We start from the raw sequence: 54,973 nt of genomic DNA on the forward strand, positions 1-54,973 counted from the left end.
CCTTGACGCCCCACCAGGCATGCTTGCCTGCGCCGGCCGCCCATTTGCCGTCCAGCGCCTCGCGCACCGCGGCGATGTAGTAGGGCGCCCAGTTGATCACGGCCGAACCCAGGTGGGCCTTGGGGCCGTAGGCGGTCATGTCCGAATCCCAGCCGAAGGCGTACTTGCCGTTCTTCTCGGCGGTCTGCAGCACCGCGCTGGAGTCGGTGTTCTGCATCAGCACGTCGGCGCCGCCGTTGATCAGGCTCTGCGCCGCCTCGGTCTCCTTCGGCGGATCGAACCACTGGTTGACCCACACGACCTTGACCTTGACCTTCGGATTCGTGCTCTGTGCGCCCAGCGTGAAGCTGTTGATGTTGCGGATCACCTCGGGAATCGGGATCGAGCCGACCACGCCCAAGGTATTGCTCTTGGTCATCTTGCCGGCGATCACGCCGGCCATATAGGCGCCCTCGTAGGTGCGCGAGTCGTAGGTGCGCATGTTGTCGGCCTGCTTGTAGCCGGTGGCATGCTCGAACTTCACGTCCTTGCTGTCGGCCGCGACCTTCAGCATCGGCTCCATATAGCCGAAGGTGGTGCCGAAGATCAGCTTGTTGCCCTGGCCGGCCATGTCGCGGAACACGCGCTCGGCGTCGGCCGACTCGGGCACCTTCTCGACGAAGCTGGTGACGATCTTGTCGCCGAACTCCTTCTCGACCGCCTTGCGCGCATTGTCGTGCGCGAAGGTCCAGCCGCCGTCGCCGACCGGGCCGATATAGGCGAATGCGATCTTCAGCGGCTCGGGCTTGGCCGCGGCGGCCGGCTCCGACGCGGGTGTCGCCGCCTGCTCCTCCTTCTTGCCGCAGCCCGCCAGGGCCGCGATGGCGGCCATGGCGGCCGCCAGCTTCAGCAGATCGCGCTTGTTCTTCGATGTCATGGGAAAAGTCCTCCGAGGGGTGGATCAGGAACCGGGGAAAAACGGCTTGCCCAGCGAGGCCGGCATATTGGCACGGATGAAGCTCGCATTGCTGGAGATCAGCACCAGCACGACGATGGTGGACAGATAGGGCAGCATCGAGAGGAACTGGCTCGCGATCTCCACGCCCTGCCCCTGCAGATGGAACTGCAGCATCGTGACGAAGCCGAACAGATAGGCGCCGAGCAAGACCCGCGCCGGGCGCCAGGTGGCGAAGGTGGTCAGCGCCAGCGCGATCCAGCCCTTGCCGGCGATCATGCCCTCCACCCACAGCGGCGTGTAGATCACCGAGACATAGGCGCCGGCCAGGCCGCACAGCGCGCCGCCGGCCATCACGGCGGCCAGGCGGATGCGCCGCACCGGGTAGCCCAGCGCATGGGCCGACTCGGGCGACTCGCCCACCGCACGCAGCACCAGCCCGGCGCGCGAGCGGTACAGGAACCAGGCCAGGAACAAGGTCAGCGCGATCGCCAGGTACACCATCGGGTGGTGGCGGAACAGCGCGGGGCCCAGCAAGGGGATGTCGGCAAGACCCGGCACCGCAAAGCTGGGCCGCGTGCCGAGCTTCTCCTGCACATAGCCGATGCCCACAAACGCCGAGAAGCCCGCGCCGAACAGGCTCAGCGCCAGGCCGGCCGCGTACTGGTTGGTGTTGAGCCAGATCACCAGCAGGCCGAAGACCGCCGCCAGCAGCGCGCCCGCGCCCATGCCGGCCGCGAAGGCCAGCCAGTCGCTGCCGGTGTGCACCGCGGTGGCGAAGCCGGCGATCGCGGCCACCAGCATCATGCCCTCGGCGCCCAGGTTGACGATGCCGGAGCGTTCGTTGATCAGCAGGCCCAGGGCCGCGATCGCCAGCAGGGTGCCGGCGTTCATCGCCGCGGCGACGAGCAATGCGTAGCTTTCCATCTCAATGGCCCGCCCGGCCGCCCGAAGGGCCGTTGCGCCCCCTCGGGGGGCAGTGAGCGAAGCGAACGTGGGGGTAGTTCATGCCTCAGGCCTTCATGGGCTTGCCGAAACGCAAGCGGTAATGGATCAGGGTGTCGCAGGCCAGCAGGGTGAACAGCAGGAGGCCCTGGAACACGCCGGTGATCGATTTGGGCAGGCCCAGGCGCGACTGCGCCAGCTCGCCGCCGATGTAGAACATGCTCATCAGGATGGCCGAGAACACGATGCCCACCGGATGCAGCCGGCCCACGAAGGCCACGATGATGGCCGCGAAGCCATAGCCGGCCGGCACATGCGGCGTCAGCTGGCCCAGCGGCCCGGCGGCCTCCAGCGCGCCGGCCAGGCCGGCCATGCCGCCCGAGAGCAGCAGCGCCGTCCACAGCGCGCGGCGCGAGGAGAAGCCCGCATAGCGCGCCGCCGCCGGCGCCAGGCCACCCACCTGCAGCGCGAAGCCGGCATAGGTGCGGAACAGCAGCAGCCAGAAACTTAAGCCCGCGGCCAACGCGATCAGCACGCCGATATTGACGCGCCAGCCCTCGACCAGGCGCGGGACCTTGGTCGCGGCCAGGAAGCTGATGGTCTGCGGGAAGTTGTAGCCGTTCGGATCCTTCCAGGGCCCGTAGACCAGGTAGCCCAGCAGCAGCTCGGCCACATAGACCAGCATCAGGCTGACCAGGATCTCGCTGGCGTTGAAGCGGTCGCGCAGCAGCGCGGTGAGCGCGGCCCAGGCCATGCCGCCGGCCACGCCGGCCAAGAGGATCAGCACGACGATGCCGCGCCCGGTGTCGGGCGTGGCCTGCATCGCCACCCAGCCGCCGGCCAGCGCGCCGACGATGAACTGGCCCTCGGCGCCGATGTTCCAGACATTGGAGCGGAAGCACAGCGCCAGGCCCAGCGCGATCAGCACCAGCGGCGTGGCCTTGATGCCCAGCTCGCTCCAGGCATAGGCGTTGCGGATCGGCTCCCAGAAGAACATCTGCAGGCCGCGCAGCGGGTCCTTGCCCAGCAGCACGAACAGGCCCAGGCCCAGCAGCACCGTGACGGCCAGCGCCAGCAGCGGCGAGGCCAGCGACATCCAACGGGAAGGCTGCGGCCGGACCTCAAGCCTCAGCATGCCCGCGCTCCTCTGGCCCGGTCCACAAACCGCTCATCCATTCTCCGATCTTCTCCACCGTGGCCTCGCCCACCGGCAGCGCCGGCGACAGGCGTCCCTTGGCCATCACCACCAGCCGGTCGCTGATCTCGAACAGCTCGTCCAGTTCCTCGCTGACCACCAGCAGCGCGCAGCCGGCATCGCGCAGTTTCAGGAGTTCGCCGCGGATCTGCGCGGCCGCGCCGACGTCGACGCCCCAGGTCGGCTGGGCGATCACCAGCACCTTGGGGCTTGCGGCGATCTCGCGCCCGACGATGAACTTCTGCAGATTGCCGCCCGACAGGCTCCTGGCCGCGGCGTCCGGGCCGCCGGCCCTGACGCCGAAGCGCGTGATCAGCCCGGCCGCCATGCGGCGCAGCTCGCCGCTGGCGATCCAGCCGCCGGCCTTGACGGCCTCGGTGCGGGTCAGCAAGAGGTTCTGCGCCAGCGACAGGGTCGGCACCGCGCCGCGGCCCAGGCGCTCCTCGGGCACGAAATGCAGGCCCAGGCGGCGCCGGCGGCGCGCGCCGGCGCGGGCGATGTCCTGGCCGAACAGCAGGATGCTGCCCTTGGGCGCACGCGGGTCCTCGCCCGACAGCGCGGCCATCAGCTCCTGCTGGCCATTGCCCGAGACCCCGGCGATGCCGAGGATCTCGCCGGCGCTCAGGCGCAGCGCCACCCGCTCCAGCCGCGTGCCGAAGGGCGTGGCCTTGTCCAGGCTCAGCCCCTTCAGCTCCAGCGCCAGCGCGCCGACCGGACGCGCCTCGTGCCGCAGCTGCGGCGGCTCGGCGCCGATCATCAGGCGCGAGAGCTCGGCATTGCTCTGGCCGCGCGGATCCACCTCGCCGGTGACCCGGCCGGCGCGCAGCACCGTGCAATGGCTGCACAGCGCGCGGATCTCGTCGAGCTTGTGGCTGATGTAGAGGATGGAGCAGCCGCTGGCGGCCAGCCGGCGCAGGGTCACGAACAGCTTCTCGACCGCCTGCGGCGTCAGCACCGAGGTGGGCTCGTCCAGGATCAGCAGCTGCGGATCGGTCAGCAGCGCGCGCACGATCTCGACCCGCTGGCGCTCGCCCACCGACAGGGTGTGCACCGGCCGTGCCGGGTCGACCTCCAGCCCGTAGCTGCCGGCCAGCTCGCGGATGCGCGCCGTCACCTCGGCCAGGCCCATGCGCTTGTCCAGGCCCAGCCAGACGTTCTCGGCCGCGCTCAGCGTGTCGAACAGCGAGAAATGCTGGTAGACCATGCTGATGCCCAGGGCGCGCGCCTGGGCCGGGCTCTTGATCGACACCGGCTCGCCATTCCACAGCATGCGCCCCGCATCGGGCTGCACCGCGCCGTAGATGATCTTCATCAGCGTGGACTTGCCGGCGCCGTTCTCGCCCAGCACCGCATGGATCTGGCCGGGCTCGACGCGCAGGCCGACCGCGTCGTTGGCCTTGACGGCGGGGTACTGCTTGCTGATGCCGGTGAGTTCCAGTCGCAACGGAGCGGTCGTCATGCTTGCGGGCGTTGGTAGCGGGGGATGCCGGCCACATAGCTGGCCACCAGATTGCGATCGTCCGACAAGGTCAGCCACGCAAACACCCGCTCGTGCAGGCCGCGCACCACCTCGTCGCGCGCCCGGGCCACCGCTCCATGGGTCCAGTCCCAGACACAGACGTCGGCCAGTGTACCGGGCGCAAAAGAGCCGATTTCCTGCTGCAAACCCAGGCCCTCGGCCGCGCCCAAGGTGGCGGCATGCAGGGCCGCCCAGGCCGTCAGGCGCTGGCCGGCCAAGGCCTGCACCTTGTAGGCGTCCAGCAGCGTGTGCTGCTGCGAGAGGGACGTGCCGCCGCCCACGTCGGTGGCCGCGCTGACCGGGATGCCGTGGCGCCGCGCTGCCGCCCAGTCGAACAGGCCGCTGCCCAGGAACAGGTTGGACGAGGGGCAATGCGCGATCTGCGCGCCGCTCTCCCGCAGCACCCGTCGATCCGCCTCGTCCAGCCAGATGCCATGGGCCAGCACCGCCCTGGGGTGCAGCAGGCCCACGCGCGCGTACACGTCCAGATAGCTGCGCGCGTCCGGGAACAGCCGGGCCACCCATTCGACCTCGCTGCGGTTCTCGGCCACATGGGTCTGCATATAGAGCGAGGCGTCGGCACGGCACAGCGCGCCGGCCATCGCCAGTTGCTCGGGCGTGCTGGTGGGCGCGAAGCGCACGGTCACGGCGTAGGCCAGGCGCTCGCGCCGATGGAAGCGCTGGATCAGGTCGATGCTGTCGCGCTCGGCGTTCACCACATCGTCGCGCAGCGCATCCGGCGCATGGCGGTCCATCAGCACCTTGCCGGTGATCAGGCGCATGCCGCGCTGCGCCGCCGCCTCGAACAGGGCCTCGGCCGAGACCTTGTGGACCGTCGGGAAGACCACGGCCGCGGTCGTGCCATGGGCCAGCAGCGCGTCCAGGAAGCGCTCGGCGCCGCGCCGCGCCACGGCCGGGTCGGCGTAGCGGATCTCGGCCGGGAAGGTGTAGGTGTTCAGCCAGTCCAGCAGCTCGGTGCCGTAGGAGGCGATCACGTCCAGCTGCGGGCAGTGCACATGGGTGTCGATGAAGCCCGGCAGGATCAGCTTGCCGCGGTGATCCTGCTTGGTCCAGGAGTGGTCCGGCTCCTCGGCCTGGGCACCGGCGATGCGGCCGTCCGCATCGATCAGCAGCCAATGGTCGGGCCGAAAGCGCAGGGCCGGGTCGTCCAGCGCGGCCCAGCCGGGCAGGCCGGTGAAATCCAGCAGGTCGCCGCGCAGGGCGAGCTTGGTCGGGGTCGTCTTCATGTTCATGGGAGGGCGGGATTGTCTCAGGCCCTGACACGGGCGGTCGCCGGCGCCTGGGCCACCAGCGCTCGCGCCACCTCGCGCACCTGCTCGCGCAGCCAGCGCTGCGCGGCATTGCCATGGCTAAGCTCGTGCCACAGCTGGTAATAGGCCATCGGCGGGAAGGCCACCGGGCAGCGCACGATGCGCACCGGCAGTTGATCCACGTAGCGCGAGCAGAACAGGCGCCCGGTGGTCAGCACCAGCAGGCTGCGCGCCACCATCTCGGGCAGCAGGCCGAAATGGGCGCTGCGCACCGCCACGCGCCGCTTCATGCCCAGCCCGGCCAGGTGCTGGTCGATCACGCCCGGCTGGCCCGGGGACAGCGGCATCGGCGCCAGGTGCTGGCAGTCCAGCCAGCGTTCGACGGAGAGCTGGCGCGCCTTGGCCAGCGGATGCTCGGCCGCCACCAGGCAGACCACTTCGTCCGACAGCAGCCTGCCCAGATGCAGCTCGCCCGGAGGCTCCAGCCAGTTGCCGATCACCAGGTCCACCTCGCCCTTGGCCAGGCTGGCGCGGTAGTCGTACTCGGCCGACAGCGGCTGCAGATCCAGCCGCAGGTTCGGCGCCACGCGCTGCAGATGCGCTACCAGCTCGGGCAGGAACAGCGGGTCCAGGTAGTCACTGGCCGCGATGCGAAAGCTCAGGGCGGCCGTGGCGGGGTCGAAACCAGGGCCACGCGTGGCCCGCTCGCGTGCGCCGAACAGCGCGTCCGCCTCGCGCAGCAGGCGCTCGGCCGGCGCCAGCAGGGCCAGCGCGGTGGCGGTGGGCGTCATGCCGGTGCCGCTGCGCACCAGCAGCGCATCGCCGGTGAGCGCGCGCAGCCGCCGCAACTGGGCGCTGACGGCGGGCTGGCTGGTGTTCAGGCGCAAGGCGGCCCGGGAAACGCTGCGCTCGGCAATCACGGTGTGCAGGACCCGCACGAGTTGGAGCTCGATCTTGTCGAAGTCGGCGCGCATCGTCATATCTTGACTTTTATATCAACCATGCTCTTCAACGTATATTCTGCACCCGCAGAAGGTTTAAGGTAGGAAATAGCCTCCAGAGCGCCCCGCACACCCGTCCATGAGCAGCCCCAGCCGTCCCCTGCGTTTCTTCCACCGCGGCGAGATCCGCGCGGTGACCGACCTGCCCACCACCACCACGGTGCTTCAGTACCTGCGCGAGCATGCCCATTGCACCGGCACCAAGGAAGGCTGCGCCGAGGGCGACTGCGGGGCCTGCACGGTGCTGCTGGGCGAGCTGGACGCCGATGGCCGGGTGGCGCTGCGCAATGTCAACGCCTGCACCCAGTTCCTGCCCACTCTGGACGGCCAGGCGCTGTTCACGGTGGAAGACCTGGGCGGCGCGCGGGCGCTGAACCCGGTGCAGCAGGCCCTGGTGGACTGCCACGCCTCGCAATGCGGCTTCTGCACGCCCGGCTTCGCCATCAGCCTGCAAGCCTGCTACGAACGCCACTGCGAGGCCGGTACCCGGCCGAGCCGGCAGGAACTGGCCGACGATCTGGCCGGCAACCTCTGCCGCTGCACCGGCTATCGCCCGATCCTGGACGCCGGCCAGCGCATGTTCGAACTGCCGGCGCAGCGCCTGGAGCTGGCCCCCGCCGCCGCCGCGCTGCAGGCCCTGCGTGCCCGAAACGCCGACCAACCGCTGCATTACGAGGCGCCGAACCCCGCCTTCGGCGGCCGTCTCGACAGCTTCGACGCGCCGCGCACGCTGGACGCCTTCGCCGCGCTGCGCAGCGCCAGGCCCGAGGCCCGGCTGCTGGCCGGCGCCACCGACATCGCCCTGTGGGTCAACAAGCAGTTCCGCGACGTCGGCGACCTGCTCTATATCGGCGCGGTGGACGAACTGAAGGCGATCCGGCCCGAACCCTTCGATGGCAGGCCGGGTCTGTGGATCGGCGCCGCCGCCTCGCTGGAGGCAGCCTGGGGCGCGCTCGCCGAGGTCGCGCCGGCGCTGCGCGAGCTGTGGCTGCGTTTCGCGTCCAAGCCGGTGCGCCAGGCCGGTACCCTGGGCGGCAATATCGCCAATGGCTCGCCGATCGGCGACGGCGCGCCGGCCCTGATCGCGCTTGGGGCGCAGATCGTCCTTCGCAAGGGCACTGCACAGCGCAGCCTGCCGCTGCAGGACTTCTACCTCGACTACATGAAGAACACGCTGCAGCCCGGCGAATTCGTCGAGGCCCTGCATCTGGCGCGGCCGGATGCGCTCACGCAGCTGCGCGGCTACAAGATCTCCAAGCGCTACGACAGCGACATCTCGGCGCTCTGCGCCGTGCTGAGCCTGCAGCAGCGGGATGGCGTGGTCGCCGAGGCCCGCTTCGCCTTCGGCGGCATGGCCGCCGTCGTCAAGCGCGCCGCCGCCGCCGAGGCCGCGGTGCTGGGCCGACCCTGGAGCGAAGCCGCGGCGCTGGCCGCCGCCACCGCGCTGGCGCAGGACTTCAAACCCATGACCGACCTGCGGGCCAGCGAGGCCTACCGCATGCAGGTGGCGCAAAATCTCTTCACGCGCTTCTGGCTCGAAACCCGGGCCGAGGCCCCCTTGGCCGCCGGCGCCACCAGCGTCTGGCAGGCCGTCTCCCTCGATACCCGGAGCGTTGTTGCCGTATGAACAAGCCGCTCGATCTGCCGCTCGAAAGCGCCGCCCTGCCCCAGCCCGCCCCCGTCGTCGGCAGCAGCCGGGCCCATGAGTCCGCCCATCTGCATGTCAGCGGGGAGGCCGACTACACCGACGACATCGCCGAGGCGCAGGGCACCCTGCATGCCGCACTGGGCCTGTCGCCGCTGGCCCATGGCCGCCTGCTCGGCATCGATGTCGAGCTGATCCGCCGGCAGCCCGGCGTCGTCGCCGTGCTGCTTGCTGCCGACATCCCCGGCGACAACAACTGCGGTCCGCTGGTGCACGACGACCCGATCCTGGCCGAGGGCGAGCTGAAGTACCTGGGCCAGCCGGTGTTCGCCGTGATCGCGACGGACCGCGAGTTGGCGCGCCGCGCCGCAGCGCTGGCCAGGTCCGCCATCCGGGCCGAGCCACTGCCCCCGCTGCTGACGGCCTGCGAAGCCCATGCGGCCGCGCGGTACGTGGTGCCGCCGATGCACCTGACGCGCGGCGAACCCGCCCGCGCGCTGGCGGCGGCGCCGCAGCGGCTGGAGGGCGAATGGTCGGTCGGCGGCCAGGAGCAGTTCTACCTGGAAGGCCAGATTTCCTACGCGCTGCCGCAGGAGAACGAGGGGCTGCTGGTGCATTGCTCGACCCAGCATCCCAGCGAGATGCAGCTGCTGCTGGCTCACGCGCTGGGCTGGGCCGCTACCCAAGTGCAGGTGCAGTGCCGGCGCATGGGCGGCGGCTTCGGCGGCAAGGAATCGCAGTCGGCCCTGTTCGCCTGCGTGGCCGCGATCGCCGCGACCCGGCTGCGCCGCCCGGTCAAGCTGCGCGTGGACCGCGACGACGACTTTCTCGTGACCGGCCGGCGCCACGGCTTCGACTATCGCTGGCAGGTCGGCTACGACGACGAGGGTCATATCCTCGCCGCCGAGGTCGAGCTGATCTCCAACTGCGGCCACTCGGCCGACCTGTCGGCGGCGGTGATGGCGCGCGCGCTGTGCCATTTCGACAATGCCTACTGGCTGCCTGATGTGGCCCTGCACGGCTACTGCGCCAGGACCAACACGCAGAGCAACACCGCCTTCCGCGGCTTCGGCGGCCCGCAGGGGGCGCTGGCGATCGAGATGATCGTCGACTCGGTGGCGCGCCGCCTGGGGCTGGACCCGCTCGTGGTGCGGCAGCGCAACTTCTACAGGGCAGACGGCAAGGGGCAAGACGTGACCCCCTATGGCCAGCAGGTCGAGGACAACATCCTGCAGCCGCTGACCGAGCGCCTGGTCCAGACCTCGGACTACCAGGCCCGCCGCGCCGCCATCCGGGCCTTCAATGCCGGCAGCCCGGTGCTGAAAAAGGGGCTGGCGCTGACGCCGGTGAAGTTCGGCATCTCCTTCAATGTGGTGCACCTGAACCAGGCCGGCGCGCTGGTGCACATCTACACCGACGGCTCGGTGCTGGTGAACCACGGCGGCACCGAGATGGGCCAGGGGCTGAACACCAAGGTGGCCCAGGTGGTGGCGCATGAGCTGGGCATAGCCCTGGAGCGGGTGCGTGCCAGCGCCACCGACACCCACAAGGTGGCCAACACCTCGGCCACCGCCGCCTCCACCGGTTCCGACCTGAACGGCAAGGCCGCCCAGGACGCGGCGCGGAAGATCAAGGCGCGCCTGGCGACGTTGGCCGCGCGCCTGCTGGGCTGCGCCGAGGCCGAGCTGAGCTTCGGCGGCGACCGGGTCGCCGGCGCGAACGGCCGAAGCATCGCCTTCGCCGAACTGGTGTCCAAGGCCTATTTCGAGCGCCTCCAGCTCTGGAGCGACGGCTTCTACGCGACGCCGGGCCTGCACTGGGACAAGGCCAGGCTGCAGGGCCGCCCCTTCTACTACTACGCCTATGGCGCGGCGGTGAGCGAGGTGCTGGTCGACACGCTGACCGGCGAAAACCGCGTGCTGCGCGCCGACCTGCTGCACGACGTGGGCCAGTCGCTGAACCCGGCGCTGGACATCGGCCAGGTCGAGGGCGCCTTCGTGCAGGGCATGGGCTGGCTGACGACGGAAGAGCTGAAGTGGCATCCCGAGACCGGCCTGCTGCTGACGCATGCGCCCAGCACCTACAAGATCCCGACCGCCAACGACATGCCGGTCGACTTCCGCGTCGCGCTGTTCGATGCGCCGAACCGCGAGGACAGCATCCACCGCAGCAAGGCGGTCGGCGAGCCGCCGCTGCTGCTGCCCTTCTCGGTGCTGCTGGCGATCAAGGATGCGGTCGCGGCCTGCGGGCCGGAGCGCTGCGATCCGCTGCTGCGCGCACCGGCCACGGCCGAGGCCGTGCTGGATGCCTTGCAGTCCTCGGCCGCGGCGCCGCTCCCGGGCCCGGCCTAGGTTTTCTTGCGGATCCGGTCCATATCGACCAGGTCCAGCTCGCTGCCGTTGCAGTAGAGCCGTTTCTTCAGGCGCGGGTAGTCGCAGACGTCCTGCTCCAGCCGCTGCCCGGCCACCGGCAGTACCAGGGGCTCGACGCCGGTGTTCGTCGGTCCATGCGCCACCCCATTCCTGGGAAAGCCCATGAAGTCGCCCGCCGCGACCGCCATGACCTGATCGTCGATGAGGGCCTCGCCGTGGCCCGACAGGAGCAAGGCTCAGCGCCTATGCACCAGAGCCAGCAGATGCGGCGTCTGCGCCTGCCGGCCCTTGTCCACATGCACGCCGATCACCACGACGCGGAAGCGCCCCGGCAGGTCCATCGCATCGTAGATCCGCTGGGCCAGCGCCTCGGCGGCGGCCTGACCCAGGCCGGCCCGGCCTTGCAGCCAGAGGGTGTGGTGCGGGCGCGCCGGCTGCACCGGGATGTCCTGGCTGCCCAGCCAGGCGGCCGACACATCGCGCTGGCGCAACAGCTGCCCCCGCAGCGCACGCAGGCGGTCCTCGTCCAGCTGCACCGGCACGGGCCGCTCCCAGCAGGGCGTGCTGGCGAACTCTTCCCAGGACTGCTGCTCCAGCGCCTCGCTGCGCGCCAGGCGCTCGCGCCAGAGCCGGCGCTGCTCGGCGGGCAGGGGTCGGCCTTCGGTGGCGCTGGCTTCCAGCCATTGGCAGGCCAGGTCGGCGGCGCGCCAGGCCAGCTGCGGGTGCTGCCGATAGAGCAGGTCCAGCCAGGCGCCGACGCGCGCATCGCCGCTGCCCAGCGGTGCATGCCGCCGCGCCAGCCGCAGCAGCACCTGCTCGTGATGCGGCGCCAGTTGCAGCGCCCGCTCGAGCAGCGGGCTGGGGTCGCGCTCGCTCAGGGCCTCCAGGGCTTCGGCCCAGCGCAGCAGGTCATCGACGCTCAGCGGCTCCGCGGGTCCGGCGCTGCGCGCCTCGAAGGCCTTGGCCTCGGCGTACAGGGCGCGCAGGCGTTCGCCATGCCGGGTCCAGTCCTGGCGGGCCGTTTGCCACCATTGCGCATCGAGCGCCGCACCGATGCGCTCGCGCGCCCGGCCCAGCAGGCCCAGCGCGCTGCCCCGCGAGAGCTCGCCCAGGCCGGCCGGCTGCTCGAGCGCGGCCAACCGGTCCTTCAGCACCGGATGGGTGTCGTCCGGATCGGCCAGCAGCCGAAACTCCTGGCGCAAGGCCTGCTGGACCCGCTCGGGCTTGATCGCCTGCTGCAGGGTCTGGGCCATCTGCGCATGCGGCGCGGGCCGGTCGTCGCCGCTCAGGCGCGCCAGCCGCCACCAGCGGCGCCAGAAGTCTTCGGCATAGAGCCGGCCCTTGACCGCCACCTCCTGCAGGGTCTGGCCGGCCAGCTCGGCACCGAACAGGCGCGCCGAGACGCGGTCGGCCTCGTACTCGTCCTGCCGCGCCAGTGCAAAGCTCAGCGCATTGAAGCGCGGGAAATACCAGCGCACAAAGCCGGCCAGCGCCAGGCTGAGGACCGAGTCCTGCTCGCTGTAGCGCGCGCTCAGCCCGCCCCAGGCGCGCCGGCTGCGGTAGATCCAGGCCGACAGCTTGCCGTGCTCGCCGCGCAGATGGCCGTATTCATGCGCGATCACCGCATACAGGCGGCGCGGCTCCAGGGCCGCCAGCATCGGCCAGCCCAGGATCAGGATGTTGCGGTGGGCCAGGCCCAGCCAGAGCGGCTGCTGCACGATGGCGGCATTGAAATCGCCGTTGATGATCACCGCATGCAGGGCCGGGCCCTTGATCTTGCGACGGATCTTGTCCAGGGCCTTGAACAGCTCGGGCGCCTCCTCGGGCGGCAGGCGCTCGCCCTCGGGTTCGGCGAAGGGCACGCGCAGGCCCATCAGGGTGGCCCACAGCAGGCCCAGGCAGGCCAGGCCCGGCCAGAACATCCAGCCGCGCACCTGGCCCTGCTGGACGCGCAGACCCAACCAGGCCAGCCCGGCCACGGCCAGCAGGGCCAGCAGGAACACCGCCGCATAGCCCAGCACCGCAAACCGGAGCACGCGGCGGCGATAGGCCTGCGGCTCATCCTGGCTGGCCCGCTCATGCGTGCGCATCAGGTGCACATAGTCCGAATAGTCCATGGATTCTCCCGCTGGGCGGCTGGCTCTGCGGCCAGGGCGCTGTCGACCTCAATGGCCGCGATTGTGCCGGCTGCACAATGTCGGCCATGAGTACATTCCTGCCAGCATGGCTGCTGCCGTTTGCCTGCCTGGGCCTGGCCTCCTGCGCGGGCCCCTCCGTCGATCCCATGTCGTGGCAAGACCCGACCCCGACCTTGCCGCCCATCGTGAGCGTCCCGGCCTGGGGTGGCAGTCCCCTGGCAAGGGCATCGGCGGCCGCCGCACCCCAGCGCATCACCCACATCACCCTGCACCACCAGGGCGAGACCTGGACCGAGGGCGCCGACGTGGCCGCCTACCTGCGCCGCCTGCAGCAATGGTCGCGCCTGACCCGGCGCTGGGCCGACATCCCCTACCACTATGTGATCGCACCCGACGGCCGCATCTATGCGGCGCGGCCGGAAGAGCAGGCCGGCGACACCAACACCGAATACGACCCCAGGGGCCATGCGCTGATCATGGTGCTGGGCAACTTCGAGGAGCAGCGGCCGAACGAGGCGCAGCTGCGCGCCGTCGTCGCCTTGATGGCCGGGCTGGCGGCCCGGCATGGTCTCTCACCCGACAGCATTGCCTCGCACAAGGACTACAGCGCCCAGACCGTCTGCCCCGGGAAGCACCTCCATCCCTATGTGCAGAGCGGCTGGTTCCGGCGCGCGGTGGCGGCGCGTCTGGCGGGCAGCCAGCAGCTGCCGCCCGCGCCGCAGCCCTGAGCCCGCCGGCCAATCATCATCATCAATCCGCCGCCAGCGCCTGCAGCCCGACCGGGTCCAGCAGCTGCACCGTGTAGCCGGCCACCGCGATCAGCCCCTTGGTCTTGAGCTGGCGCATCATGCGCGACAGGGTTTCCGGCGTGATCGCCAGCTGAGCGGCGATGTCGCGCTTGCGTTCGCCCAGGCGCAGCTGCGGCTGGCCGTCCGCATGCTGCAGCAGCCAGGCCACCAGGCGCCGCTCGGCGTCCTTGTGCATCAGATCGTGGGTGGCGGCCGACAAGCTGCGCACCTGCTGCGCCAGGGCCACCAGGATGCGCTCCTGCATCGCCGGCCGGCGCAGCATCAGCCCGCGAATCGCGGCCAGCGGCAGCTCGGCCACGCAGGCCGGCCCGAGCGCCCGGGCATCCTGCCCATGGCCACCGATCAGCCAGGCGCTGCCCAGATCCACCCAGGCCGGGCCGCGCAGGGTGCGCTCCAGATGAAAGGACTCGTCGGACCGCGCCAGGCCCAGGCCGACGCTCCCTTTCAGCACCGCCACCAGGCCATGGGCCGGGGCACCGCGCTCGAACACGGGTTCGCCGCCCGCCAGGCTGCGCCAACGGGCCATCGCACGCAGCGCCGCCAGTTCGGCATGCTCCAGCCCTGCCCCGCCCAGCAGGGCCTGCCAGCACCCGGCATCGACCCGCGGCTCCGCCTCCGGAGGTTCGGGCGACGGCTGTCCGCGGCCGGGCGGGGCGTAGGCATGCAGGCTGTCCAGGAGAGAACTCACGGCGGATCGGCATCGGTGGCTGGAGGATGCGCACAATGTGCGCCAGGCGGATGCGTCCGGCCTTGCGCTGCGTCAAAGCCCCACGGCGGCGCCGGCCACGGCGGGCGCCGACAATCCGGGCATGAGCCCCACCCCGCCCGCCTCTCTGCAGCCCGGCAGCAGCTATGCCGCCCCCTTCGAGCTGCTGTCGGCCTGCCATGAGCGGGTGGCGCGCAGCCTGGCGCTGCTGGCGCGCCTGCTCGAACACCTGGAAGCCCGCGGCACGGCCGACGCGATGGCGCGCGACGCGGCGGCCGATGTGCGGCGCTATTTCGGCGTCGCGGCGCCGCTGCACCACCAGGACGAGGAGCTGCATGTGTTCCCGGCGCTGGAAACCGGGCCGGACGGCGCGGCACTATGCACCTTGCTGCGACGGCAGCATCGCGAGATGGAGGCCTTGTGGGCCGAACTGGATCCGGCCCTGGCGGCGCTGGATCCCGCGGCGCTGCCGCGGCTGCGCGCCCTGGCCGAGGCTTTCATCGACCTGCAGCGCGCGCATCTGGCCAGCGAGGACGAGCAGGTCTTCCCCGCGGCCCGTCAGCGCCTGCCGGGCCCGGCGCAGGCCGCAATGGGCATCGAGATGGCCGCGCGGCGCGGCCTCGATCTCAGAGGATCACAGGATCAGTAGGGCCCGGAAGTCGTTGACGTTGGTGAAGGTAGGCCCGGGCGAGACCAGGTCGCCCAGCGGCGCGAAGAAGCCATAGGCGTTGTTGGCATCCAGCTCGCGCTGCGCGTTCAGGCCCAGCGCCTGGGCCCGGCTCAGGGTGGACGGCGTGACGATGGCGCCGGCGTTGTCCTCGATGCCGTCGATGCCGTCGGTGTCGGCCGCCAGCACATGCACGCCCGCCTCGCCCTGCAGCGCGATCGCGGCGCCGAGCAGGAATTCGGTGGCGCGGCCGCCCCGACCGGGCGGCCGCCCGGTCGCATCCAGGGTCTCGCCCTTGGATTTCACCGTCACCGTGGTCTCGCCGCCGGACAGGATCACGCAGGGCTTGCTGAACGGCGCATCGCGACGCGCCACCGCGCGGGCCAGCGCGGCCTGTACCTTGCCCACCTCGCGCGATTCGCCCTCCATCTCGTCGCTGAGGATGTGCGCCTCGATGCCCAGCGCGCGCGCGGCTTCGGCCGCGGCCTCCAGGCTCTGCTGCGGCGTGGCCAGCATCACCAGCTCATGGCCGGCCAGGCGCGGGTCGCCGGGCTTGGGGGTTTCGAAGGCGCCCGATTCCAGACCGGCCAGCGCGGCCGGCGGCAGCGCGAGGCGATAGCGCCGGCAGATCGCCAGCGCGTCGGCGCAGCTGGTCGCGTCGGCCACCGTCGGGCCGGAGGCGATCACGGCCGGATCGTCGCCCGGCACATCGCTGATCGTCAGGGTCAGCACGCGCGCCGGCGCGCAGGCCGCGGCCAGGCGTCCGCCCTTGATCGCCGACAGGTGCTTGCGCACGCAGTTCATCTCGCCGATCGCGGCGCCGCTCTTCAGCAGCGCGCGGTTGACGGCCTGCTTGTCCTCCAAGGTGAGCCCCGGCGCCGGCAGGCTCAGCAGGGCCGAGCCGCCCCCCGAGATCAGGCAGATCACCAGATCGTCGGGGGTCAGGCCTTGCGCCAGCTCCAGCATGCGCGCCGCGGCGCGCTGGCCGGCCGCGTCGGGCACCGGATGCGCGGCCTCCACGAGCTCCAGGCGCTCGGGCGCATAGCCCGGCGGCACATGGCCGTAGCGGGTGATGACGAGGCCCGACAGGCGCGCCTCGCGCGGCCAGGCGGCTTCGAGCGCCTGGGCCATCGCGCCACCGGCCTTGCCGGCGCCCAGCACCAGGGTGCGGCCCTTGGGCGGCGGCGGCAGATGCCGCGCCAGCACCTCGCCGGGCAGCGCGCGGGCCACGGCCACGTCGTAGAGATGGCGCAGCAGCGCGCGCGGATCCTGCTTCAGCAACTCGGGACTGGTCATGCCCCGATTATGCGGAGGCCGTAGCGCCGAGTTCGTGCTTGCCCAGCAGCTCCAGCGCGCGCACCAGGGCCGAATGGTCCAGCTGGTCATAGCCCTGGGCCGCACAGGCCTGCATCAGCTGGGCCGCGTTGGCGGTGCCCGGCAGGGCCAGGCTCAGGGCCCGGGCGCTCTGCAGCGCCAGGTTCAGGTCCTTCTGGTGCAGCTGGATGCGGAAGCCCGGGTTGAAGCTGCGCTTGATCATGCGCTCGCCATGCACCTCGAGGATGCGGCTGGAGGCGAAGCCGCCCATCAGGGCCTCGCGCACCTTGGCCGGATCGGCGCCGGCCTTGGAGGCGAACACCAGGGCCTCGCCGACCGCCGCGATGTTCAGGGCCACGATGATCTGGTTCGCCACCTTGCAGGTCTGGCCGGCCGAGGCGCCGCCGACCAGGGTGATGTTCTTGCCCATCAGCTCGAACAGGGGCTTGATCCTGTCGAACACCGCCTGCCGGCCGCCGACCATGATGGTCAGCGTGCCAGCCTTGGCGCCGACCTCGCCGCCGGACACCGGCGCGTCCAGCCAGTCGGAGCCCAGCGCCTCGATGCGCGCGGCGAAGTCCTTGGTGGCGATCGGGGCGATCGAGCTCATGTCGATCACGGTCTTGCCGGATGCAGATTCCTTGAGGCCTGCCGCGATGCCGCCCTCGCCGAAGAGCACCTTCTCGACGTCCGGCGTGTCCGGCAGCATCGTGAAGATCAGGTCGGCCCGCTGCGCCACCTCGGCGGCGCTGGCGCAGACGGTCGCTCCAGCGGCCTTGACTTCCTCGCGTACCGCGCTGCGGGTATGGACGAAGAGCTGATGCCCGCCGGCCGCCAGCCGCGCCGCCATCGGCGCGCCCATGATGCCCAGGCCGATGAAGCCGATCTTGTACTTCTGTTCGCTCATTGCTTTCTTTCCTCTCAGGACTTGTATTTGTCGCACAGGGCCTGCGTCGCCCCTCGGAATACGCCAAGGTCGCTGCCCACGGCCACGAAGCAGGCGCCCATCTCGATGTAGCGGCGCGCATCGGCCTCGATGGGCGCCAGGATGCCCACCGCCTTGCCGGCCGCCTGGCAGGCCGCAAAGATCTCGGCCATCGCGGCCTGCACCTCGGGATGCAGCGGGTTGCCCAGCTGGCCGTAGCCGGCGGCCAGGTCCGAGGGGCCGATGAAGACGCAGTCGACGCCATCCACCGCGGCGATCTCGGCCACCGCAGCCACGCCGGCGCGGCTCTCGATCTGCACGATCACGCTGATCTGCTCGTTGATGCCCTGGAAGTAGCCGGGCACCGTGCCGTAGCGGTTGCTGCGCTGCGCGACCGAGACGCCGCGTATGCCCTGCGGCGGGTAGCGGGTCGCGGCCACCGCGCGCTTCGCCTCCTCGGCGCTTTCGACGAAGGGCACGAGGAAGTTGTAGAAGCCGGCATCCAGCAGGCGCTTGATCTCGACCGGGTTGTTGCTGCTGGGGCGCACCACCGGCGCGCTGACGCTGTCCTTCAGCGCCATCAGCTGGGGCACGAAGCCGCTGACCTCGTTGGGCGAATGCTCGCCGTCCAGCAGCAGCCAGTCGAAGCCGGCCACGCCCAGCACCTCGGTGCTGATCGGGTTGGCCAGCGAGCACCAGCAGCCGATCAGCTGCTCGCCGGCCAGCAGGCGCTGGCGGAAGCTGTTGGGGAAGGGGCTGTATGGGGTTTGGGGTGTGGGCATGTAAGAACTTCCGTTGTCTAGATCAACACCGCGCATGCCGCCGAAATCCGGCGACGCCCGAGGATCCGGCTTTGCCGGTCCTGCGGGCGTGCCCCCTTGAGGGGGCACGCGCGGCGCGTAGGGGGTGGGCCATCAATCCAGCTTGATGTTGTTCTTCGAAACGACGGTCGCCCAGTTCTTGCGTTCCTTGTCGAAGAAGGGGGAGAACTCGGTCGGGGCCATCGTGAACACCTCGGCGCCCTGCGAACTCAGGCGGGCGCGGATCTCGGGGCTGCGGATGATGCGGATCAGCTCGGCCGAGAGCTTGGCCACCGCGGCCGGCGGCATCGAGGCCGGCACCAGCACGCCCTGCCAGGTGCCGGACTCGAAGCCCGGCGCGCCCTGCTCGGCCAGGGTCGGCACGTTCGGCAGCAGCGGCACGCGGCTGGACTTGGAGACGCCCAGCACCTTCAGCTTGCCGGCCTGCACATGGGGCAGGGTGGCCAGCATGCCGTTCATCAGCACCTGGGTCTGGCCGGCGATCGTGTCGGTCACCGCCTGCGAGCCGCCCTTGTAGGGGATGTATTCCCACTTCGCCCCGGTGGCCGCTGCCACGGCCAGGCCGGCCACATGGGGAGCGCTGCCCATGGCCGTCACCGCGAAGTCCAGCTTGCTGGTCTTGGACAGGGCCACCAGTTCCTTCATATTGTTGGCCGGCACCGAGGGGTGGACGACCAGCATGTGCGGCGAATAGGCCAGCATGGCCGCGCCCTTCAGATCCTTGCTCGGGTCGAAGGGCAGCTTGGTGTAGACCGAGGGGCTGATCGCCAGCGCGGTGACGTCGCACAGCAGCATCGTGTGGCCGTCGCCCGCCTTGGCGACGAAGTCGGCGCCGAGGTTGCCGCTGGCGCCGGCCTTGTTCTCCACCACCACGGTCTGCTTCAGCGCGTCCGACAGCGGCTGGCTGATCGCGCGGGCGATGATGTCCGAGGTGCCGCCCGGCGTGTAGGGCACGATGATGCGCAGCGGCTTGCTGGGCCAGGCCTGGGCCAGCGCCAGGACCGGCAGCGTGAGGGCGAACGCGGCGAGGGCGCGCTTGAAATGCATGGTTTGTCTCCGATGGATGTGATTGAAATGCTCAGCGCACCAGGGCGGGCTTCTTGGGATCGAAGCGCCAGCCGGGAATCAGGTATTGCATGGCCATCGCGTCGTTGCGCGCCCCCAGGCCATGCTCGAGATAGAGCCGATGGGCGCGCTCGACCGCGTCCATGTCCAGCGTCACGCCCAGGCCCGGCGCGCTGGGCACCTCGACCTCGCCGCCGACGATCTGCAGTGGCTGCTGCGTCAGGTACTGGCCGTCTTGCCAGATCCAGTGCGTGTCGATCGCGGTCAGCCGGCCCGGCGCCGCGGCGGCGGCATGGGTGAACATCGCCAGCGAGACGTCGAAATGGTTGTTGCTGTGCGAGCCCCAGGTCAGACCCTGGTCGCGGCAGGTCTGGGCCACGCGCACCGCGCCGCTCAGGGTCCAGAAATGCGGGTCGGCCAGCGGGATGTCGACGGCCTGCAGGCTGATCGCATGGGCCAGCTGGCGCCAGTCGGTGGCGACCATATTGGTGGCCGTGGGCAGGCCGGTGGCGCGGCGGAACTCGGCCATCACCTCGCGGCCGGAAAAGCCGTCCTCGGCGCCGCAGGGATCCTCGGCATAGGCCAGCACGCCGTGCAGGTCGCGCAGCAGGCGCACGGCGTCCTTCAGCAGCCAGCCGCCGTTCGGGTCCAGGGTGATGCGGGCCGCGGGAAACCTGGCCTTGAGCGCCTTGATCGCCTCGACCTCTGCCTCGCCGGCCAGCACCCCGCCCTTGAGCTTGAAGTCGGCGAAGCCGTAGCGCGCCTGCGCGGCCTCGGCCTGGGCGACGATGGCCTCGGGCGTCAGCGCGGTCTGGTGGCGCTGGTGCAGCCAGCCGCCCGCCTTGTCCTCGCGCTGATAGGGCAGATCGGTCCTGCTGGCGTCGCCGATGAAGAACAGATAGCCCAGCATCGCGACCTTGTCGCGCTGCCGGCCCTCGCCCAGCAACTCGCAGACGGGCACGCCCAGGTGCTGGCCCAGCAGATCCAGCAGCGCGCATTCGACCGCGGTCAGCACATGGATCGTCGTGCGCAGGTCGAAGGTCTGCAGGCCCCGGCCGCCGGCATCCAGACCCTGGAACTTGTCGCGCACCCGGGCCAGCAGGGCCTGCCAGCGCGCGATCGGCTGGCCGGTCAATAGCTCGCCGGCCTGCTCCAGGGTCTGGCGGATGGATTCGCCGCCGGGCACCTCGGCCACACCGGTGTGGCCGGCGCCGTCCGTCAGGATCAGCAGGTTGCGGGTGAAAAACGGCGCATGCGCGCCGCTCAGGTTCATCAGCATGCCGTCGCGCCCGGCCACCGGGATCACGCGAACGGACTTGACGAGGGGGCTGCTGCTACTGCTTGTCATATCGGTCTCACAAAGGGTGCGCTCGTGCCAACCCAGCGGAGGCCACGGATCCGGCTTTGCCGGTCCGTCGGCCTCGCCTCCTTGAGGGGGCGCGCGAAGCGCGTAGGGGGTGGGCCATCAATCAATCAGCGGTGATCTTGCGGGTCTCGATGACGCTCTTCCAGCGCGCGAACTCGCTCTTCTGGAAGCTCTGCGCCTGCTCCGGCGTGTTGGCCACGGTCTCGATGCCGATCTCGGCGTTCTTGGCCTTGATCGCCGGGTCGTTCAGCGCGGCCTGCAGGGCCGTCGCGATCTGGCTGCGCAGCGCCGCGCTCAGGCCGGCCGGCGCGGCGATACCCTGCCAGGAATAGACATCGGCGCCCTTGACGCCGGACTCGCCCAAGGTCGGGACCTGGGGCAGCACCGCCGAGCGCTTGTCGCCGGTGACGGCCAGCGCGCGCAGCTTGCCGCTCTGCAGATGCTGCAGCACCGCGTTGACGTTCTGGAACGAGGCGTCGACCTGGCCGCCCAGCAGGTCGGTGATGGCCGGCGCGCCGCCCTTGTAGGGAATATGCGAGCCCGAGGTGCCGGTCTGCAGCCAGAACAGTTCGGCGGTCAGGTGGTCCGAGGAGCCGTTGCCCGAGGAGGCGAAGGTCAGCGCGCCGGGCTTGGCCCTCAGCTGGGCGAGCATATCGGCCACGCTCTTCAGCGGCGAGGCGGCCGGCACCACCAGCACATTGGGCGCCTGCACCGCGACGGTCAGCAGCTCGATGTCCTTCAACGCGTCGTACTGCACCGCCTTCAGCAGATGCGGCGCGATCACGAAGGGGCCTAGCGAGGCCACCAGCAGGGTGTGGCCGTCCGGCGCCGCGCGCTTGACCATGGCCGTGCCAACCGTGCCGGTGGCACCGGGCTTGTTGTCCACCACCACCGTCTGGCCCCATTTTTCCTGCAGCTTGGCCGCCACCGCGCGGGCCAGCGTGTCGGTGGAGCCGCCCGGCGGAAAGGGCACCAGCAGGGTCACCGTCTTGTCCGGAAAGGCCTGAGCCGTGCTGGCCGCCAATCCCAGCAGCGCGGCGCCCAGCGCCCGCTTCCATCCGGCGCGCAGCACCGGCGCCCGTGTCTTCGTCATCTTCATCGTCGTCCGTCTCCGTGCATGTTCCGTGGTCTGATCGTCTTTGTGATGTTGTTGTACGTCATCATACAACTAAGCAACCCAAATGCAATGTGCACGGATACCCGGGGTCGGACGTTGGGGACGTTGGATTTGCCAGCGCCCATCATCCCGCCGCCGGATCCGCGGCCAGCAGGCGCTCGACAGGGAGAGACGAAGATGCCGGTGATGTACAGACAAGGCGCCCGCCCCTGGGCCGCCTGGGCCGCGGCCCTGGGGCTGGCCGGGCTGAGCCTGGGCGCGCAGGCCCAGGAGGTGTGGAAATGCCGCAGCGAGGACGGCGGCACCCGCTTCTCCGACCGGCCCTGCCCGGCCGGCGGCCAGTTGCTGGACGAGCGCCGGCTGCAGGGCAATGTGGTCGACGGTCGGCGCCCCGCGGCGGCCGCGCCCGTCGAAGCCGTCGCGCCGCCGCAGCCCGCCGCCAATGACTGCCCGGGCGACTTGGAACTGCGCAATATGGAGACGCGCGCCAACTCGCGCAGCCTGGGCGAGCAGGAAAAGGCCTTCCTGCAGGACGAGATCCGCCGCGTGCGCCAATGCCGCAAGGGCCAGGGGCGCTATACCGCCGAGGACTGGGCGCTCAGCCGCGAGGCCCAGGCCGCGCAGACCAGCATGACCGGCGCGGCCGATGCGCGCCGCCGCGCCGAGGGCATGCACAGCGCGGCCGATCCCTTGGAGGGCGAGCGCCTGGTCCGGCAGCGCGCCGATGAGGCTCGGGCCGAGCGACGGCTGGCGCGGGCCCCGCGCGCGATCGTCGCGCCCCCGCCGCCCTGCCCACCCTCGTCCATGCCGCGGGTCAGAAACGCGGCGTCCTGCCGCTGAACGTCGGGTCGTAGCGGCGCATCTGCGCCAGGTCGTCGCGCTGGCGGATGCCGCAGGCCAGGTACTGCTCGTGCAGGCGCGCCAGCGCCGCGCGGTCCAGGCTGACCCCCAGGCCCGGCGCACGCGGCACCCGCACGGCGCCGTTCTCGAAGGCGATGCGGCCGCCCTCGAGCAGCTCTTCCTCCTGCCAGGGATAGTGGGTGTCGCAGGCATAGCCCAGGTTCGGGATGCTGGCCGCCACATGGGTCATGGCCATCAGGCTGATGCCCAGATGCGAGTTGGAATGCATCGAGATGCCCAGGTCCCATAGCGCGCACATGCGCGCCAGAGCCTGGGTGGCGCGCAGGCCGCCCCAGTAATGGTGGTCCGACAGCACCACCTTGACCGAGCCCAGCGGGATGCTGCGGCGCAGTTCCTCGAAGGTGGTGACCACCATGTTCGTGGCCAGCGGCAGCCGGGTGTGGCGGGCCAGTTCGGCCATGCCCTCCAGGCCGGGTGTCGGGTCCTCGTAGTACTCCAGCAGCTCGTCCAGCGCCGGCGCGGCCCTCAGGCTGGTGTCCAGCGACCAGTTGGCATTCGGGTCCAGGCGCAACGGCAGGCCCGGGAAGGCCTTGCGCAGCGCGCGGATGCATTCGATCTCATGCTCGGGCTCGAACACGCCGCCCTTGAGCTTGATGCTCTGGAAGCCATAGAGTTCGATCATGCGGCGCGCCTGCGCGACGATCTGCGCCGGCGCGATGCCCTCGCCCCAAACGTCGGGCGGGACATCGGGCGCATAGGGCTTGCCCGCATGCTCGGCATACTTGAAGAACAGGTAGGCGCTGTAGGGCACGCTATCTCGAACCGCGCCGCCCAGCAGGTCGACGATGGGCGCGCCCTGCGCCTGGCCCTGCAGGTCCAGCATCGCCACCTCGAAGGCGCTGATCACCTTGGCCGCGTTCTTCGCGCTGTGCGAGCCCGGCGCCAGCGTGAACTCCACCGCACCCGGCACCGGCTTGACGCCGGCGCGCACGCGCGCCTCCATCTCGTTCAGCGCATAGGGCGACAGCCCCTCCAGCAGCGGCCGCGCCTGTTCCAGCACGGCCAGCATCGGCGCGTCGCCATAGGTCTCGCCCAGGCCGACACGGCCGTCGCTGGTCTCGACCTCGATGATGGCGCGCAGGGCCCAGGGTTCGTGGATGCCGGCGGCGTTCAGCAGGGGACCGTCGCGAAAGGCGATCGGCGTGATGCGAACGTCGCGGATGGTGGTGTCTCGGCTCATGGACTGCTCTCTTCTTTCCAGGTATCTCAATTGACCGTCGCGCCGGATTTCTTCACCAGCGCCGCCCAGCGCGGGATCTCCTTGCCCATCAGCGCGGCCAGCTCCTCGGGGGAGCCGGCGACGATCTCCATGCCCATCTGCTCATGCAGCTTGGCCTGCACATCCGGCTGCTTCAGGGCCTTGGCGATCTCGGCGGAAAGCTTCTGCACGATGGGCTTGGGCGTGCCCCTGGGCGCGAAGACCGCCTGCCACGAAGACATCTCGAAGCCCGGCACGCCGGCCTCGACCATGGTGGGCGTGCTGGGCGAGAGCGCGATGCGCTTGCCCGTGGTGACGGCCAGCAGCTTGAGCTTGCCGGACTGCAGCAGCGGCAGCGCCGCCGTCATCTGGTCAAACATGAAGGTCACCTGGCCCGAGGACACGTCCACCATGGCCGGCGGCGTGCCCTTGTAGGCGATATGGGTCAGCGGCACGCCGATCAGGTCGGCGAACATTTCGCCGGCCAGATGCGTGGAGGTGCCGGCGCCGGACGAGGCGAAGGTGCGGCGCTTCTCGTCCTTCTTCAGCAGCGCGATCAGCTCGGCCACCGAGTTCACGCCGAGGTTCGGGTCGACCAGCAGCACATTCGGCAGGTAGGCCACCAGGGCTACCGGCTCAAAGTCCTTCACCGGGTCGTAGGGCAGGTTCTTGTAGAGGCTGGCATTGATCGCATGGGTGCTGATCGTGCCGCCGAACAGGGTGTAGCCGTCCGGCGCTGCCTTGGCGACGAAGCTGGCGCCGATGCCGCCGCCCTGCCCCGGCTTGTTCTCCACCACGACGGTCTGCTTCAACGCGTCCTGCAGCTTCTGCGCGATCACGCGCCCCACCACATCGGTGGAGCCGCCGGCCGTGAAGGGCACGACATAGGTGATGGGCTTGACCTTGGGCCAGTCGGGCGTCTGCGCCGCGGCGGCGCCGGCAGCCAGGGCCAGGCTCAGGCCGGCCAGGGCCAGCCGGGCAAAGGATGAAAAAGCACCGTGCAGCATCGTGTTGTCTCCGTTCGGGATGGGGCTGTCGTGAGCGCGCCGCGTCTGTGCCGGCGTCCGATGCCTCGAAGTAAAGCACTAATACATTAGTGTGTCAATAAATCACCGAGGCTAGAATCGGACCTTGCCGAACCGCCACATCGATGCAGACCAAAGCCTCCTCCCCCGTCCAGCTGGACCGCTCGCGCCAAGCCGCGCCCCAGGTCTTCGAGCGCCTGCGCGAGCTGATCGTGTCGCTGGAGCTGGCGCCTGGCATGGTGCTGTCGCGCGCCGAGCTCGCCGAACGCTTCGGCCTGAGCCAGACGCCAATCCGCGATGCGCTGATCAAGCTGGGCGAGGAAGGCCTGGTGGACATCTTTCCGCAGCATGCGACCCTGGTCAGCCGCATCGACCTGGCCTCGGCCCAGCAGGCGCATTTCCTGCGCCGTGCGATCGAGCTGGAGGCGGTGCGCGTGCTCGCCGGCGCGGCCGACGCGGTGCTGGTGGCCAAGCTACGTGCCCAGGTCGATCTGCAGGCAGCGCTGATGAACAGCGAGGCCTTCGATGAATTCATCGCCGCCGATCTGGCCTTTCACCGCCTGATGTACGAGGCTGCCGGCGTGCCCGATCTCTTCGATCTGGTGCGGCGCCTGTCGGGCCATGTGGACCGGCTGCGCCGCCTGGACCTGCCCTCGGCCGGCAAGGCCCGTGCCGTGGTGCGCGACCATCGCCGCATCGTCGACGCGATCGCTCAGGGCGACCCCGCTGCCGCGCAGGAGGCGCTGCGCGAGCATCTGTCCGGCACGCTGAGCCGGCTGGAGCAGATCAGCGCCAAGTACCCGGACTACGTGCGCCGCGCCTAGGCTTGTTCTAGGTTTCTCTAGGCCTTCCTGCGCGGCTGCTTCATCTCCAGGAAGAAGTCGTAGAGCTGCTGCGCCGCCGGCGAAAGCTGACGGTTGCGGCGCCGTATCAGCCCCACCTGGCGCACCACCGCAGGCTCGACCAGGGGAATGCTCACCAAGAGCGGATGGTCCTTGCCGGGCATGGCCATCGAGGGCACAGCGGCCACGCCCAGGCCCGCCTCCACCAGACCCAGCAAGGTGGTCACATGCTGGGCCTCGTAGACGCTGTCAGGGCGCTCGGCCACGCCGGCCAGTGCCTGGTCCAGCAGCAGGCGGTTGCCCGAGCTCTTGGCCACCGAGATGAAGTCGAAGGCGCACAGCTCCTTCCAGCTGACCTGGCGTTTGCGGGCCAGAGGATGGTCGCGCCGGCAGGCCGCGACGAAGCGCTCCTCCTGCAGGCGCTGGAACTCGATCTCGGGCTCCTGGCTGCCGATGAAGTTCAGGCCGAAATCCACTTCGCCGCGCGTCACCAGATTCAGCACCTCGTTGGCGCCCGCATCGAACACGCGCAGCCGGATCTTCGGATAGCGCTCGCGGTAGCGCGACACGACGCGCGAGAGGTAGTAGTAGACGGTCGAGGGGACGCAGGCCACCGTCACCTCGCCCATGCGCGTGGCCGCCACGCCGCGGATGCTCAAGAGGGTGTTGTCCAGCTCGTCCAGCATCAGCTGGGTCTTGCGCGCGAACTCGCGACCCACGGCGGTCAGGCTGACGCGCCGCGTCGTGCGCTCCAACAGCTTCACGCCCAGCGCCTCTTCCAGCTTCTCGATGCGCCGGCTGAAGGCCGGCTGGGAGATGTGCACGGCCTCGGCGGCACGCCGGAAATTCCCCAGCTCGGCCACCGCGCGGAATGCATGCAGGTCGTTGAGATCGAAGTTGACGGCCATGGCTTTGATGCACGTTTCGGATCAATCGATCATAACTATGCAATTCACATGCATGAGTCCGTGAACCAAGATCTGGCCATGGAAACGCTCACCCTGCCCTGTGTCCTGATGCGAGCCGGTACCTCGCGCGGCCCCTTCTTTCTGCGCGACTGGCTGCCGGCCGACGAGGCGCTGCGCGATCGCGCGCTGATCGGCGCGATCGGCGCCGCCGACCAGCTGCAGCTCGACGGCGTGGGCGGCGGCAGCACGCTGACCAGCAAGGTCGCCATCGTCTCGCGCTCCCGCGAGCCCGGCTGCGACGTCGACTATCTGTTCGCCCAGGTCGGCGTGGGCCAGTGCTCGGTGGATACGCGGCCCAACTGCGGGAACATGCTGTCGGGCGTCGGCCCTTTCGCGATCGAGCAGGGCCTGGTTGAAGCGCAGGACGGCGAGACCACCTTGCGCGTCTTCAACATCAATACCCGCTCGCGCATCGACGTGACGGTGCAGACGCCGCAGCGCCGCGTCGTCTACGAAGGAGCCATCGGGATCGACGGCGTGTCCGGCACCGCCGCACCGATCCGCCTGAATTTCCTGGACGCCTGGGGTGCGGTGACCGGCTCGGTCTTCCCCACCGGCCGGCGCGTCGATCTGATCGACGGCATCGAGCTCAGCTGCATCGACGCCGCCATGCCGCTGATGCTGGTGCGCGCCGCCGATCTGGGCCTGCAGGGCCGCGAGACGCCCGCCGAGCTGGACGCGGACCACGCGCTGCTGGCGCGCCTGGAAGGCCTGCGCCTCGCGGCGGGCCGGCTGATGGGCCTGGGCGATGTCTCAAGCAGCGTGATCCCGAAGCCGGTGATCGTCGCCCCCGGCGACGATGCGCTGAGCATCAGCTCGCGCTACTTCACCCCCCGGCGCTGCCATGCCTCGCATGCGGTGACCGGCGCGATCGGCGTGGCCAGCGCGCTGGCCCTGCCCGGCACCGTGGCCAGCACGGACCGGCCCCTCGCCGCGGGCCTGCATTCGATCGCGGTGCTGCATCCGCAAGGCCGCATCGATGTGGAGGTCACGCTGGCCGGCGCAGGGCCTGCGGCCCGCATCGAACGCGCCGCGCTGCTGCGCACCGCGAGAAAGATCCTGCAAGGCGATCTGCAGATCCCCGGCTACGCCTTTGCCTAAGCCCTGCCCTTCACATCACAACGACCGGAGACCCCGCATGCTCAACAAGATCCCGGCCCTGGCGGCCGCCCTGCTCGGCACCCTGGCCATGGCGGCCGAGGCCTACCCGGCCAGGACCATCACCATCGTCGTGCCCACGGCCGCGGGCGGCGGCAACGACGCGATGGCCCGCACCATCGGCCAGAAGCTGCAGAGCCTGCTGGGCCAGACCGTGATCGTCGACAACCGCGCCGGCGCGGCCGGGGCCATCGCCAGTGAATACGTGGCGCGCGCGCCGGCCGACGGCTACACCCTGTTCTTCGGCTATATCGCCACGCATGGCATGAACCCGGCGCTGCAGAAGCTGCGCTACGACCCGGTGGCCGATTTCGAACCGATCGGCCTGGTCGGCTACTCGCCCACCGTGCTCGTGGCCAACACCAAGGTGGCGGTCAAGGATGTGCGGGACATGGTGGCCCAGCTCAAGGCCAAGCCGCAGAGCTACTACTACGCCTCGGCCGGCAACGGCACGGCACCGCATTTCGCGGCCGAGCTGTTCAAGCTCAAGACCGGCGCCGCCATGGGCGGCGTGCCCTACAAGGGCTCGGCCCCGGCCGTCACCGACACGATCGCCGGCCAGACCCAGTTCATGTTTCCCAGCGCCTTCACCGCCTACCCGCAGGTCAAGGCCGGCAAGCTGCGCGCGCTGGCCGTGGCCGGTCCCAAGCGCTTGGCCGAGCTGCCCGATGTGCCGACCCTGAAGGAAGCGGGCATCGAGGGCGTCGAGGTGCAGCAGTGGTACGGCTTCTTCGCCCCGGCCAGGACGCCCAAGCCCATCATCGACCAGCTCAACAAGGCGCTGAACCAGGTGCTGGCCGACAAGGAGACCGCCAAGCGCATGGAGGACCACGGCGCCGATGTCGAGACCAGCACGCCCGAGCAGTTCGGCGCCCTGGTGAAGGACGAACTGCAACGCTGGAAGCGCGTCGTGCAGCAGGCCAGGCTAACGGCGGACTGAGATTGACAACGACACACAACTCAAACCAGCAGAGGAAGACATCGATGCGAGGAAAGCGGAAGAAGGCAGACGCGGTGGCGATCGGCCTGCTCGCCCTGACGGGAGGATCGGCCTGGGCCCAGGGTCAAGTCACGCTGGCCGGCATTGCCGACGCAGCCATGCGCCATGTGCGCAACGAGGGCCGCGGCGGGGTCAGCTCCCTGGTCAGCGGCAGCAATGCGACCAGCCGCATCATCGTCCGCGGCAGCGAGGACCTGGGCGGCGGTCTCTCGGCCGGCTTCCATCTGGAGCACGGCATCCTGTTGGACAGCGGCGCGCCGGCTTCCGGCAGCATGTTCTGGGACCGCCGCGCCACCGTCAGCCTGGCCAGCCAGGCCTATGGCGAGCTGCGCGCCGGCCGCGACTTCGTGCCCAGCTACAGCAACTGGAGCCGCTACGATCCCTTCGGCTATGTGGGCCTGGCTGGCGCCAACAACTTCGTTTCCGCCGCACCCCCGGGCCCGCTGCGCGCCGCCTTCGGCAGCGGCGCCAACACCACGGTACGCTCCGGCAACTCGGTGCAGTGGCTGTTGCCGGCCGGCCTCGGCGGCCTGGAAGGCGGGCTGATGCTGGCGGCCGGCGAAGGCGGCACTGCGGCCAACGGCCAGCACAAGCTGGCCGGCGCGCGCCTGGGCTATGCCGACAAGCGCTTCAACATCGCCGCGGCCCTCACCCGCAGCGAGAACAACCTCACCGGCGGCGAAGCCCTGGATGATCTGGCCCTGGGCGGCAGCTACGACTTCGGCCCGCTGCGCGTCTCGGCCGCCTGGCGCCGGTTCAAGCTCGACTCGGCCAGGCAGACCCAGCTGCTGCTGGGGGCCTGGCTGCCGCTGGGGCCAGGCCAGCTGAAGCTGTCCTGGAACCGCGCGAATCTGCAGGGCCGCGTCGGCGCCGCGATCATCGACCGCAACGATGCCGATCAGCTGGGCCTGGGATATGTCCACGAGCTGTCCAAGCGCAGCGCGCTGTACGCCACCGTGGCGCGCATCGCCAACCGGGGCGCAGCCAGTTATGCACTGCCCGGCGGCGCCAGCGGCCTGGCCGGCGGCAGCGACTCCAGCGGGCTGGAACTGGGCATGCGGCACATCTTCTGAGGGCGCCGCGGGTGCGCTCAGCCCTGGCGCTGCAGAGCCAGGGCCGCGCGGCGGCGCCGCTCGCGGCTGTTGCTCAGGTGGGTGCGCATCGCCGCGCGTGCCGCCTCGGCGTCCTGGGCCGCAATGGCGGACAGGATGCTGTCGTGCTCGGCATTGACGCGTTTCAGGTAGTCCAGCTGCGCGGCCGCGTCGACCCCGGCGAGGCTGGGCAGGCGCGCGCGCGGGATGCTGGGCGCGCCCAGCGTGCTCATCAACTGCTCGTAATGCGGGTTGCCGGTGGCGCGGGCGATCTCCAGATGGAACTGGAAGTCGGCCGCCACCGCGTCGCGGCCGGCCTCGGCCGCCGCGTCGAAGGCGGCCAGCGCCTCGCGCATCAGGCCCAGCTGGGCCAGGCTGCGGCGCTGCGCGGCCAGGGCCGCGGCCTCGCTCTCGACGCCGATGCGCAGTTCCAGCACCGCCACCACGTCGTTCAGCGTGGCCATCTGCTCGGGCCCGATGCGGAAGGCCGTGCCCTCGCCCAGGCCACGCACAAAGCTGCCGATGCCATGGCGGGTCTCCACCAGGCCCTCGGCCTGCAGCTTGGAGATCGCCTCGCGCACCACGGTGCGGCTGACCTCGAACTCGGCCATGATGGCCGCCTCGGTCGGCAGCTTGTCGCCGACGTTCAGCGTGCCGGCGCGGATGCGCTCGCCCAGCGCCTCGACCAGTCCGAGCGCCAGGGTCTTGGGGCGGCGCTTGCCCAGGGTGGCCATGGCGCTGCTCACCCGCGCGCGCTGTCCAGCGGGAACTTGGTACAGCCCAGGCGCGTCGAGATGTCGCGGCTGGCGGCCTGCAGCATCTTCACCACCTCGGGGGCCTTGGCCTCGTCGTAGCGAAAGGTCGGGAAGCTGACGCTGATGCCGGCGATCGGCTGAGCCAGTCGGTCGAAGATCGGCACGCCCAGGCAGCGGATATGGTCGTCGAACTCCTCGCGGTCCTCGCCGAAGCCCTGGGCCTTGACGCGCTCGAGCTCGGCGGCAAAGGCAGCCGGTTCGACGATGGTCTTGTCGCGGAAGCGCTTGAACTCGGCGCCCTTGAGCACCAGTTCGCGGCGCTCCGGGTGTTCCCAGGCCATCAGCACCTTGCCGATCGCCGTGCAGTGCAGCGGCGCGCGGCGGCCGACGCGCGAATACATGCCCAGCATGTGGCGCGAATCGACCTTGTGCACATAGATGATCTCGCTGTCGATCAGGGTGCCCAGGTGGACCGTCTCGCCGGTCTGGTCGGCCAGCATCTGCATATGGTGCTTGGCAAGGTCCACCAGGTCCGGGTATTGCAGCGCCTTGGTGCCCAGCTCGAAGGCCTTCATCGTCAGGCCGTAGCGTTCGCTGTCGGACTCCTGGCGCACATAGCCCAGGGTCTTCATCGTCTGCAGAAAGCGGTAGACCGTCGCCTTGGGCATGGCCAGCCGCACCGACAGGTCGGAAATGCCCGTCTCGTTGCGTTCCGACAGCGCCTGCAGGATGGCAAACACCTTGAGCACCGCAGCCACCGATTCGGGCTGCTTGGCATCGTTCAGATCGTCATCCATATCGTCGCGTCAGTCTTGCGTTTTGATTTCTTCGGACATGTGTTTCAATTATGCTGGATTTACGGCCACCCCGCCCCGGCACCAGCGTCCAGCCCGCTGACCAGGGCGAGCAGCACCCAGCTCAGCGCCGCGCCGTAGCCCAGATTGAAGAAAGAAGCGGAAGCTCTGGTCGTGGATGTAGAGCGCCAGCACATAGGTGGAGGAAAGCCCAGCTTCTTGTTCTCGTACATCTCACCGTGTCTCCATCGGTGACCATGAAACCGCAGCGCGTGGTGATTCCACCGAGCGGAGCCCGCAGATCCGGCTTTGCCGGGCTGCCGGGCTCGCCCCCTCGAGGGGGCGCGCGCAGCGCGTAGGGGATGGGCCGTTACCTGGCCAGCCAGCCACCGTCAACGGCGACGGTGTAGCCATTGACATAGTCCGAGGCCTTCGAGGCCAGGAACACCACCGGCCCGGCCAGATCGTCCGGCACGCCCCAGCGGCCGGCCGGGATGCGCTCCAGGATCGCGGCATTGCGGCCCTCGTCGGCGCGCAGCGCGGCGGTGTTGTTGGTGGCCATATAGCCGGGCGCGATCGCATTGACGTTGATGCCATGCGCGGCCCATTCGTTGGCCATCAGCCGGGTGATGCCCATCACGCCGCTCTTGCTGGCGGTGTACGAGGGCACGCGCACGCCGCCCTGGTAGGACAGCATCGAGGCGACGTTGATGATCTTGCCGCCGCTGCCCTGGGCCATGTATTGCCGGGCCACGGCCTGCGAGAAGAAGAACACGGTCTTCAGGTTCAGGTCGATCACGTCGTCCCAATCCTTCTCGCTGAACTTGATCGCGTCCTCGCGGCGGATGATGCCGGCGTTGTTGACCAGGATGTCGATGCGCCCACCCCAGGTCTTGGCCTCGGCGATCAGGCCCTCGATGCAGCCGATGTCCGAGAGGTTGGCGCGCAGGTCCAGGAAGCGGCGGCCCAAGGCCTCCACCTCGGCACGGGTCTCGGTGGGCTCGGAGACGTTGACGCCGACGATGTCGGCGCCGGCCTGGGCCAGCGCGCGGGCCATGCCCTGGCCCAGGCCGGTGTTGCAGCCGGTGACGATCGCGACGCGGCCCTCGAGCTGAAAGTTGTCCAGGATCATCGAGTTTCTCCAGGCCCGCAAGGCGAACCCAAGGGTGCAGTGGCACTGCCGAGCCGCGCGGAGTCCGCTGATCCGGCCCCGCAGGGCAGCCGGACTCGCCCCGTCGAGGAGGCGGCCGCAGGCCGTAGGGGGGTCACCTCAAGGTCGTCATCGGGACATGGTCCATGTCCTTGAAGACCTGGTTCTCGCCGACCATGCCCCAGATGAAGGTGTAGGCCTGGGTACCGACGCCGGAATGGATGGACCAGCTCGGGCTGATCACGGCCTGCTCGTTGCGCACGACGATGTGGCGGGTCTGGGTCGGCTCGCCCAGCATGTGGAACACGGCCGCCTGCTCGTTCATGTCGAAATAGAAGTACACCTCCATGCGCCGGTCGTGCGTGTGGCAGGGCATGGTGTTCCACAGGCTGCCGGGCTCCAGCTGGGTCATGCCCATCAGCAGCTGGCAGGTGGGCAGCACGTCGGGCACCAGGAATTTGTAGATGGTGCGGCGGTTGCTGGTCTCGGGCGAACCCAGGGTCTCGGGCGAGGCCTCGGCCAGGGTGACCTTGCGGTGCGGGTAGGCGGTGTGGGCCGGCGCGCTATTGAAGTAGAGCTTGGCGGGGTTCGCCGGGTCCACGCTCTTGAACTCCAGCAGCCTGGCGCCCTGTCCCACGTACAGGGCCTCGCGCGGCCCCAGCTCGAAGCTCTGCTCGTCCACCTTGACCCGCGCCGCGCCGCCGATATTGATCAGGCCCAGTTCGCGGCGCTGCAAAAAGAAGTCGGTGCCGGTGTGCTTGCCCAGTTCGGGCGAGAAGGTCACCGGCTGGCTCACCGGCATGATGCCGCCGACGATGATGCGGTCGATCTGGCTGTAGGTCAGCGTGGCCGCGTCCGCCTGGAACAGATCCTCGACCAGGAACTGACGGCGCAGGCCTTCGGTGTCCAGGGTACGGGCATGTTCGCTGTGGATGGGTTGGCGTATTTCCATGGGGATCTCCTGGGCGCCGGCACGGTGCGGGGAAGGAGCAACCGGCCGGTCTGGGGGTCGAATGCTTGCTAGCCTAACGCAGCTCCCGACTTTTCCGGAATTATGGTTTCCATTTAGTGAACCGATGTTTCATTTAACTATCGCAACGCTATAGTCGCTGCAAATCGATGTTTCAAAACATCATCCCGCGCCCGGCTTCGGGCCCTAGACAGCGGAGCAGCAGCCGATGAGCCAGACCAGCAATCCTTTCTTCGACCATGCCCAGACGCCCTGGACCGAGCTGGGCGACGGCATCCGCCGCAAGATCGTCGGCCACACGCCCGAGCTGATGTCGGTGCTGGTGCAGTTCGACCGCGGCGCCGTCGGCACCCCGCACGCCCACGACGCGCATGACCAGATCGCCTTGTGCATCAGCGGCTCGTTCGAATGCGAGGTGGGCGGGGTCAAGCGCGTGATCCGCGCCGGCGACGCCTTCGTCGCCCCCCGGCAGACCATGCACGGTGTCGTCGCGCTGGAGCAGGACAGCACCCTGCTCGACCAGTTTTCCCCGCGCCGCGAGGACTACCTCTAAGGCACCAGCATCCGGCCGCGCGCCGATCACCGTCACTTGTCGGTTGTCCGACATCATGGATTTCACTGATAAATACGAAACAGCGTTTCGATATTCTATGAAGGTACTTCCATTTTTCATCTGAGGGCTGGCCCTGATGTCCGCGACTCCCGCCACCGCCAACACGCCCCCCCTGGGCACCCTGCTGCTGACCGGTGCCGCCGGCACGCTGGGCCGGGTGCTGCGGCGGCCGCTCGCCGGCCTGTGCCGGACCCTCAGGCTCAGCGACCGCCTGCCGCTGGCCGAGCCGCCGGCCGCGCATGAGCAGGATCGCCCCTGCGACCTGGCCGACCGCGCCGCGGTGGAGGCCCTGCTGCAGGGGGTCGACGCGGTGGTGCACCTGGGCGGCGTCTCGGTCGAGAACCCCTTCGAGCAGATCGCGCCGGCCAATCTGTACGGCGTGTTCCATCTCTACGAGGCGGCACGCCGTGCGGGCACCCGGCGCGTGGTCTTCGCCAGCTCCAACCACGTCACCGGCTGCTACGCGCAGGGCCATGCGCTGACGCCGCAGGACCCGCCCAAGCCCGACGGCTATTACGGCGTCAGCAAGCTGTTCGGCGAGGGCATGGCCAGCCTGTACTGGGAGCGCTTCCGGCTTGAGTCGGTCTGCCTGCGCATCGGCACCGCCACGGCCGAGCCGCCCGACCGGCGCGGCCTGTCCACCTGGCTGAGCCATGGCGATCTGGCGCGCCTGGTCGCGGCCGCGCTGACCGCGCCCGATGTCGGCTGCCTGGTCACCTACGGCATCTCGGACAACCCGGCGCGCTGGTGGAGCGAGGATGGCTGGGAGCGCCTGGGCTACCGGCCGCAGGACTCGGCCGAGGCCTGGCGCGCGCGGGCCGAGTCGAGCGTGTTTCCGGCCGGCTCGCCGATGGCGCGTCTGCAGGGCGGCAGCTTCCTGGACCTCGGCCCCTTCGACGCACCATGAGCAGCCCGCGCAGCGACCAGGCCGAGCTGTGGTGGCAGGCCGAGGACAGCCTGCTGGCCGAGAGCCCCGTCTGGGTGGCGGCCGAGCAGGCCTTCTTCTGGGTGGACATCGCGGCGCGGCGCATCCGCCGCCACGATGGTTCGGCCCACCCCGCGCGCAGCTGGGTGCTGCCGCAGAAGGTTGGCTGCATCGCGCCGCGCGCCGGCGGCGGCTGGATCGCGGCGCTGCAGGACGGCGTCTACGCGGTGACGCTGCCCGCAGCCGGCGGGCCGGCCGAACTGAGCCCGCTCGCCGCCGCGCCGCATGGCGCCGCGCCGCTGCGCTTCAACGATGGCCGCTGCGACCGCCAGGGCCGCTTCTGGGTCGGCAGCATGCACGACGCGCCGGGCGAGCGCCTGCCGCTGGGCCGGCTCGCGCGCCTGGCCCGGCCGGGCGAATGCGCCGGCGCCTGGCAGCCCGCCTTCCAGGACCGCATGCTGGTACCCAACGGCCTGGCCTTCGCGCCCGACGGGACGCGCATGTATTTCAGCGATTCGCATGCCAGCCGCGCCATGGTCTGGGCCTGCGACTACGAGCTCGAGACCGGCCGCCCCGGCGCGCCGCGGGTCTTCATCCCCGCCCTGCCCAGGGGCCGGCCCGACGGCGCGGCGGTCGATGCCGAGGGCGGCTACTGGATCTGCGCCAACGACGGCGCGGCCGTGTTCCGCTACACGCCGCAGGGCCGGCTCGATCGCCGCATCGAGCTGCCGGTCGCGAAGCCGACGATGTGCGCCTTCGGCGGCCCCGACCTGCGCCTGCTGCTGATCGCCTCGATGAAGCCCGAGGGCGCGCCGCCGCGATCCCCGCTGGACGGCGCGCTGTTCGCCATGCGGCTCGATGTCGTCGGTCTGCCCGAACCGCCATTCGCGGGCTGAGCCAGCCGCCCCTTCCTTCCCGAGCCCATCGCAACAAATACCACCCCACAAGGAGACGACGATGCAATACCGGATCAACAAGACCCTGGCCCTGGCCGCCATGCTGGCCCTGCTGGGCAAGGCGCAGGCCGTGGAGTTCCGCTCCTCCGACGTGCACAACGCCGACGACTACCCCACCGTCGCCGCGGTGCGCCATATGAGCGAGCTGCTCGACAAGCGTTCCAACGGCAAATACAAGATCAAGGTCTTCAACAAGGGCGCGCTGGGCACCGAGAAGGAAACCATCGACCAGGTCAAGATCGGCGCGCTGGAGATGACCCGGGTCAACATCAGCCCGATGAACGCGATCTGCGCCAAGACCCAGGTGCCGACCATGCCCTTCCTGTTCCGCTCGGTGGAGCATATGCGCAAGAGCCTGGACGGCCCGGTGGGCGAGGAGATCCTGAAGAGCTGCGAGGAGCAGGGCTTCGTCGGCCTGGCCTTCTACGACAGCGGTGCGCGCTCGATCTACGGCCGCAAGCCGGTCAGGAGCGTGGCAGACGCCAAGGGCATGAAGATCCGCGTGCAGCAGAGCGACCTCTGGGTGGCCCTGGTCAGCGCGATGGGCGCCAATGCCACGCCGATGCCGATCGGCGAGGTCTACACCGGGCTGAAGACCGGCCTGATCGACGCCGCCGAGAACAACATCCCCTCCTACGACGGCTTCAAGCATTTCGAGGCGGTCAAGTACTACTCGAAGACCGAACATTCGATGGCGCCCGAGATGCTCTTGATGAGCAAGGTCGTCTACGACAAGCTGCCCAAGCCCGACCAGGAGTTGATCCGCGCCGCCGCCAAGGAATCGGTGGCCTTCCAGCGCAAGAAGTGGGACGAGCAGGAGGCCAAGAGCCTGGCGATCGTGAAGGCCGGCGGCGCCGAGATCGTCGAGGTCGACAAGGCCGGCTTCCAGGCGCAGATGGGCCCGGTCTATGCCAAGTTCATGACCACGCCGGATCTGCAACGCCTGGTCAAGGCCGTGCAGGACAGCAGGTGAGCGGCGCCAGCATGGAGGCTGGCCGGACCACCACCGTGCATCAGCCGCTGAGCCTGTTCACCCGGCTCTGCGCCGGGCTCTCCAGGCTCGCGCTGATGCTCGCGGTGGCCGGGCTGATCGCGGTGGTGATCTGCGTGCAGTACCAGGTGGTGGGCCGCTACGTCTTCAACGACACGCCCACCTGGGCCGAGGCGCTGGCGATGCTGCTGATCCTGTTCGTCACCGCCTTCGGCGTGGCGGTGGGGGTGCGCGACGCCGGCCATATCGGGTTGGAGTCGCTGATCGCGCTGCTGCCGGAATGGTGGCGGCTGAAGCTGGAGCTGCTGATCCACGCCTTGGTCGCGCTGTTCGGCGGCCTGATGGCCAAGAGCGGCTGGCTCTGGGCCACGATGAAGTGGAACGAGCGCAAGCCCATGCTGGCCGTGCCCGAGGGCATCGACTATGTGCCGATCGTGATCGCCGGCGCTTTGATCGTGCTGTTTTCTCTTGAACATATCGTCGCGCTGCTCAGGGGCGAGACCGTGGAGCCCGCATGGAACTGACGCAGAGCCGCCTCAAGGCAGTTCGCGCCCCCTCGGGGGGCCGCGCTGCAAGCGCCGGGGGGCAGGCATGGAACTGACTATCTTGGGAATCAGCTTCACCGTCCTGCTGCTGCTGGGCGTGCCGGTGGCCTTCTCGATCGGCCTGGCCTCGGTGGCCACGATCCTGGCCGCCGGCCTGCCGGTGGCCATCGTGTTCCAGAAGATGGTCGGCGGCATGCAGGTGTTCAGCTTCCTGGCCATCCCCTTCTTTGTGTTCGCCGGCGAGCTGATGCTGTATGGCGGCATCGCCGACCGCATCGTGCGCTTCGCCAACAGCCTGGTCGGTCATGTGCGCGGCGGCCTGGGCATGAGCAATGTGGTGGGCTGCACGCTGTTCGGCGGTGTGGCCGGCTCGCCGCTGGCCGACGTGTCGGCGATGGGCTCGGTGATGATCCCGCTGATGAAGAAGGAGGGCTATCACGCCGACTACGCGGTCAACGTGACGACGCACGCGGCCCTGGTCGGCGCGCTGATGCCGACCTCGCACAACCTGATCATCTTCACCTTGGCCACCGCGGGCATCGCCTCGGTCAGCGTGTTCAGCCTGATCCTGGCGGGCCTGGTCCCGGCGCTGATCCTGACGCTGTGCAATCTGGCCGCGGCCTACTGGGTGGCGGTCAAGCGCGGCTATCCCACCCATGGCAGCTTCCCGGGCTGGGGGGCGGTGCTGGTGGCCTTCCTGGCGGCGCTGCCGGGCCTGCTGGTGGTGGTGATCATCCTGGTGGGCATCCTGAGCGGCGTGTTCACCGCCACCGAGTCGGCCGCCACCGCGGTGTTCTGGGCCCTGGCGGTCACGGTGTTCGTCTACCGCTCGCTGGACTGGGAGCATTTCCTGAAGGCCTGCGCCAAGGCCTGCAAGACCACCGGCGTGGTGCTGCTGCTGATCGGCATTTCCTCGGCCTTCGGCTACTTCATGGCGCTGTACGAGGTGCCGCAGAAGACCGGTGAGCTGATGAAGTCGGTCACCACCGAGCCCTGGATGATCTTCCTGATGGTGAACATCCTGCTGTTCCTCTTGGGCACCTTCCTGGACATGGCCGCCACCATCCTGATCTGCACGCCGATCTTCCTGCCGATCTGCCAGCAGTTCGGCATGGACCCGGTGCAGTTCGGCATCATGATGCTGATCAACTGCGCGCTGGGGCTGAACACGCCGCCGGTGGGCACCACGCAGTTCGTCGGCTGTGCGATCGGAGAGATCTCGGTGGGCGAGGTGATGCGCTCCATCCTGCCCTTCTACGGCGCGCTGACCGCAACGCTGATGCTGGTGACCTATGTCCCCGCGTTCTCGCTGTGGCTGCCGGGGCTGTTCAAGTAGGCCAGCAGCCGACGATCCACACACCAGCAACGGCCGGGCCCTATGCCCGGCCGCTTTGCTTTGTTCACTGTCTCTCGCGTGCGGGGGCTCAAGCGCTGGGACAGGATCGGGCCGGGGAAGAGGGCTCTACAGCGGTTGCCGTCCTTCGCTGCGCGGTCAGCTGAGGCCGCTCTCGGGCGTGACAGGCAACTGATATGCCGAGTCATTGAATTGAGCATCACTGTACCGGTCCATTGGCATGCCTGCTGAATCACCCAGACGGATGGATCTGATCTGCTCTTTTTGGGCGAGATCTGAGCCTGGGCTTTGCGGCCAGGATTTGGCACAGTTCAGTCCGAAAGTGAGGTGCTGTTCATGAGTCCGGTCCGGTACGTGCGAATGGTGTTGTGAAGCTTCATCGACATTGCGGCGGTGGCGCGCGGCACATGGACCCGTCGGAGGTCCGGCCGCTGGCGCTGATCGGCGTTGCCATCGCACTGGCCGCGCTGTTCGGCCCGACGGTGTGGGGCCTGGCGAAACAGCGTTTTGAGGTAGTGCTCCTCACGATAGATAGTGTCAAGTAATAGCCTGGAAATACTCAGAATGATGGATTGGATCCCTATAGTTTTCGTTACGTTCAAGGTTCTCGTGTTCGGCACGGGCATGTTCTTCGCCATCAAGTGGCATCACGATCAAGGGAAAAAGAAGAAGAAATAACGAAACCAGCGGACCGTACGCGTAAAGGTCGGGCGTTCAAAGCTGGGACAACTTCCGCTTCCAGCCTAAAGCAAACACCGCGGTCTACACGCCCCGTGAGCCCTCCCGGGTGCCGGCCGAGCACTACCGCGCCTCGAACCAGCGCCCCAGCAACGTGCGCTCCGCGTCGCTCATCTGGGTGGCGTTGTTCAGCGGCATGGTCTTCTGCACCACCGCCTGCTGGTAGATCTGCTGCGCATGCTGCTCGATCAGCTCGGGCGTATGCAGGGCCGTGCCCTTCTGCGCCAGCTGGGCGTTGTGGCACATGACGCAGCGCTGCTCGACGATGGCCTGCACCTGGGCCAGGGTAGGCGCCCCGGCAGGCGCGGGCGGCTGCGGCGCGGGCGCCATCCAGACGATCAGGCCGGCCAGCAGCGCCAGCGCCGCGGCGATCAGCGGCCAGGTATTAACCCCCTTGTGGCGCCTGACGAACCAGCTGCGCACCAGCACGCCGACGGCCATCAGCAGCACCAGCACCGCCCAGTTGTGCGCATGGGCATAAAGCATGCCGTAGTGGTTGCTGAGCATCGCGATCAGCACCGGCAAGGTGAAGTAGGTGTTGTGCACGCTGCGCTGCTTGCCGCGCTGGCCGAACACCGGATTGACCGGCCGGCCGGCGCGCATGTCCGCGATCACCTGCTTCTGGCCCGGGATGATCCAGAAGAACACATTGGCGCTCATCATCGTGGCGATCATCGCGCCGACGATCAGGAAGGCCGCGCGGCCGGCGAACAGCTGGCTGGCGCCCCAACTTGCCGCGATGACGAAGACCGCGATCAGGCCCAGCACCACGCCGTCGTTGCCGATGCTGACGTCCACAGGGGAAGCGCCGGGCCGCCCCAAGCTTCCCGGCTCCCCTTGGGGGGCGGACGCCGCCGCGCGGCGGCCTTGGGGCGCACGAACTACTCCGAAGCGGCGGCAGATCTGGTCATAGACCAGCCACCCGGCGGCGAGGAAGCCGAGCGACGCGGCGATCGCCTGCCAGGGCGCAGCCCAGTCATGCACCTTGCGGTCGATCAGGAAACTCTCGGCGTTGAACAGGTAGAGCACGACGAACAGCGCGAAGCCGCTCATCCAGGTCCAGTAGCTTTCCCAGTAGAACCAGTGCAGCTGCTGCGGCAGGTCGGGCGGCGCCACCAGGTACTTCTGCGGGTTGTAGAAGCCGCCGCCATGCACGGCCCAGAGCTCGCCGTCCACGCCCTTGGCCTTCAGGTCCGCGGCCGCAGGCTTCAGCAGATGGTTGTCGAGCCAGACAAAATAGAAGGAGGCGCCGATCCAGGCAATGGCCACGATCACATGCAGCCAGCGCAGCAGCAGATTGGCCCAGTCGAGCAGATAGCTTGGTTCCATGCGAGCGCTACAAGCAACGAACGGACCGGCTACCACTGCGGGCGCTGTAAACCGGCGAAAAGGCGTCGCGCTGTTCGGTCGGGACCGGTGCGCCGCGGCGACGAATCATGTGGACAGAAGTGTATACACTTTTTCCACCGCCTCGCCGCGGCGCCTCATCCCAGGGGCTTGTAGTACACAGGTTCCTCCCGCTGCGGGAACAAGGGCGGCGGGGGCTGCATCAGATCACGCTGGCGCTGGCGCTTGATCTGCTTGGGCTTGGGCGGGGGGCGCATGGCGCGGTCCCAGCTCAAGCACCATGTACGCGGGGCGCCAGGAAGTCCCGGCCCACCATCGCGCGGGCAAAGAGGTAGTTGTTGCGGGCCCGTTCGGGCAGCGCGTCGAGATCGACATGGCCCTCGGCATCGCAGGGGAAGGCCAGGGCCTGGCCGGCATTGAACAAGGAATCGAAGCGGATCTCGAAGGAGGAGGACGGTACGGGGCCGTCCGGGCTCTTGGTGGTGTGCTTCATGACTGACTCCCAGTCGTGCTTCGTATATCTCAAGCATCGGCGCTGGGCCGCCCGTTCGCCATAAGTCCAGCGCCAGAGGCCCTGTCGGCGCAATTCCAAGCCGGCGCTGGCAAATTCCTACAAAATCCCGCCCCTTGTCGGTGAATTACCTTCAGGCAGGCAGGAGGGGTTCCCGCTCCATCTCCATCACCCAGTTGTCTTCCCAGGTGGCGCCGCCATCGACCGAGAAGGCCTGGGTCCAGCGCGCCCGGTCCCGCGCCAGGCGTTCCCAGACGAAACGCACCCGCACCGGCCGGCCGTCGTCCTCGTCCTCGCCGTAGAACTCCCCGCGTGCACCATCCCAGCCGCCGTGCACCGGCGGAAACAGCTGGCCGCAACGGCTGTTGATCCAGTAGATCGCCCATTGCCGGGTCTGCAGGTTCAGCGTGCGCAGGGTGCAGCCGGCGAAGCCCTCGGTTTCAAAGGCAATCTCGTCCACGCTGACCTGGCCGTCCAGGTGGCGCCAGGCCTGGCTGACGGCCTCGAACTCGGTCCAGTCCGCCGCGCCCACCAGGCGTGTGTGCAGCCGACGGTTGCGCACGCGCCAGCGGCCGCCGACCAGGAAATCGAAATCGCCGGGGCGGCCGATGAACCTTGCTTCTTCTTGCATGCTGTTCTCCTCGCGGATCTGCAGGGCCGAGCCTGCGGTGGGAAGCAGGCGCAGCAGTTGCGCGGCGGCAACCGGCGCCGGTCGCTCCACGTCCTGCAGCCCCTGCGGGTGATGCGCCAGCCAGACGAGGACATGCTCGCCCTCGCGCACCGGCAGGCGCGGGAAGTTGTTGACCAGGGCCGGATCGCTGACCCAGCAGGCCAGCAGCGCCGCCCCTTGCCGGTGCAGCCAGGGCAGCAACTGCGCCGCGAACTCAGCCAGCAAGGCCTCATCGGCGGGCGCGTCGAGCGTGCAGATGCCGGCGACGATCTGCCCACCGCGGGCACCGGCAACCGGCGCGCCAGCGAGCCCCGCCACCGGCCGCAGCAGCAGCACGTCGTCCGAATCGATCATGGTCGCGTTGGCCGCGTCGCGATGCGCGCGCCAGGCCGGCCCGCCATAGAAGTCCGCCAGCGCCCGGGCGCGGCCGGCCAGGTCGGCAAAGCCGCGCAGCCAGACGAAGCGGTCCGGCCGGTCCAGGTCGCGGAACTGGCCCGGCAGGCGGATGCCGCAGGCCCGCTGGGGCTCGATGAACTCGCGTTCGAACAGCGCGATCAGCGTGTCGCGCCGGCCCGGGTGCAGGGTGTACTGGCGCAGTTCCAGCACCGCACCCGCCTCGTCAAGAACAGTCATGGCAGCACTCCCTTGGGTGAATGCCGCGATGCTGCGCGCGCAATGCTGACAGGGCCTGTCAGTGTTCGTCGGCACACTGCGATTCATTCATCATGCAAGCCAGCCGACTGCTCTCGATCCTGATGCTGCTGCAGGACCGCGGCCGCCTCAGCGCCCAGGCCCTGGCCGCGGCGCTGGAGGTATCGGTGCGCACGGTCTACCGCGATGTCGATCGGCTCAGCGCCGCCGGCGTGCCGATCTGGGCCGAGACCGGGCGCCACGGCGGTTTCCAGCTGCGCGAGGGCTGGCGCACCAAGCTCGATGGCCTGACCGTGCCCGAGGCCCAGGCGGTGTTCCTGGCCGGCCTGCCGGGGCCGGCGGCCGAGCTGGGCCTGGGCGAGGCGCTGGCCTCGGCCCAGCTGAAGCTGCTGGCCGCCCTGCCCGCCGGCTGGCAGGAGGACGCCCGGCGCGTCGGCGCGCGCTTCCATCTGGATCCGGTCGACTGGTACCGCGAATCGCCGGCCGCCCTGCACCTGGCCGCCGTGGCCCAGGCGGTCTGGCGCGAGCGCCGGCTGTGGCTGCGCTACGAGAGCTGGAAGGGCGTGGTCGAACGCGAGTTGGAGCCGCTGGGCCTGGTACTGAAGGCCGGCGCCTGGTATCTGGTGGCGCGCAGCGGCGCCGGCGCGGCGCCACGCACCTATGCCTTGCAAAGCATGCTGGCGCTGCGCCTGCGTGAAGAAGGAGATGAAGGCGCTGGCTTTGAGCGCCCGCGCGACTTCGATCTGGCCGCCTGGTGGCGCGCGTCGACCGAGCGCTTCGAGACCGGGCTGCAGCGCGAACTCGCCAGCCTGTGCGTCAGCCCGCGCGGGCTCAGGCTGCTGGGCCAGCTGGGCCGGGCCCTCGGCGAGGCCGCCAGGCGCAGCCAGCGGCCGGACGATGCAAGGCCGGGCTGGCTGCGCGTCGAGATCCCGATCGAATCGGTCGAGCATGCGGCCGGCCAGCTGCTACGCCTGGAAGCCGAGGCCGAGGTGCTGGCGCCGCCGGCGCTGCGCGAGGCCTTCGTCGCCCTGCTGGCACGCACGGCGGTGCTCTATCGTTGAGCGGCGTCAGCGCCAGCGGCGCCATGCCAGCCACCAGCGCAGGTAGAAGGGTGGCGGACGATGCCGGCCGCGGCGCGGCGCCTCGGGTCGCGCCTCGTCCTGCCGCGGCAGTTCATCCGGCACGGCCTCGGGTAGATGGGAAATTTCACAGCTTTCCCGGGGCCCGTGCGAATGACGGAATGAGATGGACCGGCCGCTCATGTACTGCTCCTGCATGAGGTGGAGCCCCATTGCAGCGCCGGCCGGCCGCCGCAGCTGTGGGGCAAACCCGGCAACGCGGGTAGGACGCGGCCTACATGGCATAGGGATGGCGGCCATTCCGGGCCTGGTCTCCAATGGCGCGCCATCGGGAGGGACATGCCATGTCGACCATCTCCAAGCGCCTCGTGCTCATCGGTCTGCCGGCGCTGCTCGGCAGCGTCGCCTGCGTCAGTCCGCCGCCGGCCCATGACGCCAAGGCGCCGCAGGGCGAGCTCGGCGCCTGCGCGGCAATGCTGGCACGCGGCTTCCGGCCGCTGGCACCGGAGCGCGACGCGCGCTTCCTGGGCAAGGTGGCCGAGGACGTGGCGCGCTGCCGCGGCGGCGACAAGGCCGTGGCCTTTCGCGGCGCGCCCTATGTGGACTGGGCCAATTACTGGGCGACCGGCGACGCCGGCAGCTTCGCGCCCGGCACCGAGCGCGTGGGCCTGCATCTGTCGCGCAACGGCCGCGGCATCGACGGCGCCTTGCTGGACCTGGAATACCAGCGCATGGAGCTGATCAAGTTCAACCTGTTCGACAACGCCGGCAGCTTCCCCGCCTATGTGCTGGGTCGGGACGGCGTCGACGGCCCGGCATTGAAGACCTGGCCCGCGATGCGCCTGCCGCCCACCGCGCCGGACTATGCGGCCGTCGGCGGCGCCGGGCCGCAGCTGTGCGGGGGCGAGCTGATCCGCGCCCGCACCTTGACCGGCATCTGCAACGACATCCGCAACCCGCTGATGGGCGCGATCGGCACGCCCTTCGCGCGCAATGTGGAATTCGAATCCACCTTCCCCGAGCTGGGCGCCGACGAACTGGCGCGCAACCGCCATGGCGGGCGCCTGGCCCTGCTCAAGCCCGATCCGCAGCTGATCAGCCGCAAGCTCTTCACCCGCGCGCAGAGCCGGCCCGAGCTGTGCCGCGAGGGCCGGGGCCTGCCCGGCAATAGCATCGACGCCCATTGCGACTACAAGAAGGCGCCCTTCTTCAATGTGCTGGCGGCCTTCTGGATCCAGTTCATGACGCACGACTGGTTCTCCCACCTGGACGAGGGCCAGAACAATGCCGGCGCCGCGCCGATGCCGGTGGGCTGCGCCGACGCCAGCTCGGGCTGCCGCCCCGAGGACCGCATCGATCCCGCGCTGATGGCCGAGACCGGCGCGCCGCCGCAGTTCATCAAGGACGGTCAGCCGCGCCTGGCGCGCGCCCACCGGACCACGCGCAACCATGTCACCGCCTGGTGGGACGCCTCGCAGATCTATGGCCACGACGAGCGCTCGCGCCAGCGCGTCAAGCGCGATCCGGCCGACCCCGCAAAGCTGCTGCTGCAGCCCGCACGCGGTGAGGGCAAGGGTGAGGCCCAGGGCTATCTGCCCCTGTTCCAGAGCGGCGTCGATCCGATCGCGCCGCAATGGGCCGGCCAGGAGGCCACGGCCTTCCCGGACAACTGGAGCATCGGCATGAGCTTCTACCACCATGTGTTCGCGCGCGAGCACAACGCCTTCGTCGCGGCCTTCCGCGCCCAGGCGGTGGCGACGCCGCAGGCCGATTCGGGCCTGCGCCACCCGGCGCGGCCGGAGGCCGTCATCCGCTACCGCGAGGTGACGGCCGACGAGCTGTTCGAGATGGCGCGCCTGGTGGTGGCCGCCGAGATCGCCAAGATCCACACCATCGAGTGGACGCCGCAGCTGCTCTACGGCGAGCCGCTGTTCCTGGGCATGAACGCCAACTGGGGCGGGCTGTTCGCCAACCAGCCGCTGGTGGCCTCGGCGCTGGAGCGGATCGTCGTCAACAACTTCGGGCGTAGCGAGGACGCCAAGCGCGCCACCCAGTGGTACTCGGCGCTGGCCTCGGGCCCCGGCATCTTCGGCCTGGGCAACCGGGTCTATGCCGACGACCCGGTGTTCGCAAGACCCGACCCCGGCCGCCCCGACAAGGACGGCGACCGCTGGAGCCTGGCCAACCCGGACCATGTCAACGGTGGCGTCAACCATTTCGGCTCGCCCTTCAACTTCCCCGAGGAATTCGTCAGCGTCTACCGCCTGCACGCGCTGGTGCCCGACCTGATCGAGCTGCGCGACTGGGCCTCGGGCGATCCCAACACGATCCGCGCCAAGGTGCCGGTGGCCGACACCTTCCGCGCCGGGGCCGCACCCGCGATGCGCGGCCAGGGGCTGGCCAACTGGGCCCTGTCGATGGGCCGCCAGCGCCTGGGCCTGCTGACCCTGCAGAACCAGCCGCAGTTCCTGCAACACCTGGCGCTGGCACGCGCGCCGGCCGGCATAGCCAAGATCGACGTGATGGCGCTGGACCTGATCCGCGACCGCGAGCGCGGCGTGCCGCGCTTCAACGAATTCCGCCGCCAGTACGGCCTGCGCCAGATGACAAGCTTCGACGATTTCGTCGACCGCCGCCTGCCCGAAGCCTCGCCCGAACGCGCCGAACAGCAGCGCCTCGTGGGCCTGCTGCGCGAGGTCTACGGCCAGCACCGCTGCGACGCGAGCAAGGTGATCACGCGAGCCCAGCGCAACCCCGACGGCACGCCGATCAACGACTGCCTGGGCCGGCCCGACGGCAGCCTGGTGGACAACGTCGAGGATCTGGACAATGTGGTGGGCTGGCTGTCCGAGTTCGCGCATCCGCATGGCTTCGCGATCTCGGAGACGCAGTTCCAGGTCTTCATCCTGAATGCCTCGCGGCGCCTGTTCAGTGACCGCTTCTTCACCTCCGGCTTCCGCCCCGAGTTCTACGGCCATCTGGGCGTGCGCTGGGTCAACGACAACGGCCCGGACGGCAAGAAGATGGAAAAGGGCCGGCCCAACAATCACGCCATGGAGGTCGCGCCGCTCAAGCGCGTGCTGCAGCGCGTGACGCCAGAACTGGCGCCGGAGCTGGAGCATGTGGTCAATGCCTTCGATCCCTGGGCACGCGAGCGCGGCAGCTACTACTCGATCGAATGGAAGCCGCGGCCCGACGCGGCGGGCGATCCGGCCTTCAAGACGCCCTGATCAATCGGGCCATCCACCGGACTGAATGGCGGCCACGATCGCCCGCCCGGCCTCGATCAGCGCCGGCGCGAACTGCTCGTGCAGCAGGCTGCCCTGCAGCCGCGCCGCTGCGCCGCCGACGGTCAGCGCCAGCGGCTCGCGGCCGTCGCCAAGGTCGATGCCGATGCCGATCGCGGCGATCTCGCTTTCCCATTCGGCCTCGGAGCTGACATAGCCGCGGGAGGCCATCTCGGCTTCGGCACGCGCCAGCGCGGCCTGGCGCTGCGGCCAGCGCGGCCCGGCGTCGGCACGCAGCCTGGCGGCGATCAGCGCGCGCATGCCGGGGCTGGAGGCGCACCACAGGGCTCGCCCCATCGCGGTCTCGGCCAGGGGCAGGCGCGTGCCCACATCCAGACCCAGGATCAGCCGTGCGGTGCTGCGGCAATGGGCCACATAGACCATCGACTCCTCATGCCGCACGCCCAGCGAGACGGCGGCCTGGGTCTGCTCGGCCAGCGCCTCCATCCAGGGCCGCGCGATGCGCCCGATCTCGAAGTTGGTCAGCACCGAGAAGCCCAGCGCCAGCACGGCCGGGGCGAGCGCGTACTCGCCGCTCGCCGCGCGGTGGCGCAGATAGCCCAGGCTCACCAGGGTGAAGGCCAGGCGCGACACGGTGGCCTGCGGCAGGCCGGTGCGGCGCGCCAGCTCCTGATGCGCCAGCCAGCGATCCTGCGGGCGGAAGCAGCGCAGCAGGGCCAGGCCGCGCGCCAGCGCGCTGACGAAGCGGCGGTCCGCCGCCGGGTCCGGTGCCTCGGCCGCCATCGTTACCGCTGCCGTCACAGCCGCCGTCAGGCTGCGCCTGCGTCCCATCTCCGCGCCGCCTTCCTCTGTTTTCCGCTGATCGGAATATTGCATGACCCTCCGCATGCGCCACATGCTCGCAATCCCTGAGCCGCATTTACAGCGGGTCGCGGGACTGCGTAGACTGGTCCGTACCGGCCACTCCATTCCGATCTGCGGAATTCGAGCACCGGACCAACGCAAACATTCAGGAGACATGAGCACCCGGGCCGTCACGGCCGGGCTCATCATTGGCAGCATGTCCGACGCGCATTTCAGCCATTGGCCTCCCGGCCTGCCGCGGCAGCTGAGCCTGCCCCGCACCCACCTCTTCTACAACATCGAGGTCTCGGCCGCACGCTACCCCGACAAGCCCTGCACCCTGTTCTACGACTCGGCGCTCAGCTATGCGGACTTCAAGCACGAGGCCGAATTGCTGGCTGGCTGGCTGCAAACGGTGCAGGGCCTGCAGCGCGGCGAGCGCGTGCTGCTCTTCATGCAGAACAGTCCGCAATGGGTGCTGGGCTACTACGCGATCCTGCGCGCCGATGCGGTGGTCGTGCCGGTCAACGCGATGAACCGCGGCGAGGAACTGCGCCATTATGTGGAGGACAGCGGCGCGCGCATCGCCCTGGTGGCCCAGGATCTGCTGCCCGAGCTGGCGCCGCTACTGGGCACGGCCGGCCTGAGCCGCCTGCTGGTCGCGACCTACAGCGACCATCTGCGCGCCGCCACCGACATGGCGGTGCCGGACTTCGTCGCCGCGCCGCGCCTTGCCGAACTGCCCGCCGGCTGCACCGCCTGGTCCGAGGCGCTGGCGGCCGGGCACGAACCCGGGCCGATGCGCGCCGGCCCCGCAGACCTGGCCGTGATGCCCTACACCTCGGGCACCACCGGCCGGCCCAAGGGCTGCATGCACACCCATGCCAGCGTGATGAGCACCCTGGTCGGCGGGGTCTGCTGGTTCGGCCGCACCCAGGACGCGGTCTACCTGGCCGCCCTGCCCTTCTTCCATGTGACCGGCATGTCGGGCAGCATGAACGGCCCCCTCTATATCGGCGCGACGATCGTGATCCTGCCGCGCTGGGATCGCGAGGTGGCGGCGCTGTCGATCGCGCGCTACCGGGTCACGGTCTGGCAGACCATCTCGACGATGATGATCGACTTCCTGGCCAACCCGCGGCTGGCCGAGCATGACCTCTCCAGCCTGGCCGGCATCCGCGGCGGCGGCGCGGCGATGCCGGCGGCCATCTGCGCCAAGCTGAAGGCACTGACGGGGCTCGACTATGTCGAGGGCTATGGCATGAGCGAGACCATGGCCGCCACCCATATCAACCCGACGCACCGGCCGAAGCCTCAGTGCCTGGGCATCCCGGTGTTCGATGTCGATGCCCGCATCATCGACCCGCAGACCTCGGCCGAGCTGCCGCAGGGCGAAAGCGGCGAGATCGTGGTCCACGCGCCCCAGGTGATGCAGGGCTACTGGCAGCAGCCCCGCGCCACCGAGGAAGCCTTTGTCGAGATCGCCGGCAAGCGCTTCCTGCGCACCGGCGACATGGCCCGCATCGACGAGGACGGCTACTTCTTCATGACCGACCGCCTGAAACGCATGATCAATGCCTCGGGCTACAAGGTCTGGCCGGCCGAGGTCGAGGCGTTGATGTACCACCACCCGGCCGTGCTGGAGGCCTGCGTGATCGGGGTGCCCGATGCGCGCCGCGGCGAGACGGTCAAGGCCCTGGTGGTGCGCAAGCCCGGTGCCGGCCTCAGCGCGCAGGAACTGATAGCCTGGTGCCATGAGCATATGGCGGCCTACAAGAGCCCGCGCCTGGTCGAGTTCGTCGCCGGTCTGCCCAAGTCCGGCAGCGGCAAGGTGATGTGGCGCGAGCTGCAGGAACAGCAGGCCAGGCGGAACGGCGAGAACAAGACATCGACCACCACAGGAGACAAGACATGACCCCAACAAGCGTCACGCGCCGCAGCCTGCTGCTGGCAGCGGCCTCCGCCACGGCGCTGGGCACGGTCCACGCGCCGGCCCTGGCCCAGGCCTGGCCCGCCAAGCCGATCACGATGATCGTGCCCTGGCCGGCCGGCGGCTCCACCGACCGCCATCTGCGCGCGCTGGCCGAGCTGGCCTCCAAGCATCTGGGCCAGCAGATCATCATCGACAACAAGCCCGGCGGCGGCGGCACCTTGGGCCCCGGCACCATGGCCCTGACCGCCAAGCCCGATGGCTACACGATCGCCCAGTTCCCGCTCGGCATGCTGCGCATCCCGCATATGCAGAAGACCGCCTGGCATCCGCTGAACGACTTCACGTTCCTCATCGGCATCTCGGGCTATACCTTCGGCTTCACGGTGCGCAGCGACTCGCCCTACAAGAGCTTCAACGAGTACATCGAGGCCGCGCGCAAGGCCCCCGGCGCGCTGAACTACGGCTCCACCGGCACCGGCTCGAGCCCGCATCTGCTGATGGAAGAGCTGGCCGGCCATGCCAAGGTGCAGCTGACCCATGTGCCCTACAAGGGCAATGCCGATCTGCAGCAGGCGCTGCTGGGCGGCCATGTGATGGCGCAGAGCGATGCCAGCGGCTGGGACAAGTTCGTCGATGGCGGCCAGATGCGCCTGCTGGTGACCTTCGGCGAGCAGCGCACCAAGCGCTGGCCCCAGGTGCCCACGGCCAAGGAGCTGGGCTATGGCGTGGTCGCGACCTCGCCCTATGGCCTGGTGGGCCCCAAGGGCATGGACCCGGCCGTCGTCGCGGCCTTGCACGACGCCTTCAAGAAGGCGATGGACGATCCCAGGCATCAGGAGCTGCTGGACCAGCTGAACCAGGCCATGTGGTACCGCAGCGGCGCCGACTACCGCTCCTGGGCGGTCGAGACCTATGCCAAGGACAAGGCCCTGATCGAGCGCCTGGGCCTGGCGGCCAAGTAGGTCCGCGCGATGACCATCGTCGAAGCTTCCTTTCGCCTCGTCGCCGATCTGGTGCGCGAGCATGCGGCGCGGCGCCCGGCGGCCGTTGCGCTGCGCGGCGGCGACGAGCAGCTCACGTATGGCGAGCTCGACGCGCTGCTGGACCGCGTGGCCGCGGCCCTGCAGCGCGAGGGCCTGCGGCCCGGCGATGCGATCGCGCTGGCCGGCCTGGCCACGCCGACCCAGGCCGCGCTGTTCCTCGGCGCGCTGCGCGCCGGTGTGGTCGTCGCGCCGCTGGCCAGTTCGGTGACACAAGTCCAGTTCGCGGGCATGCTGGCCGACGCGCAGGCGAAACTGCTGTTCCTGGACGACAGCGCCGCGGGCCTGGCACCGCCGGGCCTGCGCTGCATCGATGTCCTGCGCGACCTGCCGGCTTGGCTGGCGCCCGCGGGCACGCGCCCGGCACCGGTGGCACTGGCGCCCGAGGCGCCCTTCAACATCATCTATTCCTCCGGCACGACCGGCACGCCCAAGGGCATCGTGCAATCGCATGGCATGCGCTGGGCCCATGTGCAGCGCGGCGTGCAATATGGCTACGGACCGGAAGCCCGCACCCTGCTGGCCACGCCGCTGTACTCGAACACCACGCTGGTGGTCTTCGTGCCCAGCATCGCCTATGGCGGCTGCGTCGAGCTGATGGCCAAGTTCGAGGCCGGCGCCTATCTGGCCCTGGCCGAGCAGCGCCGCGCCACCCACACGATGCTGGTGCCGGTGCAATACCAGCGCCTGATGGACCATCCGGACTTCGACCGCTTCGACCTCGCGAGCTTCCGGCTGAAGTTCTGCACCAGCGCGCCCTTCTCCGCGGCGCTGAAGGCCCGGGTGCTGGCGCGCTGGCCCGGCGGCCTGACCGAGTTCTACGGCATGACCGAGGGTGGCGGCACCTGCATCCTCGAAGCTCATCTGCACCCGGACAAGCTGCACACCGTGGGCCGGCCCCAACCCGGCCATGACATCCGCCTGATCGGCGCCGACGATGTGGAACTCGCACCCGGCAGCCACGAGGCGGGCGAGGTGGTCGGCCATTCACCGGCGATGATGAGCGGCTACCACGGCCAGCCCGAGAAGACGCGCGAGGCCGAATGGTTCGCGCCGGACGGCAAGCGCTTCATCCGCACCGGCGACATCGGCCGCTTCGACGCCGAGGGCTTCCTGACCCTGATCGACCGCAAGAAGGACATGATCATCTCGGGCGGCTTCAACCTCTATCCCAGCGATCTGGAGGCCGCGTTGCGCGAGCATCCGGCGGTGGCCGAGGCGGCGGTGGTCGGCGTGGCCAGCGCCTGGGGCGAGAGCCCGGTGGCCTATGTGGTGCGGCGCGAGTCCGGCCGCGACGCGCCGCCGGCGGCCGAGCTGCTGGCCTGGCTGAACGGCCGGGTCGGCAAGACCCAGCGCCTGATCGACCTGCGCTATCTCGACGAGCTGCCGCGCAGCGCCATCGGCAAGGTGCTCAAGCGCGAACTGCGCGAGCGCTACCAGCAGAACAAGCACGAGGAGACAAAAGCATCATGAGCCTGACCCGCCGCGACTTCGGCCTCGCCACCACCGCAGCCCTCGCCCTGCCCGGCCGCGTCGGCGCCCAGGCCGCCTGGCCCGCCCGGCCGGTCAAGCTGATCGTGCCCTACCCGCCCGGCGGCTTCACCGACGTGACGGCGCGCCTGGTCGCGCAGAAGCTGCAGGAGCGCCTAGGCCAGCCGGTGCTGGTCGACAACAAGCCCGGCGCCAACAGCATCATCGGCGTGGACCAGATGGCCAAGTCCCCGGCCGACGGCTACACGATGGCCGTCGTGATCGCCGCCTACGCGGCCAACACCACGCTCTATCCCAAGCTGCCCTACGACCCGGCCAGGGACATCGCGCCGGTCGCGCTGATCGGCCTCTCGCCGCTGGTGGCCGCGGTCCACAACGACGCGCCCTTCAAGACCGCGGCCGAGCTGATCGCCTACGCGAAGCGCAACCCCGGCAAGGTCAGCTTCGGCTCCAGCGGCAATGGCTCGGCCGCGCACCTGAGCACCGAGCTCCTGAAGGCGCTGACAGGCAGCTTCATGGTCCACATCCCCTACCGCGGCGCCGCGGCGGCGCTGACCGATCTGATGGGCGGCCAGATCCAGCTCTTCCTCGACGCCGCCTCGGGCCTGATCAACCCCGGCAAGAGCGGCAAGGTGCGCCTGATCGGCGTGGCCGCCGACAAGCGCCTGCCGGCCCTGCCCGAGGTGCCGACCTTCATCGAGCAGGGCATCGCCGGCTTCACCGGCAGCACCTGGGCCGGCATCCTGGCCCCGGCCGGCACGCCGGCCGAGGCCATCCGGCGCGTGGCCGACGAGGTGCACGCGATCGTGCGCCTGGACGAGGTGCGGCAGCGGCTGGAGGGCATGGGCACGGTGCCGATGGGCGGCACGAGCGCCGAGTTCGCGGCCTTCATCGCCAGCGAGACGGCCAAGTGGGGCAAGGTGATCCGCGATGCGAAGGTGAAGGCGGACTGAGAGGCCAAACCTAAGGTGCGCGGGTCCCCGCGGCCTTCAGCGCCGCCAGCGCCTGGGTGTGGGCCTGCACCAGTTCCGGCGAACCGTCGAAATGCCACAGATAGCGGGTCGTGAAGGGCTCGCTGCTGTCGCGGTCCAGGCTCAGCAGCTGCCGCGCGCGCTGCGCCACGGCCACCGGGGCGGCCAGCGCATCCCCGTCGCCATCGAGCGCCTCGTCCAGCATCACGATCAGGCGGCTCAGGGGCTCGAGCCAGCGCATCTCCTCGGCATAGGCCATCACCTGCAGGAAGTCGCCCGCCCCCTGCGGGCCATGCCGTTTCTCGTAGTCGCGCCGTTCCAGTTCGATCAGGGCGCGATGCAGGTCGAGCAGCGCCTTGCGCAGGGCCTTGCAGGGATCGTTGTGCATGGTGTGATGGGAAGCGTCGTGAGGTGAAGAGGCGGGCCTAGGCCGAGCGTACCCTGCGCGGCCCTCAATGCGGAAACGCCAGCCGCTTCTCCAGCAGCTTCTGCAACTGCTCGAAGGCCAGGCTCAGCACCCAGTAGACCAGCGCCGCCGCGATATAGAGCGGAAAGGGCTGGAAGGTGGTGGAGATCAGCTCCTTGGTGGCCAGCATCAGCTCGGTCACCGCGATCACCGAGACCAGGGAGGTGTCCTTGATCAGGCTGATCAGGCTGTTGCTGAGGCTGGGCACGGCCGAGCGCAGCGCCTGCGGCGCGATGATGTAGCGCAGGGTCTGCACCCGCGTCATCCCGAGGCTCCTGCCGGCCATCCATTGCCCGTCCCCGATGCCGGCCACCGCGCCGCGCAGGCTCTCCGACAGATAGGCCGCGACATTGAGCGTCAGCGCCAGGATGCCGGCCACCAGGGGCGAGAACTCGATGCCCACGCTGGGCAGGCCGTAGTAGATGATGAACACCTGCACCAGCAGCGGCGTGCCGCGAAAGGCGCTGACATAGAGGGCCGCGGCCTGGGCCAGGCCCGGCACCGCCAGCACGCGCAAGAGCGCGATCAGGGCGCCCAGCGCCAGGCCCAGCACCATCGCCGCCACCGCGAACAGCAGGGTCAGGCCGGTGGCCTTGAGCATCACCGGCGCGGCCAGCTCGAACAGCGAAACAAGATCCATCGCGAGGTCCCTTTTTCTTGTGCCGCAAACGGCACCGCCCCCGGCTGGGGGCGGTCAGATGGTAAGCAGCGAGCGCCTGTTGCCTACTGCGCGACCGGCGGCTTGCTGACGTCGCGGCCGAACCATTTGGCCGAGATCTTCGCGAAGCTGCCGTCGGCCTTCATGTCGGCCAGGGCCTTGTCGATCGCCGCCTTGAACTTCGGGTTGTCCTTGCGGAAGGGGATCGCATTGCTCTCCACCGCGCCCAGCGGCGCGCCGGCCTTGACCGGCAGCTTGGTC

The 54,973-nt window shown here is 69.6% G+C and carries 52 protein-coding genes (2 of these 52 only partly in view); 21 read left to right on the forward strand and 31 right to left on the reverse strand.

The window, feature by feature from the left end:
- From AC07OQ_RS10510 to AC07OQ_RS10535, 6 genes are all read right to left on the reverse strand, one after another.
- A protein-coding gene (locus tag AC07OQ_RS10510) for a BMP family ABC transporter substrate-binding protein (protein ID WP_495053069.1) crosses the window boundary here: on the reverse strand, positions 1-916 show its 5' portion. Its footprint begins 236 nt before the window's first position; only the first 916 of its 1,152 coding nucleotides appear in the window; the start codon lies at positions 914-916; the stop codon falls past the left edge of the window.
- Between the two features lie 24 nt (positions 917-940).
- On the reverse strand, positions 941-1,861 hold the full coding sequence (locus AC07OQ_RS10515; protein WP_495053070.1) for an ABC transporter permease: 921 nt from the start codon (positions 1,859-1,861) through the stop codon (positions 941-943).
- A gap of 85 nt (positions 1,862-1,946) precedes the next feature.
- Entirely contained in the window at positions 1,947-3,014 is a 1,068-nt protein-coding gene (locus tag AC07OQ_RS10520) for an ABC transporter permease (protein ID WP_495053071.1), read from the reverse strand.
- Complete coding sequence (locus AC07OQ_RS10525; protein ID WP_495053072.1) at positions 3,001-4,533, reverse strand: ABC transporter ATP-binding protein; 1,533 nt, start codon at positions 4,531-4,533, stop codon at positions 3,001-3,003. The genes AC07OQ_RS10520 and AC07OQ_RS10525 overlap by 14 nt, the downstream gene beginning before the upstream one ends.
- The gene (guaD, locus tag AC07OQ_RS10530; protein ID WP_495053073.1) at positions 4,530-5,846 is read right to left on the reverse strand and encodes a guanine deaminase; all 1,317 of its coding nucleotides are present in this window, start codon (positions 5,844-5,846) and stop codon (positions 4,530-4,532) included. The genes AC07OQ_RS10525 and guaD overlap by 4 nt, the downstream gene beginning before the upstream one ends.
- Positions 5,847-5,863: 17 nt before the next feature.
- Positions 5,864-6,844, reverse strand: a complete 981-nt coding sequence (locus AC07OQ_RS10535) for a LysR family transcriptional regulator (RefSeq protein ID WP_495053074.1) — start codon at positions 6,842-6,844, stop codon at positions 5,864-5,866.
- A gap of 100 nt (positions 6,845-6,944) precedes the next feature.
- On the opposite strand from AC07OQ_RS10535, the gene xdhA reads away from it, so the two are divergent.
- Complete coding sequence (gene xdhA, locus AC07OQ_RS10540) at positions 6,945-8,492, forward strand: xanthine dehydrogenase small subunit (protein WP_495053075.1); 1,548 nt, start codon at positions 6,945-6,947, stop codon at positions 8,490-8,492.
- A complete protein-coding gene (gene xdhB, locus AC07OQ_RS10545) occupies positions 8,489-10,861 on the forward strand; it encodes a xanthine dehydrogenase molybdopterin binding subunit (RefSeq protein WP_495053076.1) in 2,373 nt (790 codons plus the stop codon). Before xdhA ends, xdhB begins: the two co-directional genes overlap by 4 nt.
- Here the strand turns inward: xdhB and AC07OQ_RS10550 are convergent.
- Both AC07OQ_RS10550 and AC07OQ_RS10555 read right to left on the reverse strand, forming a co-directional pair.
- Positions 10,858-11,115: a cupin domain-containing protein gene (locus tag AC07OQ_RS10550; RefSeq protein WP_495053077.1), complete on the reverse strand. Its 258-nt coding sequence runs from the start codon at positions 11,113-11,115 to the stop codon at positions 10,858-10,860. The two genes, xdhB and AC07OQ_RS10550, sit on opposite strands and share 4 nt — an antisense overlap.
- Positions 11,116-11,118: 3 nt before the next feature.
- A complete protein-coding gene (locus AC07OQ_RS10555) occupies positions 11,119-12,999 on the reverse strand; it encodes a M48 family metalloprotease (RefSeq protein WP_495053078.1) in 1,881 nt (626 codons plus the stop codon).
- Between the two features lie 86 nt (positions 13,000-13,085).
- Here AC07OQ_RS10555 and AC07OQ_RS10560 point away from each other — a divergent pair, with 86 nt between their 5' ends.
- Entirely contained in the window at positions 13,086-13,748 is a 663-nt protein-coding gene (locus tag AC07OQ_RS10560; RefSeq protein ID WP_495053079.1) for a peptidoglycan recognition protein family protein, read from the forward strand.
- A gap of 22 nt (positions 13,749-13,770) precedes the next feature.
- Here the strand turns inward: AC07OQ_RS10560 and AC07OQ_RS10565 are convergent, their stop codons facing one another.
- Positions 13,771-14,517 (reverse strand): Crp/Fnr family transcriptional regulator, encoded by a 747-nt coding sequence (locus AC07OQ_RS10565; protein ID WP_495053080.1) that lies wholly within the window; start codon positions 14,515-14,517, stop codon positions 13,771-13,773.
- Between the two features lie 121 nt (positions 14,518-14,638).
- Between AC07OQ_RS10565 and AC07OQ_RS10570 the strand changes: the two genes are divergently transcribed.
- Positions 14,639-15,184 (forward strand): hemerythrin domain-containing protein, encoded by a 546-nt coding sequence (locus AC07OQ_RS10570; RefSeq protein ID WP_495053081.1) that lies wholly within the window; start codon positions 14,639-14,641, stop codon positions 15,182-15,184.
- Here the strand turns inward: AC07OQ_RS10570 and AC07OQ_RS10575 are convergent.
- The 6 genes from AC07OQ_RS10575 to AC07OQ_RS10600 all read right to left on the reverse strand — a co-directional run bounded on the left by AC07OQ_RS10575 (position 15,170) and on the right by AC07OQ_RS10600 (position 21,792).
- Positions 15,170-16,498, reverse strand: coding sequence for a glycerate kinase type-2 family protein (locus AC07OQ_RS10575; protein WP_495053082.1), 1,329 nt, complete (start codon positions 16,496-16,498; stop codon positions 15,170-15,172). The two genes, AC07OQ_RS10570 and AC07OQ_RS10575, sit on opposite strands and share 15 nt — an antisense overlap.
- Before the next feature lie 7 nt (positions 16,499-16,505).
- The gene (glxR, locus tag AC07OQ_RS10580) at positions 16,506-17,423 is read right to left on the reverse strand and encodes a 2-hydroxy-3-oxopropionate reductase (protein ID WP_495053083.1); all 918 of its coding nucleotides are present in this window, start codon (positions 17,421-17,423) and stop codon (positions 16,506-16,508) included.
- A 14-nt stretch (positions 17,424-17,437) separates the two neighbouring features.
- Positions 17,438-18,223, reverse strand: a complete 786-nt coding sequence (gene garL / locus AC07OQ_RS10585) for a 2-dehydro-3-deoxyglucarate aldolase (protein WP_495053084.1) — start codon at positions 18,221-18,223, stop codon at positions 17,438-17,440.
- Positions 18,224-18,355: 132 nt separating this feature from the next.
- On the reverse strand, positions 18,356-19,309 hold the full coding sequence (locus AC07OQ_RS10590; protein ID WP_495053085.1) for a Bug family tripartite tricarboxylate transporter substrate binding protein: 954 nt from the start codon (positions 19,307-19,309) through the stop codon (positions 18,356-18,358).
- A gap of 31 nt (positions 19,310-19,340) precedes the next feature.
- Positions 19,341-20,675: an enolase C-terminal domain-like protein gene (locus AC07OQ_RS10595; RefSeq protein ID WP_495053086.1), complete on the reverse strand. Its 1,335-nt coding sequence runs from the start codon at positions 20,673-20,675 to the stop codon at positions 19,341-19,343.
- A gap of 121 nt (positions 20,676-20,796) precedes the next feature.
- Complete coding sequence (locus tag AC07OQ_RS10600; RefSeq protein WP_495053087.1) at positions 20,797-21,792, reverse strand: Bug family tripartite tricarboxylate transporter substrate binding protein; 996 nt, start codon at positions 21,790-21,792, stop codon at positions 20,797-20,799.
- A 204-nt stretch (positions 21,793-21,996) separates the two neighbouring features.
- Here AC07OQ_RS10600 and AC07OQ_RS10605 point away from each other — a divergent pair, with 204 nt between their 5' ends.
- Positions 21,997-22,650: a DUF4124 domain-containing protein gene (locus AC07OQ_RS10605; RefSeq protein WP_495053088.1), complete on the forward strand. Its 654-nt coding sequence runs from the start codon at positions 21,997-21,999 to the stop codon at positions 22,648-22,650.
- Here the strand turns inward: AC07OQ_RS10605 and AC07OQ_RS10610 are convergent.
- Both AC07OQ_RS10610 and AC07OQ_RS10615 read right to left on the reverse strand, forming a co-directional pair.
- Positions 22,625-23,911 carry a glucarate dehydratase family protein gene (locus AC07OQ_RS10610; protein WP_495053089.1) on the reverse strand — a complete coding sequence of 429 codons (1,287 nt, stop codon included), beginning with the start codon at positions 23,909-23,911 and terminating at the stop codon, positions 22,625-22,627. The two genes, AC07OQ_RS10605 and AC07OQ_RS10610, sit on opposite strands and share 26 nt — an antisense overlap.
- A gap of 26 nt (positions 23,912-23,937) precedes the next feature.
- On the reverse strand, positions 23,938-24,936 hold the full coding sequence (locus AC07OQ_RS10615) for a Bug family tripartite tricarboxylate transporter substrate binding protein (RefSeq protein WP_495053090.1): 999 nt from the start codon (positions 24,934-24,936) through the stop codon (positions 23,938-23,940).
- Between the two features lie 143 nt (positions 24,937-25,079).
- On the opposite strand from AC07OQ_RS10615, the gene AC07OQ_RS10620 reads away from it, so the two are divergent.
- The gene (locus tag AC07OQ_RS10620; RefSeq protein WP_495053091.1) at positions 25,080-25,778 is read left to right on the forward strand and encodes a GntR family transcriptional regulator; all 699 of its coding nucleotides are present in this window, start codon (positions 25,080-25,082) and stop codon (positions 25,776-25,778) included.
- Between the two features lie 17 nt (positions 25,779-25,795).
- On the opposite strand, the gene AC07OQ_RS10625 is transcribed toward AC07OQ_RS10620, so the two are convergent.
- Positions 25,796-26,704 (reverse strand): LysR family transcriptional regulator, encoded by a 909-nt coding sequence (locus tag AC07OQ_RS10625; protein WP_495053092.1) that lies wholly within the window; start codon positions 26,702-26,704, stop codon positions 25,796-25,798.
- 78 nt (positions 26,705-26,782) lie between these two features.
- On the opposite strand from AC07OQ_RS10625, the gene AC07OQ_RS10630 reads away from it, so the two are divergent.
- From AC07OQ_RS10630 to AC07OQ_RS10640, 3 genes are read left to right on the forward strand one after another with little or no spacing between them, the layout of a single operon-like run.
- Positions 26,783-27,865 carry a 4-oxalomesaconate tautomerase gene (locus tag AC07OQ_RS10630; protein WP_495053093.1) on the forward strand — a complete coding sequence of 361 codons (1,083 nt, stop codon included), beginning with the start codon at positions 26,783-26,785 and terminating at the stop codon, positions 27,863-27,865.
- A 37-nt stretch (positions 27,866-27,902) separates the two neighbouring features.
- Positions 27,903-28,862: a tripartite tricarboxylate transporter substrate binding protein gene (locus AC07OQ_RS10635; protein ID WP_495053094.1), complete on the forward strand. Its 960-nt coding sequence runs from the start codon at positions 27,903-27,905 to the stop codon at positions 28,860-28,862.
- Between the two features lie 44 nt (positions 28,863-28,906).
- The gene (locus AC07OQ_RS10640; RefSeq protein ID WP_495053095.1) at positions 28,907-29,995 is read left to right on the forward strand and encodes a porin; all 1,089 of its coding nucleotides are present in this window, start codon (positions 28,907-28,909) and stop codon (positions 29,993-29,995) included.
- 17 nt (positions 29,996-30,012) lie between these two features.
- On the opposite strand, the gene AC07OQ_RS10645 is transcribed toward AC07OQ_RS10640, so the two are convergent.
- The 5 genes from AC07OQ_RS10645 to kduI form a co-directional block, all read right to left on the reverse strand.
- A complete protein-coding gene (locus AC07OQ_RS10645) occupies positions 30,013-30,747 on the reverse strand; it encodes a FadR/GntR family transcriptional regulator (RefSeq protein ID WP_495053096.1) in 735 nt (244 codons plus the stop codon).
- Between the two features lie 8 nt (positions 30,748-30,755).
- Complete coding sequence (kdgR, locus tag AC07OQ_RS10650; RefSeq protein WP_495053097.1) at positions 30,756-31,565, reverse strand: DNA-binding transcriptional regulator KdgR; 810 nt, start codon at positions 31,563-31,565, stop codon at positions 30,756-30,758.
- Between the two features lie 59 nt (positions 31,566-31,624).
- Positions 31,625-31,795, reverse strand: coding sequence for a hypothetical protein (locus tag AC07OQ_RS10655; protein WP_495053098.1), 171 nt, complete (start codon positions 31,793-31,795; stop codon positions 31,625-31,627).
- Positions 31,796-31,932: 137 nt separating this feature from the next.
- Positions 31,933-32,694, reverse strand: a complete 762-nt coding sequence (kduD, locus tag AC07OQ_RS10660; RefSeq protein ID WP_495053099.1) for a 2-dehydro-3-deoxy-D-gluconate 5-dehydrogenase KduD — start codon at positions 32,692-32,694, stop codon at positions 31,933-31,935.
- 133 nt (positions 32,695-32,827) lie between these two features.
- Positions 32,828-33,664, reverse strand: coding sequence for a 5-dehydro-4-deoxy-D-glucuronate isomerase (kduI, locus tag AC07OQ_RS10665; protein WP_495053100.1), 837 nt, complete (start codon positions 33,662-33,664; stop codon positions 32,828-32,830).
- A gap of 226 nt (positions 33,665-33,890) precedes the next feature.
- On the opposite strand from kduI, the gene AC07OQ_RS10670 reads away from it, so the two are divergent.
- From AC07OQ_RS10670 to AC07OQ_RS10695, 6 genes are all read left to right on the forward strand, one after another.
- Positions 33,891-34,235: a cupin domain-containing protein gene (locus tag AC07OQ_RS10670; RefSeq protein ID WP_495053101.1), complete on the forward strand. Its 345-nt coding sequence runs from the start codon at positions 33,891-33,893 to the stop codon at positions 34,233-34,235.
- A gap of 136 nt (positions 34,236-34,371) precedes the next feature.
- Positions 34,372-35,202, forward strand: coding sequence for an NAD-dependent epimerase/dehydratase family protein (locus AC07OQ_RS10675; protein ID WP_495053102.1), 831 nt, complete (start codon positions 34,372-34,374; stop codon positions 35,200-35,202).
- Positions 35,199-36,116 carry an SMP-30/gluconolactonase/LRE family protein gene (locus tag AC07OQ_RS10680; RefSeq protein ID WP_495053103.1) on the forward strand — a complete coding sequence of 306 codons (918 nt, stop codon included), beginning with the start codon at positions 35,199-35,201 and terminating at the stop codon, positions 36,114-36,116. Before AC07OQ_RS10675 ends, AC07OQ_RS10680 begins: the two co-directional genes overlap by 4 nt.
- A 61-nt stretch (positions 36,117-36,177) precedes the next feature.
- A complete protein-coding gene (locus AC07OQ_RS10685) occupies positions 36,178-37,149 on the forward strand; it encodes a TRAP transporter substrate-binding protein (protein ID WP_495053104.1) in 972 nt (323 codons plus the stop codon).
- Between the two features lie 53 nt (positions 37,150-37,202).
- Positions 37,203-37,691 carry a TRAP transporter small permease gene (locus AC07OQ_RS10690; protein ID WP_495053132.1) on the forward strand — a complete coding sequence of 163 codons (489 nt, stop codon included), beginning with the start codon at positions 37,203-37,205 and terminating at the stop codon, positions 37,689-37,691.
- 67 nt (positions 37,692-37,758) lie between these two features.
- On the forward strand, positions 37,759-39,048 hold the full coding sequence (locus tag AC07OQ_RS10695; protein ID WP_495053105.1) for a TRAP transporter large permease: 1,290 nt from the start codon (positions 37,759-37,761) through the stop codon (positions 39,046-39,048).
- A 329-nt stretch (positions 39,049-39,377) separates the two neighbouring features.
- Here the strand turns inward: AC07OQ_RS10695 and AC07OQ_RS10700 are convergent, their stop codons facing one another.
- The 4 genes from AC07OQ_RS10700 to AC07OQ_RS10715 all read right to left on the reverse strand — a co-directional run bounded on the left by AC07OQ_RS10700 (position 39,378) and on the right by AC07OQ_RS10715 (position 42,965).
- A complete protein-coding gene (locus AC07OQ_RS10700) occupies positions 39,378-39,704 on the reverse strand; it encodes a hypothetical protein (protein ID WP_495053135.1) in 327 nt (108 codons plus the stop codon).
- Positions 39,705-39,867: 163 nt separating this feature from the next.
- Positions 39,868-41,133 carry a urate hydroxylase PuuD gene (locus AC07OQ_RS10705; protein WP_495053106.1) on the reverse strand — a complete coding sequence of 422 codons (1,266 nt, stop codon included), beginning with the start codon at positions 41,131-41,133 and terminating at the stop codon, positions 39,868-39,870.
- A gap of 289 nt (positions 41,134-41,422) precedes the next feature.
- Entirely contained in the window at positions 41,423-41,644 is a 222-nt protein-coding gene (locus tag AC07OQ_RS10710) for a hypothetical protein (protein ID WP_495053107.1), read from the reverse strand.
- 151 nt (positions 41,645-41,795) lie between these two features.
- A complete protein-coding gene (locus AC07OQ_RS10715; RefSeq protein ID WP_495053108.1) occupies positions 41,796-42,965 on the reverse strand; it encodes an NIPSNAP family protein in 1,170 nt (389 codons plus the stop codon).
- A 92-nt stretch (positions 42,966-43,057) separates the two neighbouring features.
- On the opposite strand from AC07OQ_RS10715, the gene AC07OQ_RS10720 reads away from it, so the two are divergent.
- Both AC07OQ_RS10720 and AC07OQ_RS10725 read left to right on the forward strand, forming a co-directional pair.
- On the forward strand, positions 43,058-44,044 hold the full coding sequence (locus AC07OQ_RS10720; protein WP_495053109.1) for a helix-turn-helix transcriptional regulator: 987 nt from the start codon (positions 43,058-43,060) through the stop codon (positions 44,042-44,044).
- Positions 44,045-44,406: 362 nt separating this feature from the next.
- A complete protein-coding gene (locus AC07OQ_RS10725) occupies positions 44,407-47,292 on the forward strand; it encodes a peroxidase family protein (RefSeq protein ID WP_495053110.1) in 2,886 nt (961 codons plus the stop codon).
- Here AC07OQ_RS10725 and AC07OQ_RS10730 read toward each other — a convergent pair whose 3' ends face one another.
- Complete coding sequence (locus tag AC07OQ_RS10730) at positions 47,293-48,141, reverse strand: IclR family transcriptional regulator (protein ID WP_495053111.1); 849 nt, start codon at positions 48,139-48,141, stop codon at positions 47,293-47,295. It abuts the gene before it with no gap.
- Between the two features lie 229 nt (positions 48,142-48,370).
- Here AC07OQ_RS10730 and AC07OQ_RS10735 point away from each other — a divergent pair, with 229 nt between their 5' ends.
- Genes AC07OQ_RS10735 through AC07OQ_RS10750 form a run of 4 tightly spaced genes read left to right on the forward strand, consistent with a single transcriptional unit; the run spans position 48,371 to position 53,570 of the window.
- A complete protein-coding gene (locus AC07OQ_RS10735; RefSeq protein ID WP_495053112.1) occupies positions 48,371-50,068 on the forward strand; it encodes a long-chain fatty acid--CoA ligase in 1,698 nt (565 codons plus the stop codon).
- The gene (locus AC07OQ_RS10740) at positions 50,065-51,048 is read left to right on the forward strand and encodes a tripartite tricarboxylate transporter substrate binding protein (RefSeq protein ID WP_495053113.1); all 984 of its coding nucleotides are present in this window, start codon (positions 50,065-50,067) and stop codon (positions 51,046-51,048) included. Before AC07OQ_RS10735 ends, AC07OQ_RS10740 begins: the two co-directional genes overlap by 4 nt.
- Positions 51,049-51,057: 9 nt before the next feature.
- A complete protein-coding gene (locus tag AC07OQ_RS10745; protein WP_495053114.1) occupies positions 51,058-52,599 on the forward strand; it encodes a class I adenylate-forming enzyme family protein in 1,542 nt (513 codons plus the stop codon).
- Positions 52,593-53,570, forward strand: coding sequence for a Bug family tripartite tricarboxylate transporter substrate binding protein (locus AC07OQ_RS10750; protein ID WP_495053133.1), 978 nt, complete (start codon positions 52,593-52,595; stop codon positions 53,568-53,570). The genes AC07OQ_RS10745 and AC07OQ_RS10750 overlap by 7 nt, the downstream gene beginning before the upstream one ends.
- Before the next feature lie 10 nt (positions 53,571-53,580).
- Here AC07OQ_RS10750 and AC07OQ_RS10755 read toward each other — a convergent pair whose 3' ends face one another.
- The 3 genes from AC07OQ_RS10755 to AC07OQ_RS10765 all read right to left on the reverse strand — a co-directional run.
- Positions 53,581-53,976: a hypothetical protein gene (locus AC07OQ_RS10755; protein ID WP_495053115.1), complete on the reverse strand. Its 396-nt coding sequence runs from the start codon at positions 53,974-53,976 to the stop codon at positions 53,581-53,583.
- A gap of 64 nt (positions 53,977-54,040) precedes the next feature.
- Entirely contained in the window at positions 54,041-54,694 is a 654-nt protein-coding gene (locus tag AC07OQ_RS10760; RefSeq protein ID WP_495053116.1) for an amino acid ABC transporter permease, read from the reverse strand.
- 83 nt (positions 54,695-54,777) lie between these two features.
- Positions 54,778-54,973: the 3' portion of a transporter substrate-binding domain-containing protein gene (locus AC07OQ_RS10765; RefSeq protein ID WP_495053117.1), read on the reverse strand. Its footprint extends 629 nt past the window's final position; the window shows 196 of its 825 coding nt (coding positions 630-825); its start codon lies beyond the right edge, outside the window; its stop codon occupies positions 54,778-54,780.

This window comes from Roseateles sp. GW821-FHT09B06, from assembly GCF_059418245.1.

Excerpts from the sequence above, each read along its gene's own strand:
- AC07OQ_RS10560 (WP_495053079.1), top strand. The coding sequence starts at position 13,086 with ATGAGTACATTCCTGCCAGCATGGCTGCTGCCGTTTGCCTGCCTGGGC.
- kduI (WP_495053100.1), bottom strand. The coding sequence starts at position 33,664 with ATGGAAATACGCCAACCCATCCACAGCGAACATGCCCGTACCCTGGAC.
- AC07OQ_RS10590 (WP_495053085.1), bottom strand. The coding sequence starts at position 19,309 with ATGCATTTCAAGCGCGCCCTCGCCGCGTTCGCCCTCACGCTGCCGGTC.
- AC07OQ_RS10755 (WP_495053115.1), bottom strand. The coding sequence starts at position 53,976 with ATGCACAACGATCCCTGCAAGGCCCTGCGCAAGGCGCTGCTCGACCTG.
- glxR (WP_495053083.1), bottom strand. The coding sequence starts at position 17,423 with ATGAGCGAACAGAAGTACAAGATCGGCTTCATCGGCCTGGGCATCATG.
- AC07OQ_RS10615 (WP_495053090.1), bottom strand. The coding sequence starts at position 24,936 with ATGCTGCACGGTGCTTTTTCATCCTTTGCCCGGCTGGCCCTGGCCGGC.
- AC07OQ_RS10625 (WP_495053092.1), bottom strand. The coding sequence starts at position 26,704 with ATGGCCGTCAACTTCGATCTCAACGACCTGCATGCATTCCGCGCGGTG.
- AC07OQ_RS10570 (WP_495053081.1), top strand. The coding sequence starts at position 14,639 with ATGAGCCCCACCCCGCCCGCCTCTCTGCAGCCCGGCAGCAGCTATGCC.
- AC07OQ_RS10595 (WP_495053086.1), bottom strand. The coding sequence starts at position 20,675 with ATGACAAGCAGTAGCAGCAGCCCCCTCGTCAAGTCCGTTCGCGTGATC.
- AC07OQ_RS10710 (WP_495053107.1), bottom strand. The coding sequence starts at position 41,644 with ATGAAGCACACCACCAAGAGCCCGGACGGCCCCGTACCGTCCTCCTCC.
- AC07OQ_RS10515 (WP_495053070.1), bottom strand. The coding sequence starts at position 1,861 with ATGGAAAGCTACGCATTGCTCGTCGCCGCGGCGATGAACGCCGGCACC.
- AC07OQ_RS10760 (WP_495053116.1), bottom strand. The coding sequence starts at position 54,694 with ATGGATCTTGTTTCGCTGTTCGAGCTGGCCGCGCCGGTGATGCTCAAG.
- AC07OQ_RS10740 (WP_495053113.1), top strand. The coding sequence starts at position 50,065 with ATGACCCCAACAAGCGTCACGCGCCGCAGCCTGCTGCTGGCAGCGGCC.
- AC07OQ_RS10735 (WP_495053112.1), top strand. The coding sequence starts at position 48,371 with ATGTCCGACGCGCATTTCAGCCATTGGCCTCCCGGCCTGCCGCGGCAG.
- AC07OQ_RS10520 (WP_495053071.1), bottom strand. The coding sequence starts at position 3,014 with ATGCTGAGGCTTGAGGTCCGGCCGCAGCCTTCCCGTTGGATGTCGCTG.
- AC07OQ_RS10705 (WP_495053106.1), bottom strand. The coding sequence starts at position 41,133 with ATGGAACCAAGCTATCTGCTCGACTGGGCCAATCTGCTGCTGCGCTGG.
- AC07OQ_RS10535 (WP_495053074.1), bottom strand. The coding sequence starts at position 6,844 with ATGACGATGCGCGCCGACTTCGACAAGATCGAGCTCCAACTCGTGCGG.
- AC07OQ_RS10630 (WP_495053093.1), top strand. The coding sequence starts at position 26,783 with ATGGAAACGCTCACCCTGCCCTGTGTCCTGATGCGAGCCGGTACCTCG.
- AC07OQ_RS10610 (WP_495053089.1), bottom strand. The coding sequence starts at position 23,911 with ATGAGCCGAGACACCACCATCCGCGACGTTCGCATCACGCCGATCGCC.
- AC07OQ_RS10600 (WP_495053087.1), bottom strand. The coding sequence starts at position 21,792 with ATGAAGATGACGAAGACACGGGCGCCGGTGCTGCGCGCCGGATGGAAG.
- AC07OQ_RS10700 (WP_495053135.1), bottom strand. The coding sequence starts at position 39,704 with ATGGCGAAGAACATGCCCGTGCCGAACACGAGAACCTTGAACGTAACG.
- AC07OQ_RS10675 (WP_495053102.1), top strand. The coding sequence starts at position 34,372 with ATGTCCGCGACTCCCGCCACCGCCAACACGCCCCCCCTGGGCACCCTG.
- AC07OQ_RS10605 (WP_495053088.1), top strand. The coding sequence starts at position 21,997 with ATGTACAGACAAGGCGCCCGCCCCTGGGCCGCCTGGGCCGCGGCCCTG.
- kduD (WP_495053099.1), bottom strand. The coding sequence starts at position 32,694 with ATGATCCTGGACAACTTTCAGCTCGAGGGCCGCGTCGCGATCGTCACC.
- xdhA (WP_495053075.1), top strand. The coding sequence starts at position 6,945 with ATGAGCAGCCCCAGCCGTCCCCTGCGTTTCTTCCACCGCGGCGAGATC.
- garL (WP_495053084.1), bottom strand. The coding sequence starts at position 18,223 with ATGCCCACACCCCAAACCCCATACAGCCCCTTCCCCAACAGCTTCCGC.
- AC07OQ_RS10695 (WP_495053105.1), top strand. The coding sequence starts at position 37,759 with ATGGAACTGACTATCTTGGGAATCAGCTTCACCGTCCTGCTGCTGCTG.
- guaD (WP_495053073.1), bottom strand. The coding sequence starts at position 5,846 with ATGAACATGAAGACGACCCCGACCAAGCTCGCCCTGCGCGGCGACCTG.
- AC07OQ_RS10640 (WP_495053095.1), top strand. The coding sequence starts at position 28,907 with ATGCGAGGAAAGCGGAAGAAGGCAGACGCGGTGGCGATCGGCCTGCTC.
- AC07OQ_RS10635 (WP_495053094.1), top strand. The coding sequence starts at position 27,903 with ATGCTCAACAAGATCCCGGCCCTGGCGGCCGCCCTGCTCGGCACCCTG.
- AC07OQ_RS10685 (WP_495053104.1), top strand. The coding sequence starts at position 36,178 with ATGCAATACCGGATCAACAAGACCCTGGCCCTGGCCGCCATGCTGGCC.
- AC07OQ_RS10680 (WP_495053103.1), top strand. The coding sequence starts at position 35,199 with ATGAGCAGCCCGCGCAGCGACCAGGCCGAGCTGTGGTGGCAGGCCGAG.
- AC07OQ_RS10730 (WP_495053111.1), bottom strand. The coding sequence starts at position 48,141 with ATGGGACGCAGGCGCAGCCTGACGGCGGCTGTGACGGCAGCGGTAACG.
- AC07OQ_RS10575 (WP_495053082.1), bottom strand. The coding sequence starts at position 16,498 with ATGACCAGTCCCGAGTTGCTGAAGCAGGATCCGCGCGCGCTGCTGCGC.
- AC07OQ_RS10655 (WP_495053098.1), bottom strand. The coding sequence starts at position 31,795 with ATGTACGAGAACAAGAAGCTGGGCTTTCCTCCACCTATGTGCTGGCGC.
- AC07OQ_RS10720 (WP_495053109.1), top strand. The coding sequence starts at position 43,058 with ATGCAAGCCAGCCGACTGCTCTCGATCCTGATGCTGCTGCAGGACCGC.
- AC07OQ_RS10715 (WP_495053108.1), bottom strand. The coding sequence starts at position 42,965 with ATGACTGTTCTTGACGAGGCGGGTGCGGTGCTGGAACTGCGCCAGTAC.
- AC07OQ_RS10725 (WP_495053110.1), top strand. The coding sequence starts at position 44,407 with ATGTCGACCATCTCCAAGCGCCTCGTGCTCATCGGTCTGCCGGCGCTG.
- kdgR (WP_495053097.1), bottom strand. The coding sequence starts at position 31,565 with ATGGATGACGATCTGAACGATGCCAAGCAGCCCGAATCGGTGGCTGCG.
- AC07OQ_RS10645 (WP_495053096.1), bottom strand. The coding sequence starts at position 30,747 with ATGGCCACCCTGGGCAAGCGCCGCCCCAAGACCCTGGCGCTCGGACTG.
- AC07OQ_RS10745 (WP_495053114.1), top strand. The coding sequence starts at position 51,058 with ATGACCATCGTCGAAGCTTCCTTTCGCCTCGTCGCCGATCTGGTGCGC.
- AC07OQ_RS10670 (WP_495053101.1), top strand. The coding sequence starts at position 33,891 with ATGAGCCAGACCAGCAATCCTTTCTTCGACCATGCCCAGACGCCCTGG.
- AC07OQ_RS10555 (WP_495053078.1), bottom strand. The coding sequence starts at position 12,999 with ATGGACTATTCGGACTATGTGCACCTGATGCGCACGCATGAGCGGGCC.
- AC07OQ_RS10620 (WP_495053091.1), top strand. The coding sequence starts at position 25,080 with ATGCAGACCAAAGCCTCCTCCCCCGTCCAGCTGGACCGCTCGCGCCAA.
- xdhB (WP_495053076.1), top strand. The coding sequence starts at position 8,489 with ATGAACAAGCCGCTCGATCTGCCGCTCGAAAGCGCCGCCCTGCCCCAG.
- AC07OQ_RS10525 (WP_495053072.1), bottom strand. The coding sequence starts at position 4,533 with ATGACGACCGCTCCGTTGCGACTGGAACTCACCGGCATCAGCAAGCAG.